The organism is Streptomyces sp. NPDC058373, assembly GCF_042723275.1.
Taxonomy (GTDB): domain Bacteria; phylum Actinomycetota; class Actinomycetes; order Streptomycetales; family Streptomycetaceae; genus Streptomyces.
Genome location: NZ_JBHXJE010000032.1, coordinates 1 through 48,219, shown reverse-complemented (window position 1 = coordinate 48,219; position 48,219 = coordinate 1). Strand labels below are relative to the sequence as shown.

The 48,219-nt window shown below is 71.6% G+C and carries 84 protein-coding genes and 1 pseudogene (1 of these 85 only partly in view); 73 read left to right on the top strand and 12 right to left on the bottom strand.

The features are described 5' to 3' along the window. The 14 genes from ACFWMZ_RS19000 to ACFWMZ_RS18935 all read left to right on the top strand — a co-directional run. Nucleotides 1-74, top strand: the end of a protein-coding gene (locus ACFWMZ_RS19000) for a hypothetical protein (protein ID WP_383202906.1). Its footprint begins 304 nt before the window's first position; the window shows 74 of its 378 coding nt (coding positions 305-378); the start codon falls outside the window, past its left edge; it ends in the stop codon at nt 72-74. Further along, nucleotides 71-217: a hypothetical protein gene (locus tag ACFWMZ_RS18995; RefSeq protein WP_383202904.1), complete on the top strand. Its 147-nt coding sequence runs from the start codon at nt 71-73 to the stop codon at nt 215-217. The genes ACFWMZ_RS19000 and ACFWMZ_RS18995 overlap by 4 nt, the downstream gene beginning before the upstream one ends. After that, nucleotides 214-1,026: a hypothetical protein gene (locus ACFWMZ_RS18990; RefSeq protein ID WP_383202902.1), complete on the top strand. Its 813-nt coding sequence runs from the start codon at nt 214-216 to the stop codon at nt 1,024-1,026. Before ACFWMZ_RS18995 ends, ACFWMZ_RS18990 begins: the two co-directional genes overlap by 4 nt. Nucleotides 1,027-1,056: 30 nt before the next feature. Beyond that, nucleotides 1,057-2,115, top strand: a complete 1,059-nt coding sequence (locus ACFWMZ_RS18985) for a hypothetical protein (protein ID WP_383202899.1) — start codon at nt 1,057-1,059, stop codon at nt 2,113-2,115. After that, entirely contained in the window at nt 2,112-2,792 is a 681-nt protein-coding gene (locus ACFWMZ_RS18980) for a hypothetical protein (RefSeq protein WP_383202896.1), read from the top strand. Before ACFWMZ_RS18985 ends, ACFWMZ_RS18980 begins: the two co-directional genes overlap by 4 nt. Continuing rightward, entirely contained in the window at nt 2,789-3,091 is a 303-nt protein-coding gene (locus ACFWMZ_RS18975) for a hypothetical protein (RefSeq protein ID WP_383202893.1), read from the top strand. The genes ACFWMZ_RS18980 and ACFWMZ_RS18975 overlap by 4 nt, the downstream gene beginning before the upstream one ends. After that, a complete protein-coding gene (locus ACFWMZ_RS18970; protein WP_383202890.1) occupies nt 3,091-3,531 on the top strand; it encodes a hypothetical protein in 441 nt (146 codons plus the stop codon). The genes ACFWMZ_RS18975 and ACFWMZ_RS18970 overlap by 1 nt, the downstream gene beginning before the upstream one ends. Beyond that, on the top strand, nt 3,528-3,791 hold the full coding sequence (locus tag ACFWMZ_RS18965; protein ID WP_383202887.1) for a hypothetical protein: 264 nt from the start codon (nt 3,528-3,530) through the stop codon (nt 3,789-3,791). Before ACFWMZ_RS18970 ends, ACFWMZ_RS18965 begins: the two co-directional genes overlap by 4 nt. A 316-nt stretch (nt 3,792-4,107) precedes the next feature. Further along, nucleotides 4,108-4,638 (top strand): VUT family protein, encoded by a 531-nt coding sequence (locus ACFWMZ_RS18960; protein WP_383202884.1) that lies wholly within the window; start codon nt 4,108-4,110, stop codon nt 4,636-4,638. Further along, nucleotides 4,607-5,374 carry a hypothetical protein gene (locus ACFWMZ_RS18955; RefSeq protein WP_383202881.1) on the top strand — a complete coding sequence of 256 codons (768 nt, stop codon included), beginning with the start codon at nt 4,607-4,609 and terminating at the stop codon, nt 5,372-5,374. The genes ACFWMZ_RS18960 and ACFWMZ_RS18955 overlap by 32 nt, the downstream gene beginning before the upstream one ends. An 80-nt stretch (nt 5,375-5,454) precedes the next feature. Beyond that, a complete protein-coding gene (locus ACFWMZ_RS18950; protein WP_383202878.1) occupies nt 5,455-5,931 on the top strand; it encodes a hypothetical protein in 477 nt (158 codons plus the stop codon). A gap of 17 nt (nt 5,932-5,948) precedes the next feature. Beyond that, nucleotides 5,949-6,251 (top strand): hypothetical protein, encoded by a 303-nt coding sequence (locus tag ACFWMZ_RS18945; protein WP_383202875.1) that lies wholly within the window; start codon nt 5,949-5,951, stop codon nt 6,249-6,251. After that, nucleotides 6,248-6,826, top strand: a complete 579-nt coding sequence (locus tag ACFWMZ_RS18940; RefSeq protein ID WP_383202872.1) for a hypothetical protein — start codon at nt 6,248-6,250, stop codon at nt 6,824-6,826. The genes ACFWMZ_RS18945 and ACFWMZ_RS18940 overlap by 4 nt, the downstream gene beginning before the upstream one ends. Before the next feature lie 76 nt (nt 6,827-6,902). After that, nucleotides 6,903-7,529: a hypothetical protein gene (locus ACFWMZ_RS18935; protein WP_383202869.1), complete on the top strand. Its 627-nt coding sequence runs from the start codon at nt 6,903-6,905 to the stop codon at nt 7,527-7,529. A gap of 221 nt (nt 7,530-7,750) precedes the next feature. Here ACFWMZ_RS18935 and ACFWMZ_RS18930 read toward each other — a convergent pair whose 3' ends face one another. Continuing rightward, the gene (locus ACFWMZ_RS18930) at nt 7,751-7,948 is read right to left on the bottom strand and encodes a hypothetical protein (RefSeq protein WP_383202866.1); all 198 of its coding nucleotides are present in this window, start codon (nt 7,946-7,948) and stop codon (nt 7,751-7,753) included. A gap of 125 nt (nt 7,949-8,073) precedes the next feature. On the opposite strand from ACFWMZ_RS18930, the gene ACFWMZ_RS18925 reads away from it, so the two are divergent. After that, nucleotides 8,074-8,238 carry a hypothetical protein gene (locus tag ACFWMZ_RS18925; RefSeq protein WP_383202864.1) on the top strand — a complete coding sequence of 55 codons (165 nt, stop codon included), beginning with the start codon at nt 8,074-8,076 and terminating at the stop codon, nt 8,236-8,238. Nucleotides 8,239-8,278: 40 nt separating this feature from the next. After that, the gene (locus ACFWMZ_RS18920) at nt 8,279-9,013 is read left to right on the top strand and encodes a hypothetical protein (protein WP_383202861.1); all 735 of its coding nucleotides are present in this window, start codon (nt 8,279-8,281) and stop codon (nt 9,011-9,013) included. Here ACFWMZ_RS18920 and ACFWMZ_RS18915 read toward each other — a convergent pair. Further along, nucleotides 8,998-9,207, bottom strand: coding sequence for a hypothetical protein (locus tag ACFWMZ_RS18915; RefSeq protein WP_383202858.1), 210 nt, complete (start codon nt 9,205-9,207; stop codon nt 8,998-9,000). The genes ACFWMZ_RS18920 and ACFWMZ_RS18915 overlap by 16 nt on opposite strands. Before the next feature lie 235 nt (nt 9,208-9,442). Here ACFWMZ_RS18915 and ACFWMZ_RS18910 point away from each other — a divergent pair, with 235 nt between their 5' ends. Further along, nucleotides 9,443-9,625, top strand: coding sequence for a hypothetical protein (locus ACFWMZ_RS18910; protein ID WP_383202855.1), 183 nt, complete (start codon nt 9,443-9,445; stop codon nt 9,623-9,625). Nucleotide 9,626: 1 nt separating this feature from the next. Here ACFWMZ_RS18910 and ACFWMZ_RS18905 read toward each other — a convergent pair whose 3' ends face one another. After that, complete coding sequence (locus tag ACFWMZ_RS18905; RefSeq protein ID WP_383202852.1) at nt 9,627-9,953, bottom strand: DUF6233 domain-containing protein; 327 nt, start codon at nt 9,951-9,953, stop codon at nt 9,627-9,629. A gap of 139 nt (nt 9,954-10,092) precedes the next feature. Then, a complete protein-coding gene (locus tag ACFWMZ_RS18900) occupies nt 10,093-10,389 on the bottom strand; it encodes a helix-turn-helix domain-containing protein (RefSeq protein ID WP_383202849.1) in 297 nt (98 codons plus the stop codon). Between the two features lie 188 nt (nt 10,390-10,577). Here ACFWMZ_RS18900 and ACFWMZ_RS18895 point away from each other — a divergent pair, with 188 nt between their 5' ends. The 13 genes from ACFWMZ_RS18895 to ACFWMZ_RS18835 all read left to right on the top strand — a co-directional run bounded on the left by ACFWMZ_RS18895 (nt 10,578) and on the right by ACFWMZ_RS18835 (nt 15,340). Beyond that, nucleotides 10,578-10,973 (top strand): hypothetical protein, encoded by a 396-nt coding sequence (locus tag ACFWMZ_RS18895; RefSeq protein ID WP_383202847.1) that lies wholly within the window; start codon nt 10,578-10,580, stop codon nt 10,971-10,973. Further along, entirely contained in the window at nt 10,970-11,134 is a 165-nt protein-coding gene (locus tag ACFWMZ_RS18890) for a hypothetical protein (protein WP_383202844.1), read from the top strand. The genes ACFWMZ_RS18895 and ACFWMZ_RS18890 overlap by 4 nt, the downstream gene beginning before the upstream one ends. Before the next feature lie 73 nt (nt 11,135-11,207). Further along, nucleotides 11,208-11,483 (top strand): hypothetical protein, encoded by a 276-nt coding sequence (locus ACFWMZ_RS18885; RefSeq protein WP_383202841.1) that lies wholly within the window; start codon nt 11,208-11,210, stop codon nt 11,481-11,483. Between the two features lie 54 nt (nt 11,484-11,537). Next, entirely contained in the window at nt 11,538-11,720 is a 183-nt protein-coding gene (locus ACFWMZ_RS18880) for a hypothetical protein (RefSeq protein ID WP_383202838.1), read from the top strand. A gap of 88 nt (nt 11,721-11,808) precedes the next feature. Continuing rightward, nucleotides 11,809-11,997 (top strand): hypothetical protein, encoded by a 189-nt coding sequence (locus tag ACFWMZ_RS18875; protein WP_383202835.1) that lies wholly within the window; start codon nt 11,809-11,811, stop codon nt 11,995-11,997. A gap of 2 nt (nt 11,998-11,999) precedes the next feature. Continuing rightward, nucleotides 12,000-12,125 carry a hypothetical protein gene (locus ACFWMZ_RS18870; RefSeq protein ID WP_383202832.1) on the top strand — a complete coding sequence of 42 codons (126 nt, stop codon included), beginning with the start codon at nt 12,000-12,002 and terminating at the stop codon, nt 12,123-12,125. Continuing rightward, nucleotides 12,122-13,027 (top strand): protein transporter Sec31, encoded by a 906-nt coding sequence (locus ACFWMZ_RS18865; RefSeq protein WP_383202830.1) that lies wholly within the window; start codon nt 12,122-12,124, stop codon nt 13,025-13,027. Before ACFWMZ_RS18870 ends, ACFWMZ_RS18865 begins: the two co-directional genes overlap by 4 nt. Next, a complete protein-coding gene (locus ACFWMZ_RS18860) occupies nt 13,024-13,191 on the top strand; it encodes a hypothetical protein (RefSeq protein ID WP_383202827.1) in 168 nt (55 codons plus the stop codon). The genes ACFWMZ_RS18865 and ACFWMZ_RS18860 overlap by 4 nt, the downstream gene beginning before the upstream one ends. After that, nucleotides 13,188-13,751 (top strand): hypothetical protein, encoded by a 564-nt coding sequence (locus tag ACFWMZ_RS18855; protein WP_383202824.1) that lies wholly within the window; start codon nt 13,188-13,190, stop codon nt 13,749-13,751. Before ACFWMZ_RS18860 ends, ACFWMZ_RS18855 begins: the two co-directional genes overlap by 4 nt. After that, nucleotides 13,751-14,257, top strand: a complete 507-nt coding sequence (locus tag ACFWMZ_RS18850; RefSeq protein WP_383202822.1) for a hypothetical protein — start codon at nt 13,751-13,753, stop codon at nt 14,255-14,257. The genes ACFWMZ_RS18855 and ACFWMZ_RS18850 overlap by 1 nt, the downstream gene beginning before the upstream one ends. After that, on the top strand, nt 14,254-14,967 hold the full coding sequence (locus ACFWMZ_RS18845; RefSeq protein ID WP_383202819.1) for a hypothetical protein: 714 nt from the start codon (nt 14,254-14,256) through the stop codon (nt 14,965-14,967). Before ACFWMZ_RS18850 ends, ACFWMZ_RS18845 begins: the two co-directional genes overlap by 4 nt. Before the next feature lie 75 nt (nt 14,968-15,042). Then, nucleotides 15,043-15,192 carry a hypothetical protein gene (locus tag ACFWMZ_RS18840; protein WP_365068744.1) on the top strand — a complete coding sequence of 50 codons (150 nt, stop codon included), beginning with the start codon at nt 15,043-15,045 and terminating at the stop codon, nt 15,190-15,192. Between the two features lie 7 nt (nt 15,193-15,199). After that, the gene (locus ACFWMZ_RS18835; protein WP_383202816.1) at nt 15,200-15,340 is read left to right on the top strand and encodes a hypothetical protein; all 141 of its coding nucleotides are present in this window, start codon (nt 15,200-15,202) and stop codon (nt 15,338-15,340) included. A 57-nt stretch (nt 15,341-15,397) separates the two neighbouring features. Here the strand turns inward: ACFWMZ_RS18835 and ACFWMZ_RS18830 are convergent, their stop codons facing one another. Next, on the bottom strand, nt 15,398-15,589 hold the full coding sequence (locus tag ACFWMZ_RS18830; protein ID WP_383202813.1) for a hypothetical protein: 192 nt from the start codon (nt 15,587-15,589) through the stop codon (nt 15,398-15,400). Nucleotides 15,590-15,732: 143 nt separating this feature from the next. On the opposite strand from ACFWMZ_RS18830, the gene ACFWMZ_RS18825 reads away from it, so the two are divergent. From ACFWMZ_RS18825 to ACFWMZ_RS18785, 9 genes are all read left to right on the top strand, one after another. After that, nucleotides 15,733-15,963 (top strand): DNA-binding protein, encoded by a 231-nt coding sequence (locus ACFWMZ_RS18825; protein WP_383202810.1) that lies wholly within the window; start codon nt 15,733-15,735, stop codon nt 15,961-15,963. Between the two features lie 17 nt (nt 15,964-15,980). Beyond that, nucleotides 15,981-16,370, top strand: coding sequence for a hypothetical protein (locus tag ACFWMZ_RS18820; protein ID WP_383202807.1), 390 nt, complete (start codon nt 15,981-15,983; stop codon nt 16,368-16,370). Nucleotides 16,371-16,449: 79 nt separating this feature from the next. Then, nucleotides 16,450-16,833 (top strand): hypothetical protein, encoded by a 384-nt coding sequence (locus ACFWMZ_RS18815; protein ID WP_383202804.1) that lies wholly within the window; start codon nt 16,450-16,452, stop codon nt 16,831-16,833. A 9-nt stretch (nt 16,834-16,842) separates the two neighbouring features. Next, nucleotides 16,843-17,679: a hypothetical protein gene (locus tag ACFWMZ_RS18810; protein WP_383202801.1), complete on the top strand. Its 837-nt coding sequence runs from the start codon at nt 16,843-16,845 to the stop codon at nt 17,677-17,679. Beyond that, complete coding sequence (locus ACFWMZ_RS18805; protein ID WP_383202798.1) at nt 17,652-17,972, top strand: hypothetical protein; 321 nt, start codon at nt 17,652-17,654, stop codon at nt 17,970-17,972. Before ACFWMZ_RS18810 ends, ACFWMZ_RS18805 begins: the two co-directional genes overlap by 28 nt. Before the next feature lie 9 nt (nt 17,973-17,981). Then, nucleotides 17,982-18,524 (top strand): methyltransferase domain-containing protein, encoded by a 543-nt coding sequence (locus tag ACFWMZ_RS18800; RefSeq protein WP_383202795.1) that lies wholly within the window; start codon nt 17,982-17,984, stop codon nt 18,522-18,524. Between the two features lie 115 nt (nt 18,525-18,639). Continuing rightward, complete coding sequence (locus ACFWMZ_RS18795; protein WP_383202792.1) at nt 18,640-19,209, top strand: DUF4352 domain-containing protein; 570 nt, start codon at nt 18,640-18,642, stop codon at nt 19,207-19,209. 384 nt (nt 19,210-19,593) lie between these two features. Beyond that, nucleotides 19,594-19,800 (top strand): hypothetical protein, encoded by a 207-nt coding sequence (locus tag ACFWMZ_RS18790; RefSeq protein WP_383202790.1) that lies wholly within the window; start codon nt 19,594-19,596, stop codon nt 19,798-19,800. A 5-nt stretch (nt 19,801-19,805) separates the two neighbouring features. Further along, nucleotides 19,806-20,042 carry a hypothetical protein gene (locus ACFWMZ_RS18785; RefSeq protein WP_383202787.1) on the top strand — a complete coding sequence of 79 codons (237 nt, stop codon included), beginning with the start codon at nt 19,806-19,808 and terminating at the stop codon, nt 20,040-20,042. Nucleotides 20,043-20,358: 316 nt separating this feature from the next. Here ACFWMZ_RS18785 and ACFWMZ_RS18780 read toward each other — a convergent pair whose 3' ends face one another. After that, complete coding sequence (locus ACFWMZ_RS18780; protein ID WP_383202784.1) at nt 20,359-21,063, bottom strand: hypothetical protein; 705 nt, start codon at nt 21,061-21,063, stop codon at nt 20,359-20,361. Nucleotides 21,064-21,315: 252 nt separating this feature from the next. Between ACFWMZ_RS18780 and ACFWMZ_RS18775 the strand changes: the two genes are divergently transcribed. From ACFWMZ_RS18775 to ACFWMZ_RS18655, 25 genes are all read left to right on the top strand, one after another. Next, entirely contained in the window at nt 21,316-21,645 is a 330-nt protein-coding gene (locus ACFWMZ_RS18775) for a hypothetical protein (RefSeq protein ID WP_383202782.1), read from the top strand. Beyond that, entirely contained in the window at nt 21,626-23,362 is a 1,737-nt protein-coding gene (locus tag ACFWMZ_RS18770) for a terminase (protein WP_383202779.1), read from the top strand. The genes ACFWMZ_RS18775 and ACFWMZ_RS18770 overlap by 20 nt, the downstream gene beginning before the upstream one ends. After that, complete coding sequence (locus tag ACFWMZ_RS18765) at nt 23,359-24,789, top strand: phage portal protein (RefSeq protein WP_383202776.1); 1,431 nt, start codon at nt 23,359-23,361, stop codon at nt 24,787-24,789. Before ACFWMZ_RS18770 ends, ACFWMZ_RS18765 begins: the two co-directional genes overlap by 4 nt. Next, nucleotides 24,770-25,537 (top strand): hypothetical protein, encoded by a 768-nt coding sequence (locus tag ACFWMZ_RS18760; protein ID WP_383202773.1) that lies wholly within the window; start codon nt 24,770-24,772, stop codon nt 25,535-25,537. The genes ACFWMZ_RS18765 and ACFWMZ_RS18760 overlap by 20 nt, the downstream gene beginning before the upstream one ends. A gap of 59 nt (nt 25,538-25,596) precedes the next feature. Beyond that, nucleotides 25,597-26,184 carry a hypothetical protein gene (locus tag ACFWMZ_RS18755; RefSeq protein WP_383202770.1) on the top strand — a complete coding sequence of 196 codons (588 nt, stop codon included), beginning with the start codon at nt 25,597-25,599 and terminating at the stop codon, nt 26,182-26,184. A 15-nt stretch (nt 26,185-26,199) separates the two neighbouring features. After that, nucleotides 26,200-27,153, top strand: a complete 954-nt coding sequence (locus tag ACFWMZ_RS18750; protein ID WP_383202767.1) for a phage major capsid protein — start codon at nt 26,200-26,202, stop codon at nt 27,151-27,153. 104 nt (nt 27,154-27,257) lie between these two features. Beyond that, on the top strand, nt 27,258-28,247 hold the full coding sequence (locus tag ACFWMZ_RS18745; RefSeq protein ID WP_383202764.1) for a glycosyltransferase family 4 protein: 990 nt from the start codon (nt 27,258-27,260) through the stop codon (nt 28,245-28,247). Continuing rightward, a complete protein-coding gene (locus ACFWMZ_RS18740; protein WP_383202761.1) occupies nt 28,195-28,608 on the top strand; it encodes a hypothetical protein in 414 nt (137 codons plus the stop codon). Before ACFWMZ_RS18745 ends, ACFWMZ_RS18740 begins: the two co-directional genes overlap by 53 nt. Next, nucleotides 28,609-28,971: a hypothetical protein gene (locus tag ACFWMZ_RS18735; RefSeq protein WP_383202758.1), complete on the top strand. Its 363-nt coding sequence runs from the start codon at nt 28,609-28,611 to the stop codon at nt 28,969-28,971. Nucleotides 28,972-28,983: 12 nt separating this feature from the next. Continuing rightward, the gene (locus ACFWMZ_RS18730) at nt 28,984-29,313 is read left to right on the top strand and encodes an HK97 gp10 family phage protein (RefSeq protein ID WP_383202755.1); all 330 of its coding nucleotides are present in this window, start codon (nt 28,984-28,986) and stop codon (nt 29,311-29,313) included. Next, nucleotides 29,313-29,711, top strand: a complete 399-nt coding sequence (locus ACFWMZ_RS18725; RefSeq protein WP_383202752.1) for a hypothetical protein — start codon at nt 29,313-29,315, stop codon at nt 29,709-29,711. Before ACFWMZ_RS18730 ends, ACFWMZ_RS18725 begins: the two co-directional genes overlap by 1 nt. A 66-nt stretch (nt 29,712-29,777) precedes the next feature. Beyond that, on the top strand, nt 29,778-30,365 hold the full coding sequence (locus ACFWMZ_RS18720; protein ID WP_383202749.1) for a phage tail protein: 588 nt from the start codon (nt 29,778-29,780) through the stop codon (nt 30,363-30,365). Between the two features lie 95 nt (nt 30,366-30,460). Then, the gene (locus ACFWMZ_RS18715) at nt 30,461-30,808 is read left to right on the top strand and encodes a hypothetical protein (protein WP_383202747.1); all 348 of its coding nucleotides are present in this window, start codon (nt 30,461-30,463) and stop codon (nt 30,806-30,808) included. 53 nt (nt 30,809-30,861) lie between these two features. After that, on the top strand, nt 30,862-31,212 hold the full coding sequence (locus tag ACFWMZ_RS18710) for a hypothetical protein (RefSeq protein WP_383202744.1): 351 nt from the start codon (nt 30,862-30,864) through the stop codon (nt 31,210-31,212). A 19-nt stretch (nt 31,213-31,231) separates the two neighbouring features. Further along, nucleotides 31,232-35,614: a hypothetical protein gene (locus ACFWMZ_RS18705; RefSeq protein WP_383202742.1), complete on the top strand. Its 4,383-nt coding sequence runs from the start codon at nt 31,232-31,234 to the stop codon at nt 35,612-35,614. Between the two features lie 10 nt (nt 35,615-35,624). After that, nucleotides 35,625-37,853: a hypothetical protein gene (locus tag ACFWMZ_RS18700; protein WP_383202739.1), complete on the top strand. Its 2,229-nt coding sequence runs from the start codon at nt 35,625-35,627 to the stop codon at nt 37,851-37,853. A 4-nt stretch (nt 37,854-37,857) separates the two neighbouring features. Next, nucleotides 37,858-38,949: a DUF5047 domain-containing protein gene (locus tag ACFWMZ_RS18695; RefSeq protein WP_383202736.1), complete on the top strand. Its 1,092-nt coding sequence runs from the start codon at nt 37,858-37,860 to the stop codon at nt 38,947-38,949. Beyond that, nucleotides 38,946-39,683 carry a hypothetical protein gene (locus ACFWMZ_RS18690; RefSeq protein ID WP_383202733.1) on the top strand — a complete coding sequence of 246 codons (738 nt, stop codon included), beginning with the start codon at nt 38,946-38,948 and terminating at the stop codon, nt 39,681-39,683. Before ACFWMZ_RS18695 ends, ACFWMZ_RS18690 begins: the two co-directional genes overlap by 4 nt. Before the next feature lie 7 nt (nt 39,684-39,690). Continuing rightward, entirely contained in the window at nt 39,691-40,314 is a 624-nt protein-coding gene (locus tag ACFWMZ_RS18685; protein WP_383202730.1) for a hypothetical protein, read from the top strand. 65 nt (nt 40,315-40,379) lie between these two features. Further along, the gene (locus ACFWMZ_RS18680) at nt 40,380-41,219 is read left to right on the top strand and encodes an N-acetylmuramoyl-L-alanine amidase (RefSeq protein WP_383202727.1); all 840 of its coding nucleotides are present in this window, start codon (nt 40,380-40,382) and stop codon (nt 41,217-41,219) included. Nucleotides 41,220-41,222: 3 nt separating this feature from the next. Next, complete coding sequence (locus ACFWMZ_RS18675; protein ID WP_383202724.1) at nt 41,223-41,456, top strand: holin; 234 nt, start codon at nt 41,223-41,225, stop codon at nt 41,454-41,456. A 35-nt stretch (nt 41,457-41,491) separates the two neighbouring features. Then, nucleotides 41,492-41,776, top strand: a complete 285-nt coding sequence (locus ACFWMZ_RS18670; protein WP_383202721.1) for a hypothetical protein — start codon at nt 41,492-41,494, stop codon at nt 41,774-41,776. Continuing rightward, entirely contained in the window at nt 41,773-41,982 is a 210-nt protein-coding gene (locus tag ACFWMZ_RS18665) for a hypothetical protein (RefSeq protein ID WP_383202718.1), read from the top strand. The genes ACFWMZ_RS18670 and ACFWMZ_RS18665 overlap by 4 nt, the downstream gene beginning before the upstream one ends. After that, nucleotides 41,979-42,302, top strand: coding sequence for a hypothetical protein (locus ACFWMZ_RS18660; protein WP_383202715.1), 324 nt, complete (start codon nt 41,979-41,981; stop codon nt 42,300-42,302). Before ACFWMZ_RS18665 ends, ACFWMZ_RS18660 begins: the two co-directional genes overlap by 4 nt. Beyond that, nucleotides 42,289-42,459 carry a hypothetical protein gene (locus ACFWMZ_RS18655; RefSeq protein ID WP_383202713.1) on the top strand — a complete coding sequence of 57 codons (171 nt, stop codon included), beginning with the start codon at nt 42,289-42,291 and terminating at the stop codon, nt 42,457-42,459. The genes ACFWMZ_RS18660 and ACFWMZ_RS18655 overlap by 14 nt, the downstream gene beginning before the upstream one ends. A gap of 51 nt (nt 42,460-42,510) precedes the next feature. Here the strand turns inward: ACFWMZ_RS18655 and ACFWMZ_RS18650 are convergent, their stop codons facing one another. Genes ACFWMZ_RS18650 through ACFWMZ_RS18635 form a run of 4 tightly spaced genes read right to left on the bottom strand, consistent with a single transcriptional unit; the run spans nt 42,511 to nt 44,669 of the window. Beyond that, nucleotides 42,511-42,747, bottom strand: a complete 237-nt coding sequence (locus tag ACFWMZ_RS18650; protein ID WP_383202710.1) for a hypothetical protein — start codon at nt 42,745-42,747, stop codon at nt 42,511-42,513. Between the two features lie 9 nt (nt 42,748-42,756). Continuing rightward, the gene (locus ACFWMZ_RS18645) at nt 42,757-42,930 is read right to left on the bottom strand and encodes a hypothetical protein (RefSeq protein ID WP_383202707.1); all 174 of its coding nucleotides are present in this window, start codon (nt 42,928-42,930) and stop codon (nt 42,757-42,759) included. A 9-nt stretch (nt 42,931-42,939) separates the two neighbouring features. Next, nucleotides 42,940-43,482, bottom strand: coding sequence for a flavoprotein (locus ACFWMZ_RS18640; RefSeq protein ID WP_383202705.1), 543 nt, complete (start codon nt 43,480-43,482; stop codon nt 42,940-42,942). Further along, nucleotides 43,479-44,669, bottom strand: coding sequence for a helix-turn-helix domain-containing protein (locus ACFWMZ_RS18635; protein ID WP_383202702.1), 1,191 nt, complete (start codon nt 44,667-44,669; stop codon nt 43,479-43,481). Before ACFWMZ_RS18635 ends, ACFWMZ_RS18640 begins: the two co-directional genes overlap by 4 nt. 96 nt (nt 44,670-44,765) lie before the next feature. Between ACFWMZ_RS18635 and ACFWMZ_RS18630 the strand changes: the two genes are divergently transcribed. The 6 genes from ACFWMZ_RS18630 to ACFWMZ_RS18605 all read left to right on the top strand — a co-directional run bounded on the left by ACFWMZ_RS18630 (nt 44,766) and on the right by ACFWMZ_RS18605 (nt 46,007). Further along, on the top strand, nt 44,766-44,957 hold the full coding sequence (locus ACFWMZ_RS18630; protein ID WP_383202699.1) for a hypothetical protein: 192 nt from the start codon (nt 44,766-44,768) through the stop codon (nt 44,955-44,957). Next, nucleotides 44,954-45,205, top strand: a complete 252-nt coding sequence (locus tag ACFWMZ_RS18625; RefSeq protein ID WP_383202697.1) for a hypothetical protein — start codon at nt 44,954-44,956, stop codon at nt 45,203-45,205. The genes ACFWMZ_RS18630 and ACFWMZ_RS18625 overlap by 4 nt, the downstream gene beginning before the upstream one ends. Further along, complete coding sequence (locus tag ACFWMZ_RS18620) at nt 45,202-45,342, top strand: hypothetical protein (protein ID WP_383202694.1); 141 nt, start codon at nt 45,202-45,204, stop codon at nt 45,340-45,342. The genes ACFWMZ_RS18625 and ACFWMZ_RS18620 overlap by 4 nt, the downstream gene beginning before the upstream one ends. A gap of 170 nt (nt 45,343-45,512) precedes the next feature. Then, nucleotides 45,513-45,722 (top strand): hypothetical protein, encoded by a 210-nt coding sequence (locus ACFWMZ_RS18615; RefSeq protein WP_383202691.1) that lies wholly within the window; start codon nt 45,513-45,515, stop codon nt 45,720-45,722. Nucleotides 45,723-45,734: 12 nt separating this feature from the next. Then, nucleotides 45,735-45,872: a hypothetical protein gene (locus ACFWMZ_RS18610; protein ID WP_383202688.1), complete on the top strand. Its 138-nt coding sequence runs from the start codon at nt 45,735-45,737 to the stop codon at nt 45,870-45,872. Between the two features lie 9 nt (nt 45,873-45,881). Further along, the gene (locus ACFWMZ_RS18605) at nt 45,882-46,007 is read left to right on the top strand and encodes a hypothetical protein (RefSeq protein ID WP_383202685.1); all 126 of its coding nucleotides are present in this window, start codon (nt 45,882-45,884) and stop codon (nt 46,005-46,007) included. A 63-nt stretch (nt 46,008-46,070) separates the two neighbouring features. On the opposite strand, the gene ACFWMZ_RS18600 is transcribed toward ACFWMZ_RS18605, so the two are convergent. Next, complete coding sequence (locus ACFWMZ_RS18600) at nt 46,071-46,304, bottom strand: helix-turn-helix domain-containing protein (RefSeq protein ID WP_383202682.1); 234 nt, start codon at nt 46,302-46,304, stop codon at nt 46,071-46,073. A gap of 113 nt (nt 46,305-46,417) precedes the next feature. Beyond that, nucleotides 46,418-47,347, bottom strand: coding sequence for a hypothetical protein (locus ACFWMZ_RS18595; protein ID WP_383202679.1), 930 nt, complete (start codon nt 47,345-47,347; stop codon nt 46,418-46,420). 163 nt (nt 47,348-47,510) lie between these two features. Here ACFWMZ_RS18595 and ACFWMZ_RS18590 point away from each other — a divergent pair, with 163 nt between their 5' ends. The 3 genes and pseudogenes from ACFWMZ_RS18590 to ACFWMZ_RS18580 form a co-directional block, all read left to right on the top strand. Next, nucleotides 47,511-47,714 carry a hypothetical protein gene (locus ACFWMZ_RS18590; RefSeq protein WP_383202676.1) on the top strand — a complete coding sequence of 68 codons (204 nt, stop codon included), beginning with the start codon at nt 47,511-47,513 and terminating at the stop codon, nt 47,712-47,714. Nucleotides 47,715-47,750: 36 nt separating this feature from the next. Further along, the gene (locus tag ACFWMZ_RS18585) at nt 47,751-47,990 is read left to right on the top strand and encodes a hypothetical protein (protein WP_383202674.1); all 240 of its coding nucleotides are present in this window, start codon (nt 47,751-47,753) and stop codon (nt 47,988-47,990) included. A 135-nt stretch (nt 47,991-48,125) separates the two neighbouring features. Further along, nucleotides 48,126-48,215: pseudogene (locus ACFWMZ_RS18580) on the top strand (acyl-CoA dehydrogenase family protein); the annotation flags it as partial. Between the last annotated feature and the right edge of the window lie 4 nt (nt 48,216-48,219).

The window sequence follows — 48,219 nt, the reverse complement described above, 5'->3', positions numbered from 1 at the left end:
GGGCCACCGTCCACCGCAGCCTCTGCCGCCAGTGGATCGGCACCGCCCAGTACCGGACGGAGGCCGCCGCGTGAGCATCCTCGCCGCCGTCCTCGACCTGGCCTACACCGTGTGGCTCGTCGCCCAGGCCGTCCTCGCCATGGCCGTCGTCGCGGCCACCGCCGCCATCACCTACACCGCCATCACCGTCGCCGCCCGCTGGGGAGGAGCACGATGACCACCTGCCGCCGCTCCACCGCCTGCTACGCCACCGGCTGCCGCAACCGGCCCTGCGTGCAGGCCCGCTACCGCTACGAGGTGCTGCTCCACCTCGACCACGCCCGCGGCCAGCGCCGCCGCATCGACGCCACCCAGACCCGCGTCTGGATCAACCGACTCTTGGCCCACGGCTGGAACCGCCATCAGATCGCCGCCGCTGCCGGCGTCACACACGACACGGCCCGGCGCATCATGGCCGGGGCCCCCACCACCACCCGGACCACCGCCGCCGCCATCCAGGGCATCCGCCTCGCTCCGCCCCGTCAGGGCAACATCGACGCGACCGGCACCCGGCGCCGCCTCCAGGCGCTTGCCTGCATCGGCTGGACGCACGACGCCATCGCCAAGGCATCCGGGGTCAGCCCCGACACCATCGCCTCGCACATCTACGGCCGCCCGCGCACCATCCACGCCGACCTCGCCCGACAGATCGCCGGCGCCTACCGGCGCCTCGTCACCCAGCCCGGCACCAGCACCCTCACCCGGACCCGCGCCGCTGCCCGCGGCTGGCACGGCCCCCTCGCCTGGGACGACATCGACAACCCCGCGTGTGAGCCCGAGGCGCCCACCGTCCCCACCGAGCTGCGTACTGGCCGGCGCTCCGCCGTAGATGCCGACCTCGTTATGGAACTCACCGCCGCCGGGCTGAGTAAGCAGCAGATCGCCTGGGAGCTGGGCTGCACCGTCCGGTCCGTCGAGCGCGTCCACAACCGCCGGCTCGTCCCCGCGCCCGCCCCGGCCGCCATACCCGCCGTCGCCGGCGCCTGACACCAGCCAGAACCACCGAGAGAAGAACTCATGCCCTGGGTCCGTGTGGACGATCGCTTCCCGTCGCACCGCAAGGTCGCGCTGCTCAGCGACCGTGCGTTTCGGCTGTACGTCTCGGCGCTCTGCTGGTGCTCCGAGAACCTCACCGAGGGCAGGATCCTCGACCGCGAACTGCCGCTCGTCGCGCCCCGCATGCGTGGAGCGAAGCGGGCGGCAGCCGACCTGGAGGAGGTAGGCCTGTGGGACCGCATCGCCGACGGGTGGATGGTCCACGACTACCTCGAGTACAACCCGGACCGCGCCCGGGTGAAGGCCGACCGAGAGGCGAACGCCGCCCGGCAGAAGGCGTACCGGGACCGGAAGCGCGCCGAGCGTGAGGCGAAGAAGGCTGCCGAGGAGGAGGCCGTCCGTAACGGTGGCCGTAACGCCCCGCGTAACGGCGTTACGGGTGGCCCCTCGAGCGCCGGAAACGACGCTTCGGCGACACGAACTCGACACGACGACGACTCCTACGCGGCAGTAACGAGCGCCGAAAATCAGCGAGAGTCGCAGGTCAGCGGGATTCGTAACGCCGTTAGTAACGGCACCCCGTCCCGTCCCGTCCTTCCTTCTCCTTCAGAGAAGGAGAAGGAAGTAAGTCAGCTAGCTACGCGTGCGCGCACCGAAGCGCCCTCTCGTATCGGCGACCAGCCCCGCATCCCCGACGCCAGCCAGCCCCTCGTCGATGCGCTCACCGCCGCCGGAATGATCGTCGGCTGGGACCTCGCCGCCGGCGAATGGCTCCTCATCGAAAGCCTCATCCTCCGCTGCGGCATCCCCGCACTCGTCGTCTCCGCCCGCGGCTCATGGGAGGGCGCCCGCCAGCAGCCGCGCTCCGGCCGCTACTTCCTCCCCGCCTGGCGCCAGATCCCCGGCACCCCCGCCACCCAGCCGCAGCACCTCCCCGAAGCCGTCGGCGGCTCCGTCGTCCACCTCGCCGCCGCCCGCGGCCAGAAGCCCGCCACTTCAGACCTCCGCACCCAGCAGGCCCTCGACGTCGGCCGCCGCCTCCAGGCCGCCGCCGACGCCCAGAACCGGGAGAACCAGTGATCAGCTACGAAGAAGTTGGAGCGCTCCTCGGTCTCGCCGCCGCCCGCGACCAGCGCATCGCCGGTGAAGCCGACGTCCTCGCCTGGCACTCCGACCTCAACGCCGCCTCCATCAACTACGCCGACGCCGACGCCGCCCTCACCCGCTTCTACGCCGTGGAGATGGCCGGCCTCGAGCCCGACAAGCGCCGCCGCGTCACCACCCCGGACGTCATCGCCATCGCCCGGAAGATCCGCGCCGAGCGCCTCGAGAACTTCCAGTACGAGCCCGCCCAGCCGGACGAGACGCCCCGCCAGTACCTCGCCCGGCTCCGCGGCCAAATCTCCGACGTCGCCTCCGGCCGACGCGACACTCCGCGGCAGGCCGCAGCCCTCGAGGGAGGCCCGCACCCCGAGGTGCTGCGCGCCCTCGCAGCCGTCGGCCGCGGCGTTCCCGAGCAGGCGGCCGCCGAGCAGCACCCGGAGGTGAAGCGGCCCGGCCCGCTGGGGCGGGAGTGCCCCCGGTGCAAGGCGGCGATCGGCCGGCCGTGCCGCACCCCCGGCGGCCGCGAACGCCCGCCCCACCCCCGTCGGTCCAGCCCTATCCCGGCCGACCCGAACGCCGAGCAGCAGGAGATCGCCCGCCGCCGCGCCGTCTCCGCCGCCGCCCTCGCCCGCACCCAGGAGGAGACCCGATGACCACGACCGGCGCCCCGATGCCCGCCTCCCTCCGCGCCACGCTGCGCACCATCCGCCACCCGGCGCAGGCCACCCCCTGCCCGCACTGCCGCGCCACGACCGGCCGCCCCTGCACCACCGTCTCCGGCCGCCGACCCCTCCCCGAGGTCCACCACGGGCGGATCGTCGCCCACGCCCGCCACGTTGCCGCCTGCGGCCGGTGCGGCGCCCAGCCCGGACGCCCCTGCCACGACGACGGGCAGCTCCGCCACGACACCGTCCACGCCGAGAGGCACGCCGCCGCCGAGGAGATCAGCTGATGAAGACCCGCACCCACACCCCCGACCGCACCTGGACCAACGACGAAGGCCGCAAGGTCACCACCATCAAGGTCCAGCGTGCCTGCAACGGCTGCGGCCAACTCCTCGGCGACCTCGCCGACCGCGACGTCGACAAGCGCGGCAACCTCACCGACGTTCGCGCCGAGTGCGACCACTGCCGCCCCCTCGTCGAGGCCGAAGCCGCCGGGGCCCGCACCTGGCACCTGACACCCCGCACCATCGCCCAAGTCGACGACGACCTCGACCGCCTCGACGTGTTCGCCAAGGGCTACTGGCAGTTCGTCGACGGCAAGAACACCGTGGTCGGCCTCCGAGTCGGCACGGGCGAGACGCGGGTCGTCGTCCGCTGGGACGAGTGGCTGGTCATGCACCGCGACGGCACGTTCACCGTCCACGGTGCGTCGGGGGTGGCCCCGTGAGCATCGAGTTCCCCGACCCGCGGGTCTACGGCGAGGACATGCCGGACGGCAGCTTCGGCGGGACCCGGCCCGTCCGCAGGGCTCCCGAGTGCCCGCAGCCGGACAAGCACCGGTACGCGACCCCCGAGGCCGCCCGCCTCGCCGCCGAGCGGTGCGTCGTCCCCTTCGGGCAGCTCCTCAACGCCTACCAGTGCAGGTGTGGCTGGGTGCACCTGACGCACCTCGCGTCGCCCGACCGGTACCGGGACGGTGCCGCGTGACCGCCATCGCCCCGCACCCCGCCTCGCCCCGCTGGCGGGACCGGCCGATCGTCACCCTGCCGCTGCCCGGTGACGCGCCCGTCGTGGCCGCTGTACGGCCGCCTGACGGCCCGGCAGGTGCCGAGGGTCCCCGGGTTACATGCCGGGACTGCGGGCGCGCCCTGCGGCGACCCAGGCCCTCCGGGCTCGGGCCCGTGTGCGAACGGCGACGCCGCGGGATCCGCGCCACCATCCCCGCCCCGCGCCCCGACGACGTCCTCCCCGGCCAAACCGAACTCCCCCTCGCCGACCTCCAACCCACCCTCTGGAGCCTCTGATGCGCGCCCGCACCGTCGCCGCCGTCACCGCCTACACCGCGAGCATCACCGCCGCGAACTGGCTCACCGCCCACTACGGACTCGTCACCCTCGCCCCCGGCGTCACCGCCACCGCCGGAACCCTCGCCGCCGGAGCCGCGCTCCTCGCCCGTGACCTCGTCCAGGACACCGCCGGCCGCGCCTGGGTCCTCGCCGGGATTACCGTCGGCGCCGCACTCACCTGGGCCACCAGCCCCGCCCTCGCCCTCGCCTCCAGTACCGCGTTCCTCATCGCCGAGCTGGCCGACATGGCCGTCTACACCCCGCTCCGCGACCGCGGCTGGGCCCGCGCCGTCCTCGCCTCCAACATCGTCGGGGCCATCGTCGACACCCTCGTCTTCCTGTGGCTCGCCGGATTCCCTGTCGCCGCCGCAACCGTCACCGGCCAGCTCGTCGGCAAGATCGTGTGGGCCACTCTCCTGCCGGTCGCCGCCGTCACCGCGGTCAGGAGGTGGCGCCGTGCTGTACCTCGCCACGCCGTCGGGGCCTGACGTGCGCGCCGCCATGAGCGCCGGACACCTCGGCTGCATGACCACCCCCGCCCAGGGCAACCGGGTGCCGCCCGGGGCCTGGTACGCCTGCGACAACTCGAAGTTCGGATCGGACGGCAAGGGCAAGCACTGGCCTGGCCTCGCCGAGTGGCGTGCCTGGCTGACCCGCACCGTCACCCGCTACGGCGCAGACCGATGCCTGTGGGCGCTGGCTCCCGACGTCCCCTTCGACGCCGCCGCGACGCTCGCCGAGTCACTGCCTGAGCTGGCATTCATCCGCAGCCTCGGCGTGCCCGCAGCCTTCGCCGCGCAGGACGGATGCGACGAACTCGGCCTGCCCTGGGGCGACATCGACGTCCTGTTTCTTGCTGGCAGTACCGAGTGGAAACTCGGCCCCGTCGCCGAGCGGCTCGCCCGCGAAGCCAAGGCCCGCGGCAAGCAGGTCCACATGGGGCGAGTCAACTCCCGCCGCCGCCTCGGCATAGCCGGGTGGATCGGCGCCGACTCCTGCGACGGCACCTACCTCGCCTTCGGCCCCGACCGGAACCTGCCCCGCCTCCTCGGCTGGCTTGGCGAGATCGGCCACGCGCCGAGCCTCTGCGCCACCGACCGGCACATGCCCACACCGCGACGGCCCCCGCCTCGCCCCCGGCCCACACCCGCCGCCCTGGCCACGCCACACCCCGAACCCATCCCCGTCCTCCCCGGCCAAGCATCGCTCTGGGGAACCCCGTGACCCCGAGGACGACGCAGCCCGCCCCTGTCGCAACCAGGGGCGGGCCCCCGCCAGCCTCCCACACCACCAGGAGACGACCGATGACCGAACCCCGCCCCGCCGACAACCTCCGCGACCGAATCGCCGAGGCGATCGCCGACGCGACCGGCAACAGCTGGCCTGCCCAGGCGTTCCTCGTGGAGGCCGACGCCGTGATGGCCGTCCTCCCCGCGCCCGTCGACCGCATCCTCGACGAGCAGGCCACCGCCCGCGAGGAGCGCCCGCTGTCGCCGTACTACGAGCACCCCGCGTGCGGCTTCCGCTGGCACGGCCGCGACGGCATGGACATCCCCATGCGCGACGGCCAGCCCGTGTGCCCGCGCTGCGAACTGGCTAAGGCCGAGGTGTATTGGCCCAGCGTCGACCGTGCTGCCGTACTGCGTGAGGCCGCCGACCGTCTCGCACGGCAGGCCGACGAACTGTGGGCGCCAGGCCGCACGGCGCACACGACCATGCACGCCGACGCCGACGAGCTCCGCCGCGTAGCCGCCGAGACCGAGACGGGCGGTGCCCGGTGACCCGGGGCTCCGCGTCGATGGCGGCGGCACACCTCGCGTGCGGCATGTGGCTGGCCCACGCCGCCGTCGCCTCCGCCCAGCACCGGGCCTGGCCGGCCGCCGCCCTCATGGCCACCGCCGCGCTCGTCGCCGCCACCGCCGCCGTCCGCGAAGCGGTGGCCGCCCGGCCCGTCGTGGTGGTCACCCTGCCCGCCGACGACCACCTCGCCCTCGCCGTCGACGACGGCCTCGCCCAGCTCTACACCGCCTGCTGCGACGAGCACTTCACCAGCCGCGGCACCCGCCACCGCGCCACCTGCACCGAAAGGAACGCCGCATGACCACCACCGCCACCCCGCCCGCTGCCGCGCTGGACGTGCTCCTCAACCGCCTCTCCGCCGGGAAGCCGCTCACCCCCGCCGAGGCCGACTTGCTCCGCGCCGGGGTCACCGGCCTCCGCCGCACCGCCGGCGGCCTCCAGCGGCGCAGCCAGCAGCAGGCCGCACGGATCAGCGAGCTGGAGGCGGACGCCCAGGCAGTGCTGAAGCGCGAGGCCGTTGCCCAGCTCGCGGCCACCGCCCGGGCCGAGTTCGCCGCCGAGCAGGGGAAAGCCTCGAGCCCCGTCGAGGAGATCGCCTACCACGCCGTCGGGCTCGGCTACCGGCTCGACGCCGCCCTCGCCGCGCAGCAAACCCCGCTCCGCGACCGGCTCGCCGCCGCCATACAGGCCGCCACCTGCCCCGGCGAATGCGACAACAGCACCGAGGAGGAGTGCCGCCGCACCCACTTCCAGCCCGTCGTCTGGTATCAGGGCCGCGTCATTGAGGTCGACATTTCCGGGCCTGTCGACCGCATCGCCGCCATCCTCGCCGACGCGCTCAACGACCACGCCGCGGCCGACCGCCCCGCCGCCTGACCGCACCACCCGGGCGGCCCGTCCCCGCCGGGCCGCCCGCCCCGCCACCACCCGCACCATCCGCAAGGAGCCCGCCGTGACCACCACCGTCACCACCGCTTGCGTCGTCTGCCTCTCCGCCCTCTGGCAGGACGAGGTCGGCCGCCTCGCCTGCCGCCGCTGCACCCTCCGCATCAGCGACGACCTCGCCGCGCTGCCCGGCCTGTACGTCCAGCTCGGCGGCGCACTGATGCCCGGCTCCGGCGCCGGGGGCCCGGCCGTGTCCGGCAGCCGCACCGCGCCGCTCCCGCTCCGCCTTGCGCCGCTCAGCCTCGCCGCGAAGGGCGGCGTCGTCACCGTGCTCCAGCAGTGGGTCGAGGATTGGCACTCCTGCCTGGAGTACGAGGCGCCCACCTGGAAGGGCGACTTGACCGCCCAGTGCCACGCCGCCGTCGCCCGGCTCCAACTCCTCCTGCCGTGGGCGGTCGAATCCCACCCGGCCGTCGATGACTTCGCCGACGAGGTGCGCCAGACCCGTGCCGAGTGCGAGCAGGCCATAACCCGCGAGCGGCGTGGCCGCACCGTCGCCGTCGCCTGCCCGTGCGGGGCCTCCCTGCGGATCACCCTCGACACCCTCGGCCGGCGATGCACCTGCGGCGAGCAGTACGGGCGGGAAGCGCTGCTTTCACTCCCCCTCGCCGAGCGACGGCAGGTCGCGGCGTAGGGCTTAGACTCAACGTCGCCGCTGGTTGTGGGCCGGGCAATCCTTCTCTCCGCAAGGAGTCCTTGATGCCCGCCGTAGCGCGCGCTCTCTACGTCATCGCCATCGCAACCGTCATCGTCCTGGACGGCTCTCCCGCCGAAGTCGCGAGCCTCATCCTGCCGCTCGCGCTGACAAGGCGCTGATCCTCGTGCGCCCCGCCCACCTCCGGGCGGGGCGCCGTTCTACTCCGCCGGGAACCGGCGGGCGAGCCGCATCCGGATCTCGTCCGCCGCCCCGGCCCAGTCCGGATCCGATCCGGACAGCACCCCCAGCAGCGCCACCACCGCCCGCGCCTCCGACAGGGTCAGCGCCTCCGTCCGGACCGTGTCCGGATCGTCCAGCCAGCCCCTGACCTCGTCTGCCACCTGCTCGTCGTCCATGCCCGGACAACGCGCCGGGCCCGATCCGGACACGATCCGGATCAGTCCGGACCGGCACCCGGAAACCCTTTCATCACCCGATGAGGACGCCATGCCGACACTGATCCCGCCGCACCGCCGAAGACTTGCTCGCCCAGCGTGAGCGACTGCTCGCGGAGGTGCACATGACCGCCGACGAGCTGCGCGAGCGGGCGGAGGCCCTCAGCGCCCGGCAGCTGGACGTGTGGCACACCGTCGAGGGCATCCACTACCTCCTCGGCAGGCCAGAACGGGGTCGAACCGTGACCTGATCGCCAGCGGGCGATAAGGGTCGGGCGCTTGGATGGGCGCATGGAGACTGCCGAACTCGTCCTCAAGTACGTCCGGGCTCTCGCCTGGCCGTTCGTCGCCCTCGTGCTCATCTGGTGCCTGCGCCGCCACCTCGCTGGCGCCGTAGCCCGGCTCAGCCGCGTCGACACCCCGGCGGGGAGCTTGGAGTTCGCCCACGAGGCACAGGTGACCCAGGAGGTCGCCGCCGAGCTAGATGCCGAAGATGCAGGCTTAGAGGTCACCGATGACGTCACCGAGGAGGCACAGTCTGCTCCGCCGCGCGAAGAGATCGTCGAGGCGACAGAGGAACCGGATCCTGCGAGCGACCAAAGGCGGCGAGAGGCAGTCCGCGACCTGGCATACGCGAAGGGTCAACTTGCGAAGCTCCTTAGGGCTGCGCAGGACACCGCCACGCCCGTTGAAAGGGCTCTCGTCGTGAGCCGCGGATGGCATCTCGTGGAGAATGCAGTTAAAGCGACTTGGCTTGCAACTCGTGAGGACCACGCAGCCTCGGAGAGCGACGTCATGGACGTCTCGAACGCGATGAAGCGCCTTGAGCGCGTGGGCATTTCTCCGACAGCAGTGCGCCTCGTCAGGTATCTAGAGCACCTGCACGGCCGAGTCGCCCGGTCTTTGATCGAACCCAACAGGAACGCCGCAGTCCAGTACGTGCGTAACTGCCATTCGCTGGTGAGGGCGCTCACCAACTTTCTGGAGCAGTCCGCAGACCGAGAGCCCCCTCACCCCGCCGCGTAGTCGTGGGCCGGGCCGCCGCGCCACTCCACCCACCCGGGGTCGTCGAGCAGCCGCTCACCGTCAGGCAGGCCTGACTGCCTGAGGAACTCGACGACGTCCGCGTCCGAGTACGCGACGCCGATGATCTCGCCGCGGATCGTCATCCGCCGGCCACCCGACCCCCGAGGGGCATGCAGCACGATCGGAGCGCTCATACCCCCAGGGTCGCGCGCGGGCGCCACCCCGGCATCCGCGCGCCCCCTACCGCCCCAGCCCGACCCGGCGCGCCATGGCCACCCCGGCACACCGCCGGACCAAGAGGAGGGGTGGCCATGACCTGTGGGAACTGCGGAGCGCAAGCGCTACAGCAAGGTTCGGGGTGGGTGTGCAGCCAGACGTGCGGCTGGTCATCCGTCGCGCCACCGCCTGCCGCGCCGGTAGCCTCGCCGGATGAGTAGGACCCCCGAAATCACCCGCACCGAATGCCGCCAGTGCGGCACCGAAATCTTCGGCGTGAACGGCCGCTACTCCTGCACCGTGTGCGGCTGGGTCAACCCCTGGAACGAGGGGAACGGCGACCTGCCCGTCGCCGAGGACGACCCGGATTACCCGCGCCGCAGGCCCCGCAGGTGACCTACAGCACGCCGAGGTCGGTGTCCGGCCGGCACATCGAGCACGCCTCCACGTCGACGAGGGCCCGACGGGCCTGATCGGCGTCGAGCGGCCGGACGCGGGACCCCGCGACCGGGCAGTCCCCGGCGTGGACGGCGACGGGCGGGCCCGTGCCGATGCCCAGCTGCACCACGTAGGCGGGCGGCGGCGGGCGCACCTCGGCGCCGCGCTTCACCTCGGCCTCCCGCTGCTCGGCCGCCGCGATGGCCTCGTCGATCCGCGCCAGCCACATGGCGTGCCACGTCCGCAGCACGTGCAGGCGCGGCAGATCGACGGGCAGATCGGACATACGTTCGAGTCTAGGCCTGTCGGTGTCGGCGGCGCGCGGTAGGGTCCCCGCAACATCCGCGCTGTTGGCTGGCTGCTACCGCACGGACAACCGCCCCGCCCCCTGATGCAGGGGCGGGGCGGTTCGTGTTGCGGGGCGGCTACTCAGGATCGCCCCCTCCCGCCCGCGGCCGATCCCTCCCTGAGCCTTTGTAGCCGCGCAGGAGGTCCTGCACGGTGGAGGGCTTTACGCCGAGGCGGGCGGCGATTCCGCGGACGCTCACACCCTCGCTGTTGAGTTGTCGGGCCAGTTCGCCACGCTCTTTGGCCCACCGGGCGGCCCGCTCCCGCGTGGCTGCCGTGATCTGCACCTGTGCGCGCGACCGCGCCTCTGGGTCAGCAATGCCTTCTACGGCGTCAAGCGCTTCGTGCACCTGCTGCACCTCCTGGTCTGCCACGCCCGCACCTCTCTGATTTGGCGGGCTCGCTCAAAGCTGTACGGTGACCGCACAACTGATGTATGGTCACCATACGGCATCGGGTGAGAGCCCGCGCCACCAACGCAAGTGGCCCCGGCCGGAGTTCGCACCTCCATATGGCCGGGGCCGGACCCACCTCAACCACTACGAAAAGGCAGGTCCACGCCATGAAGCGTACCCACCTCACCCAGCAGGGCGAAGCCTTACGGCAGGCCCGGACCTCCCGTCCGATCGGCACCCGCGAGATCCGCCACCTCGTCATCACCGCCGCCGACCTGCTCAGCCACGAGCACCCGATGCAGCGGTACACCGAAGCGCGCCGCATGGTCCTCGCCAGGAAGCTGACCGACGGCGAGTACCCGCAGCACGAGGCGCTGCTCACCGCGATGCCCGTCATCGAGCGGGAGATCACCGCGCCCGAGTACGCACTGCTCCTCCGCAAGGTTGCCGCGCAGCTCGACGTGCGCGCCGACCAGGTACTCCACGGGGTCGCGCTCGACGTGGTCCGCATCCTCATGGACGCCGACCGCGACCAGGCCGCCATCGAGGGGGCCCGGCGATGAGTGACCAGACCCAGCCGGCCGACCTGACGCCGCGCGAGAACCCCATCACCACCGGCCGCACCACGCACGAGCAGTGCGCCGAGGACTACCGGGTCGCCGCCGAAGGGCGCGCCGCCCTCGCCCGGGCCGACGCCGCACGGCGCGCCCGGCAGGGCCTCTGAGCCCACCCAGACCGGCCGGGCCCGTTTCCACCCCCTGGGCGGGCCCGGCCCCTCACTGCCCCTGGAGGGCTTCATGACCACACAGACCCCTTGGCCCGAAGGCGTCATCGGCCGCTACCTCACCGTCGGCGGCGCCACCGTCGACATCACCCACAACAACCCTGGCCCCGACGCTGAGCCGAGTCTCTCCACCGCCTACTGCACTGGCTGCGGCAGGCACATGGACCACTACTGGACCACCTATGTCGGCAGGTACGACAACGGCCGCGCGGGCGCCGAGTGGGCCGCCCGGGAGTGGGCTCAGACCCACGCCGGACACTGCCGTGCCCTGCCCAAGCCGACCGCCTGACCAACCCGCCCGCAGGTCGCCGCCAGGCGGCCCTGCTCCCATCAGGAGAACCCGATGCGCATCCGCCGCTACGAGGCCGAGGTCGACATCCGCACCGCCGACGGCCAGACCGTCACCTACACGGGCGACGGCCTCGGGCCCGCCGACGACGCCCCCGACGACCTGCTCGACGGCCTGGAGGCCGCGGCCCTCGCCCAGGAGCCCGGCGGCGAGGTCATCGCCTCCCGCGCCCGCTGACCCGCCAGCCCCGGACCCGGCGCGACGCTGCCGGACCGAATCCGGCCCGGGGCGCTCCCACGCACCTGCTACGCCCCTGGAGGGCCCAATGACCAGCACCACCATCAGCCCCGCCGCACTCGACGCCGCCCGCGCCTACCAAGCCGTCGCCGACCTCTACCGGAAGGCCGCCGCCGCCCAGGCCGCCGGCGACACCGCGGCCGCCGCCCGGCTCGCCGGCCACGCCCGCACCGCCACCCGGCATGCCGAAGCCGTCGCCGCCCGCGCCCGGCGGTGACCGTGCTCCGCGGCCCACTCGCCCGCTGGGGCTTCACCGCCCTCGCCGCGCTCGCGGTCGTCACCCGCCAGCCCATCCCCGCCATCGCCTGCGGCACCCTCGCCGCCCTCGCCTGGAAGGCCCGATGAAGACCCGCACCCGCACCATCGAGCGGACCCGCCTGGTGCCCCACACCATCAACGGCGAGACCGCGATGGTCCTCGACAAGCAGCAGATTGAGGTGCCCGAGCCGCCCCGCGACTGGGACCACCTCGTCCTCAACGCCGTCACCGGCGCCGTCCTCATCGTCACCGTCGCCTGCATTGCCTGGTCGACCGTCAGCATCGGCAGCCTCCTCGACCGCGTCGCGCCCCACCCGGCTGCCGCCTACGCCGCCGCCCTGGTCTTCGACGCCGCGTGGCTCGTCTGCCTCGCCCTGGAGTGGCTGTCCCGCTACGACGCCGCCCGCGCCGCCGGCCCGAAGAAGTGGGGCCGGGTTGCGCTCGTCGTCGCCATGGCCGCCATCGCCACCCACGGCTTCCTCGACGACCAGAAGGCCATCGGCATCATCGCCGCGCTCGTCTCCGGCATCGCCAAGGGCCTCTGGTCCCTGACCCTCGCCCAGTACGCCAAGCCCCTCGACGCGCTCACGCAGCAGTGGGTCGACCAGCAGCGTGCCCGGGCCGGCGCCGAGCTGGCCATGGTCGCCGTCGAGCGACAGCTCCAACGGAACCGCGGAGCTGTCGCCGCCGCCAAGCGTGCCGCGCTCGTCGCCGGTGATCCGGACCCCGATCCGGATGGCGGATCCCGGATCCGGACCAGTCCGGACGCCGATCCGGACGCCGTGTCCACCAGTCCGGACCCCGCCCCCGTACCGGCCGCCGCCGCACCCGCCGGGCCCATGACCATGCGGGACGCGGTCCGGACCGCCCTGGACTCCGGCATCGACGATCCGGACGCCGTCCTCCGCTACGTCCGGACCGTCGCGGACGCCAACGCCAAGGCGGACACCGTCTCCAGGTACCTGCGGACCCTCCGGCGGTCGGCGTGATCCTCGCCCTTCTGTTCTGGCCCGTGCTCGCTCTCCTGGCCGCCGGGGCGCTCCTCGCCCTGGCTCCGGGGGAGCCCGGCACCCACCTCATGCCCGCCGCGTGCACCGTCGCCCTCCTCGGCGCCACCGCCGTCTACATCGCCGCCATCTGGAGCCACACGTGACCGACACAGCCCCGCGGCCCATCACGCCCACCCGGGTCATCCCCGCCGGCGCGCCACTGCCGCCCCGGCCGCCCGAGCCCGACGAGGCCCCGCCCTGGTGGCCGCAGAAGGCCAGCACGCCGCCCCCGCCCGAGCCGCCAGCACCCCCCGCGCCCCGGCCGCCCGCGCCCGACCCGGGGCCCATCGAGGTTCGCGTCACCGTCGACCTGCTGCCCACCGAAGAGCCCGAGCCGCCGTCCCGCTGGGCCCGCGTCATGGACTGGGTGTGGGACCGCTTCACCGACTGGCGGCTGATCTCCGCCGTCCTCGCCGCCCTCACGCCGTGGCTGAACGGCACCAGCCCCGTCGGCGCCTGGGCCGCCACCCTCCACGACGCGCGCACCGAGGCCGGCCTGTTGGCCGCCTACCTCATCGCCGCCGTCGCCCTCGCCATCGCCTGGGTCATCAACCGGCGCGGCCGCTGGGTGGGCCGCTTCGCCTTCACCGTCGCCCTGGTCGGCAGCCTCGGCGTCCTCGACCCCTACGACCTCGTCACCCTTCTCACCGGAGTGCAGCGCTGATGACCACCGGAATCACCCTCGCCGGACTCGCCCTCTCCCTGGCGATCTTCTGGGCCAACTTCCGCCCCTGGTGGAAGGGATCGCGCGAGGTCAAGCAGCTCCTGCCGTTCGGGCAGGGCTTCCTCCTCGGCGCCGTCTCCACCGTGTGTGCCGGCGGCATCCTCGGCTGGCTCGCCGGATGCGCCGCCACCGCCGCCAACCAAGGCGGAGACAAGGCCACCGTGGGCCTCACCGGCTCCAACAGCACCGCCCCGCTCGCCCGCGGCACTCTCGGCGACCTCACCCCCGAAGGCGCCATCCTCGTCGTCCTGCTCACTGTCGGCGTCATCCTGGCCTGGAAGGCCGCGGGGAAGGCCGAGAAGAAGCGTCTCGCCGGCGGCGCGTTCGTCGGCGCCACCCTCTGCCTCACCGCCGGGGTCGCCTCGCTGCTGTCCTGGCTGCCCGCCGCCCTCAACGACGGCGGCGGCTACCTGCGGGCCGCGATCGAAGGGGCGGGCATCCTGTGAACCGCCTCCGCCCCGCCGCCGACCGCCTCGCCCGCGGCACCGGCCGCCTCGGACCCGCCCTCGCCCGCCGTGCCGTCGCCTGGGCCCGCCGCGGACACCGCGAGGACCTCACCGGCCTGGCCGCGCACCTCGGCACCATCGCGCGGGCCGCCCTGATCGCCCTCGGCGTCTACCTCCTCGCCCGCGTCGTCCGGGCCTCCCCGGCGCTCATGTGGGCCCTCGCCGGGGCCGGGCTCGCTGCCGCTTGGCGGTCCGGTCGCCCGGCGGCTGTTGAGAGCGGAGAGAAGGGGGCCGACGAGACCCCCGTCGAGGGCGCAGAAGAGGCCGGCGAAGAGGGCCCCGCCCAGGCCCCGCTGCCCACCCGCGAGGAGCTGGCCGCCGCCCTTCACGAGGTGGCCGATCCGAACGTCCACACGGCCGCTCTCGCGACCCACCTGGGGCTCCCCGCCGAGCGCGTCCGGGCCGCCCTCAAGGCCGCCGGAATCCCGGCCGGCGGTCAGGTGCGGATGGGGGGCGTCCCCTCCACCGGCATCAAGGCCGGCGACTTCCCGCCCCTCTCCCCGAGCGGAGAGGGGGCCCCTGAACCCGTCGTTGTTGCAGGTCAGGCCAGCAACAACGACAGCAACAACGCGCCGAGAGTGGTCACCCGAGAGGGGATGACGATCATCCACGACCCGGCCGAGACCCACCGCCACCACCGTGTGGCGTAACCCCCGGAGCGGCCGCACAGCTGCCAGGCGGACGGCCGCCCCGGGCCCATCCCGAGTAGAGACGGAGCACCCATCATGGGCCTCTTCCGCAAGTCGATGCCACTGTCCGAGCTGAAGCCCGACCCCAAGACGGACGGCAAGTTCGAGACCACCTATCAGGCGAGCAGGGGCGGCTGGTTCAAGCCGACCGAGAAGCCCGTCCCGGGCGCCAAGAAGAAGGGATGATGAGCGCATGAGCGACCACCCGAACGCCTGCGGCGAGTCCGGCTGCTACTGCTACGGCACCAGCGACGAGCACGCAGACTGCGCCTGCGGATGCGACTGCCCCCGCTGCTGGGAATGCCTCCAGAAGGCCGACAACTGCACCTGCTGACTGACACACTGAACCCGGGCCCGCCGCGCACCCCCCGTCGCGGCGGGCCCGCTCGCGCTACCGGGCGGCCGCAGCGGCGGCGAGCGTCCCGTGCACGTCCGGCGCCGGGGTGACCGCGCGGGCGATCCACCGGCCGTCCGTCAGCCGCACCGGCGCCGTGGTCGGCTCCAGGCCGAGCGCCGCGCACAGGCGGGCCAGGCCAGCGGCGCACTCCTCCGGGGACTCGGCGAGGACGGCGTAACGGGTCACCAGGTCAGTGTGGCGCCTGGAGACCTGCACCGAAGGCGACTTGACACCACGCCACACCGAAGTCATGATCTGCTCTCATAGACGTAGTGCGCTCAAGGGCCGCCCCGACCGGGCGGCCCTTCGCCGTTCCCAGGGAGGTGTCCATGCCTCTCGGCGTGTACGTGACCGCCAGCGACGCCGCCCACTGGGCCGGCCGCCCCGTCGGCACCATCTGGCGCTGGGCGTCCGAAGGGCGCATCGCCCGCACCGGCACCGGCAAGGGCGCCCGATACCTCCTCTCGTCCATCCCCAAGGCGGAGCGCGACGAGTACACCGGCGAGCTACTCCAGCCCGCCGAACCGCCCGCACTCCCCGACGGCGCCCGCGCCGCCTGACGACAGGAGGTCGCGCCGTGGCCACCCCTGACCTTCCCCGCTGGGCGTGGGGCCTCGTTCTCGCCCTCCAGAAGTATGAGGACGAGCACAACAAGGACGCCCCCTGCCTCGGCAGCGCCTTGGCCGCCGTTCCGTTCGACGTGCGCGACCAGGCCGCAGCGGTGTCCGCACTGAACGAGCGCGTCACCAAGCTGCTGTCGAACATGCAGGCTGCGGCACGGTACTTCACCCACATCCCCTGGACCGGCGAGCCGCCCGGTGCCGAGATGATCGGCCGCCGCGTGCTCTTCGAGGCTGAGACCGGCGAGCGCTTCAACGGCGTCATCACCGCCGCCGAGGAGACCGAGAGCGGCTGGCAGTGCACCCTGCAGCAGCGGCCGTTCGAGGCCCCCGAGCTGCAGCCGTAGACCTCCCGCCGCCCGCACTTCCCCCCGTCGGGCGGCGGGATCACCCGCGCCACGCGGCGCCCGACGAACGGAGGCCGCGGTGGCGGACAATCTGACGAACACCGGCGAGAACCGGGCGCTGGACTGGCTGATGGGCACGGCGACGACCGCGCCCACCCTGCCGCTGCGCGTCGCCCTCGTTACCGCCAACGGCACCGACGCCGCCGCTGGAACCGAGGTCGCCGGCGGCAGTTACGCGCGGAAGAATCTGACCGTCGCCGCCGCAGTCAACGGCGCCACCTCGAACAGCGCCGACCTCGTCTGGACCGGGATGCCCGCCGCCACCGTCGTCGGCGTCGAAGTCTGGGACTCCGCCGGGACCCCGGTGCGGCTCTGGTACGGGCCGCTCGGCACCAGTCGCACCCTCCTCGCCGGGGATGAGCTGCGGATCGTGGCCGGGGCGCTCAGCTTCTCCCTGGCGTAGGAGGACGGCGTGCCGCTGCTCACCACGCTCGTCGACAACTTCAACGACAACGTCATCGGCCCCAACTGGGGCAACAGCTACGGCGGTGCCACGGAGACCGGCGGCCGGGCCCGCGTCCCGTGCGCGGCCGGGGTGTACGCCGGGTATCAGACCGGCCGCTCCTGGACCCTCGCCGGGGCGAGCATCTATCTCAAGCTCGTCACCGTCCCCGCGCCGAGCACCGGCACGGACGTCAGCGCGAACTTCCTCGTCACCTCGGCCACTGCGGGCACGTCGATCGGCTTCAAGTACAACGCCGTCACCTCGAAGCTCAGGCTCCAGGCCAACGTCGCCTACTACGACGGCGCCGCCATCGAGTTGACCTACTCGCCGACCGACCACCTCTGGCTCCGGCTCCGCGAGGACGGCGGCACCATCTACTGGGACACGTCGCCAAACGGCTCGACCTGGACGAACCGGCGGACCCTCGCCACCCCCACGTGGATCACCGAGGCCATCGACACCGTCGCCCTCGACCTGTACTGCTACCGCGACGCAGGGACCACCGACTTCGCCGAGTGGGACAACGTCAACACGGCGAACGACGGCGCCGTGCACAACGGGACCGCCACCCTCACCGGCGACAGCACGCTCACCGCCGCGGGCACCCGCAGCGCCGTCATCGACGCCGAACTCGTCGCCGACAGTGGACTCGGGGTCAGTGAGACCCAAGCGCACCTGGACGGCGCCACCCTGTCCGTTGTCTCAGACCTCCTCGTCGAGACCGCCGGCGACGACACCGGCGACGTCGACGTGCACGTCGGCACACCCCGCGCAGGATGGACGGTGACCAGGCCATGGAGATGAACCTGTCCGCACTGTCCACCGAGTACGTGCGCGTCACCGCCACCACCAGGGCCGCCGGCAGCGTCATCACCCCGGCAGCGCCGCCCCGCTTCGCCTTCCTGCCGACCGCCACCTCCCCGACCGAGGAGGACTGGCTGCTCGGCGAGTGGTCCGATCGGTGGGCCCGCATCCTCATCGGCCCCGAGGGCGGCACCGCCGTCCTGGAGCCCGGCGACCATCACGTGTGGCTGTCCTGGACCGCCGGCGCCGAGACGCCCGTCTACCGCTGCCCTGGCCTGCTCAGGGTCTACTGAGGAGGCCCCGTGCCCACCAGCGACGCCGAGGGCAAGGGCTGGTCCCTCGCTCGGCACGAGCGGCACCTGCCGGACACCGTGACCGACATCGGCCCCGGCGACGGCACCTACGCCCGCCTATTCCGCCCCGCCCATCGCGGCGCGTGGTGGACCGGCATCGAGATCCACAAGCCCTACGTGCGGCGCTTCAAGCTCAAGTCGACGCGGTCGCGGGCCATGTACGACGAGGTGCACGTCGAAGATGCGCGCACCGCCGCCGACCACCTCTACCACCGCGACCTCGTCATCGCTGGCGATGTCCTGGAACACATGCCGCGCGAGGACGCCGTCGCGCTCCTCCAGCGGATCGAAGCCGCAGGAGCCTGGCACATCCTCGTGTCCCTCCCGATCGTTGAGTCCGTGCAGGGCGAAGTCGACGGCAACCCGCACGAAGCCCACCTCCACCAGTGGAGCGCGGACGACATGAATCAGGTGCTCGCTCAGCTCGGCGGCACCGTCGAAGCGATGCGCGGCCACACGCTCGGCGTGTGGTGGTGGAGCCGCCGCGCCTGACCTCGACACTGCGAACACGGAATGGTCACAGAATCGCCACAGGCGGAGCATCTGGCACTCGCGGCATACCGTGCAGCCCCACACTGAGCGGACGCATCCGCATTCAGGGGGACCCATGAGACGCCAACTCGCCACTGCAGCAGCCGCCTTCGCCACCGTGCTCAGCCTCGCCGCCTGCGAAGCGGAGGTCACTGCGACCCCCGACAAGCCCGCGGCTGCCGGCGACGAGAAGCCCGGCAAGGGAGCCGAGCAGGCCGAAGAGAAGGACCCCGTCGCCAAGGTCGGCGACGCCATCACCCTCACGGGCTTCGATGACGAGAAGATCGAAGTCACCGTCGTCAAGGTCGTCGACCCGGCGAAGAGCAAGGACGAGTTCATCGTCCCCGACGACGGGAACCGCTGGCTCGGCGTCCAGGTGCAGCTCGTCAACAAGGGCGAGAAGGCGTACCAGGACAGCCCCACCAACGGCATGCAGGTCGCCGACGCCGACGGGCAGATGTTCCAGACGACGTTCGGAGAGATCACCGCCGGGCCTGCCCTGTCCTCCGACGTGCGGCTCGCGCCCGGAGCGAAGGCCCTCGGCTGGGTCACGTTCGACGTGCCCAAGGGCGTCACCGTCACGCAGGTGCAGGTCGCCCTCAACTCGGGGATGGCCGACCAGACCGGGCAGTGGAAGCTGAAGTAGCACCCGAAGACCAGGAAGCCCGGCCGCGCGCCGGGCTTCCGTGCGTCCAGCCGGAGGTGGGCTGTGGCAGGTGGATGGAAGGGCTCCGACCGCCGCGCGCGACTCCCCTCCGGCTGGGCGAAGATCCGAGCCCGAATCCTCGCCCGCGACCCCGTGTGCGTCCTGTGCGGCGTGCGGCCGTCCACCCACTGCGACCACATCGTGGCCAAGGCCGACGACCACAGCGACGCCGGACTGCAAGGCGTGTGCGGACCCTGCCACGATCAAAAGTCCGCCCGCGAAGGAGCCGCCGCCGCGAAAGCAGCCGGCCGCCCCTCAAGGCTCCGGCCCCCCGAACAGCACCCCGGCCTCCGTTGAGAGCCGGGCCCCGCGAAGGGAGCGCCCGTGCCTGCTTACCTCATCACCCACGCAGAGAGCAGACGCGGTGACATCCTCATCGAGGCCGACGACCTGGTCCTCTCCCTCACCGAACAGTGGGCCCGCCTCTCCGACGCCACCGGCATCGTCCTCGCGGTACCCATCACGCAAGTCGCCAGCGTCATGCGGGTAGACGACCACCAGGACCACGAGCCCGCGCCGCAGAAGGAGTGATCACTGTGGCCAGCAAGGGACGAGCCAAGCGAGGCGGAGCCGAGCAGCTGCGCAGGTACTGGAGCAGCGGCGCGGGCGCAGCCAAGATCAGGTGGGGCACGCCGGGCGACTGGACCAGGTGCAACAGGCAGCTGTCCAAGTACCTCGGACCGCGAGCCAAGGGGTACTGCCAGCGCCTCCACAAGCGCAACACCGGCGTGTACACGGGCTCGCGGGCCAACGTCGGCAGGCGTCGGCGGTAGGCGAGCCGACAGGCAGGCAGCGAGGCGCTCAGGGCCACGCAGGCGGCAGGCAGGCATGGGTCAGGGCGAGGTCATCGTGTCGCGCTGATCATGTCTCTTGATCGTTCGCTGTTGATCAAGCTCCGAAGATCGCGCAGCGAAGATCATGGAGCGAAGTTGATCACTTCACCCCAAGATCACCGCGAGCTGAAATCTTCATGATCGAACCACGATCTCGGTTCGATCAACCTCCGCGAAGGCCCCAGGGGGGATACCCCCGCCCCCCACCGTCTCCCGGATCGGGGCCGTATAGCACCTGACTGTCTGTACGGGTTCCCTAGGTGCCGATCGGAGGCCTCGCCGCAGGCGCCTCGGATCGCACCTGGGCCGGGAGGCCGTAAGGCATGCCCTGGAGGCAGCAGGGGCAACTCGCCTGGGACTCTGGATCGATCTCGAACGGCCCGACTCGGATCATCCGTCGCTCCCTTTCCCGTTGCGACCTACTGGCGTGGAGCGTCTTCATCGAGCTGGCTAGACGCTGTGCAACCTCCGTCCGCTCCTCCTCCCATGACGCCTGATACTTGACGACGGACCAAGCCGTTTCACTCAAGTCGAAATCTGCGCCGGTGAATTCATTCACGATTTTCACTGCACGCGCGACATTGACGCGGAGCGGAATTCTTCGCTGCGCGAGTCCGGTACGCAAGGCAAGTAGTACCTCGTCTGCGGTGGGGGCGACGTAGGCGTGGTAGTCGGCTGAATAATTTGCTCGGTTGGTGACCTCTAGTGTCCACCCGAGCAGCCAGTCTTCCTCAGGTGAAAGATAGAAGCGTGCGCCAGCGCATCTTCCATTGTCGTACTTCAGCGTTTGCAGGTTAGCGTTCGCGGCGATGCGCCTCAGGTTCAGTTCGTTCCGGTCCGATGCGTGCCCATACACCTTCCGGCAGAGAGTCGACCACGTGACCCATACTGGATACGGCTCGCTGGTGCGTGCGCCTTCAAGCGCTGCGGTCAACTTGGATTGAATCGGCGTTCGCGGCATGCAGAAACTCTAGGCACACCTCTCCTTTGCTATCAAATGGGCCACAGCTTCCTAGAAAACTCATACAGGAATCTCCTCATACTGCTCCTATCTTTGGGTGGCGCTATTCGTCCTGCCCTGGTTGCGGGCCTGACTCTGGAGGCCGCCATGATTGCTCACGGTCCAATTCCTAAGCGTAGTGAGGAACGGCGCCGCCGGAACAAGGTCGACGGCCCGGACCTCGCGAAGGCCCCCTCGGGGCCGCCAGCCGATGTGCCGGACCTTCCCGCCCCTGATCCGCGGTGGCACCCCATCGCCACCGACTGGTACCTCTCCCTCCAGGAGTCTGGTCAGGCAGCGTTCTATCAGCCGTCGGACTGGGCCATGGCCCGGTACGCGGCGGAGCTGATGTCGCGCGGCCTGGCCGCGGACAAGCCGCCGAACGGCCAGTACGTGGCGGCGCTCAACTCGGTGATGGCGAGCCTGCTGACGACGGAGGGCGACCGGCGCCGGGCCCGGATCGAGCTGGAGCGGAAGAAGACCGGGCCGACCCTGGCGCCGGTGAAGCCGCTGGACGCGTACCGTGACCTCGCCTCGGGCTGAGATTCCCGAGGTCGTCCAGCCCTCGATCATCGGCCCGACGTGGCGCCGCGGCGCAGACGGCCGGTTCGTCCTCCCCGAGTACACGCTCGGCTGGCACGCACTCGCCTGGACGGCGACCTACCTTCAGCACTACGTGGGCAAGCCGTGGCAGTACACGCCGGAGCAGGCCCGCCTGACGCTGTGGTGGTACGCACTGGACCCGGCGACGAACCGGTTCCTGTGGCGCGACGGCGTGATCCAGCGGTTGAAGGGCTGGGGCAAGGACCCGCTGATCGCGACCTGGAGCGCCTTCGAGTTCGTCGGGCCGTGCCGTTTCGGTGAGGTCGCGGACGAGGGCAACCCCTGGGGTGTTCCGGCCGGGCAGCCGCTGGGTGTGCAGCATCCGGCGGCGTGGGTGCAGATCGCGGCGGTGTCGCAGGACCAGACGCGGAACACGATGACGCTGTTCCCGAGCATCCTGTCGAAGCGGGCGATCGAGGAGTACCGGATCGACCTCGGCAAGGAGATCATCTACGCCGACAAGGGTCGGGCCCGCATCGAGGCTGTCACCTCGTCGCCCCGCGCGCTGGAGGGCGGCCGGCCGACGGCCGTGAACCTCGGTGAGACCCACCACTGGCTGGAGTCGAACCAGGGGCACGAGATGGCTGCGGTCATCGAGCGCAACGCCACCAAGTCGGCGGACGGGCAGTCCCGCACGCTGGCGAACACGAACGCCTACGAGCCCGGCGAGGACTCGGTTGCGGAGCGCACGCGGGAGGCGTTCGAGTCGGCGGAGGCCGGCCGGGCGGCCGACGTGGGCCTGTTCTACGACTCGTTGGAGGCGCCCGCTGAGGCGCTGCTGACGGAGGAGTGGATCGAGCCGACGCTGCGGGCGGTGCGGGGTGACTCGGTGTGGCTGGACATCGACAGGCTGAAGGCGTCGATCCTCGACGTGCGGAACCCGCCGAGCCGTAGCCGCCGGTTCTGGTTCAACCAGGTCGTGGCGGCGGAGGATGCCTACCTTGCGCCCTACGAGTGGGACGCCTGCCGGAGCGAGGGCGTCGTCCTGGAGGGCGGTGACGAGCTGGCTCTGTTCTTCGACGGCTCCAAGAGCGACGACGCGACCGCCCTGGTGGGCTGCCGCCTGTCGGACGGGCACGTCGTAAAGCTCGGCGTGTGGCAGCGGCCCGCGGGCTGGCCGGAGAACCGGCCGTGGCGGGTCCCTCGCGAGGAGGTGGACGGCGTGGTCGAGCAGACCTTCGCGCGGTACAAGCCCCTCGCGTTCTTCGCCGACCCGGGCGCCGGCCAGGATGACACGGACGGCGAGCGGTACTGGGACGGCTACATCGACTCGTGGGCGCAGCGGTACGGCAAGCGGCTGAAGCTGAAGGCTGTGACGTCCGGCCCCCGGGCGCATGCGGTCCTGTGGGACATGCGTGACCCGCGCAATCAGCAGGTTTTCACGGAGGGTGTGGATCGTTTCTACCGGGACGTGCTGGAGCGTCAGCTGTCGCACGACGGGAGCCGCGAGTTGCGGCGCCACATCGGCAACGCGCGCCGCCGGACGAACCGGTGGGGCTACACGATCGGTAAGGAGCACCGCGAGTCCGCCCGGAAGATCGACCTCGCGGTGTGCGCGATCGGCGCACGGATGCTGCGCCGGATGGCTTTGAACAGCCCGTCGTGGGCGAAGCGCTCGCGGGTGCGAGGCAAGGGGAGGGTGGTGGTGCTGCGATGACGACCACGATCCCTGATCTGCCGCTGCTGTCGCTGTCGGACGACGAGACGAACCTGATGGCGGCGCTGCGCTCGGACCTGCTCAGCCAGCGGTTCAAGCTGGAGTTGCTCGACGCGTACTTCAACGGCGGGCAGCTCGTCCGCGACTTGGGTATCTCGATCCCTCCGCAGCTGAAGGGCCTGCATACGGTGATCGGCTGGCCGAGGATCGGCGTGGAGGCGCTGGAGCAGCGTCTCGATCTGGAGGCGTTCCGCTGGGCGGACGGCTCGGACTCTGCCGACCTGGCGGAGATCGCGGAGGCGAACGACCTTTACGACGAGGCGAGCCTGGCCCACCTGGACGCGCTGACCTACGGCCGGGAGTACGTGACGGTCGGGTCGGGCGACGGCGGCATGCCGCCTCTGATCACCTACGAGTCGCCGCTCGACATGACCTTGTTCTGGGACGCGCGGCTGCGGATTGCGACGGCGGCCCTGCGGGAGTCGGTGGAGGACGGTGAGCGGATCGCGACGCTGTACCTGCCGGACCAGACGATCCACGCGGTCGAAGTACAGGGTGGCTGGGAGGTCTACGACCGAGACGTGCACCGGCTGGGCATGGTGCCGGTCCTGCGAATGGCCAACCGCCAGCGCACCGCCGACCGGATCGGCAAGTCGGAGATCACGCCTGAGGTCATGTCGATCACGGACGCCGCCTGCCGGCGCCTGATGGGCATGGAGGTAGCTGCGGAGTTCTTCGGCGCCCCGCAGCGGTACATCCTCGGCGCGTCCGAGGGTGCCTTCCAGGACGCCGAGGGCAACGCCAAGAGCGCCTGGGAGACGTACATCGGCAGGGTGTTGGCGATGGAGCGCGACGAGGACGGCGCCGTCCCTACCGTCGGCCAGTTCGCCGCACACGACCCGACTGGCATGACGCGAATCATCGACCTGTACGCGCGGATCATGGCGACTCAGCTCGGGCTGCCGCCGCACATGCTGGGCTACACCAGCGACAACCCTGCCTCCGCCGACGCGATCCGCAGCAGCGAAGCGATGCTGGTGAAGAAGTCTGAGCGCAGGATCAGGCGCTTCGGGGCGACGCACCGGGATGCGATGCGCCTCGCCCTGTGGGTGCGGGACGGGGCGCCGCCGGACAAGGCCCGCCGCATCGACACGGTGTGGCGGAACCCGGCCACGCCGACGGTGGCGGCCGCGACCGACGCCGCGGTCAAGCTGGTCGGTGCAGGGATTCTCCCGGCTGACGGCGACGTGGTGCTGGAGATGGCGGGGCTCACCGAGGAGCAGCGGCAGCGGGTCCAGGCGGAGCGCCGCCGGTCCGGTGTCGCGGCGACAGGGCAGGGCCTGATGGACCGCCTGGCCGCCCTCGGCGAGGCCCCTGCGGGCGCGTCGGAGGAGGCGGAGGTGCCCGATGGCATCGACGGTCTCTGATGGCGGCCGGGACTCGGACCGCTACCGAGCGGCGCAGCGCGGGCTGACGCGTTTGCTGGTGCGGGATGTGCGAGGGCTGCGGCGGCTGATCTTGCCGTCACGGCTGCGCACGTCGGTGCCGGACTGGATCGGCGCGGTGCAGGCCGTCATCGACCAGTACGCGCGCACCTCTGCCGCGCTCGGCGCCGAGTTCTACGACGCCCAGCGGGCGGCGGCTGCCGCGCCGGGCCCCTTCACGGTTCCAGTGCAGGACCCGCCGCCGGCCGACCAGTCCGAGGCCAGCCTCCGCTGGGCAACGAAAGACCTCTGGGGCCGAGAGCCTGAGCAGGCGACCGAGGCTCAACAGCAACCGATCGAGACGCGGCTGACACAGGCAGAGAAGAAGGCTGAGGCTGTCGCGCAGAAGCTCGTCACGGACGCCGGGCGCAACACCGTCCGGGAGGCGGTGCGACAGGACCGGCAGGCGACGGCCTGGGCGCGGGCAGCGGCCCTCGACTCCTGCCACTTCTGCAAGATGCTCGCGGTCCGAGGCGCCGTCTACAAGCAGGACACAGCAGACTTCCGGGCCCACGACGGCTGCCACTGCGGCGTGGTCCCGGTCTTCAAGGGGCAGCGCTTCGAGCTGTCCGACAAGGCCAAGGAGTGGGAGCGCTTGTACCAGGAGTACGCGGCGCCTTACTCCGGAGACCAGCTGGCCCGCTTCCGCCGGGCGCTGGCCGAGCACGGGCACCTGCCCGCCGCTCACTGACCCACCCTCACGGCCGTCCTGGCGGCGGCCTTTCTCAGCCCCAGGAGGGCGACACAGCTATGCCCGAAGAGACCCAGACCGAGCAGGTCGAGCAGCAGCCGCAGGAGCCGGAGAGCGCCCCGGAGGCGGACGGCAGGACGGGCCCCTGGTCCGACCCGGAGGCGGCACGCCGGGAGATCGAGAAGCTCCGCCGAGAGGCCGCGGGCCACCGCACGAAGGTGCGGGAGCTGGAGCCGCTCGCCGCGAAGGCGAAGGAGCTGGAGGACGCGCAGAAGTCGGAGGCGGAGCGGCTCACCGAGCAGCTCACCGCCGAACGGGAGCGCGCCGCGGCGGCCACTCGCAGCGCGGTCGCCGCGAAGGTCGAGGCGCTCGCCGCGAAGACCTTCGCGGATCCGGAGGACGCGGCCGGCGCGCTGGACCTGACGGCCTATGTCGACGAGTCCGGTGCCATCGACACCAGCCGCATCCAGGCCGACCTGGCGGCGCTGCTGGAGCGCAAGCCGCACTGGGCCCGTCCCGAAGACGGTCCGCGCCGTCCGGCGCCGGACCGCACGCAGGGCTCCTCGGGCAACGGCAACCGAACCCCATCCGATCCGGCGGCCGAGTTCGCCGGCTTCATGGCCCGCTCGCTTGAGCGCGGCCGCTGAGAAAGGTAGGCCCTCATGGCCACGAACCCCATCAAGCTCTCGGACGTCGACCCGACGTTCCTTCCGCCCACGCTCACCGGGCCGATCTTCGACAAGTCCGTCGAGCAGTCCGCCGTGATGGCGCTGTCGCGGCAGGTCCCGCTGTCCATGAGCGCGAACACGGCGGTCCCGGTGCCGCTGGACGTGCCGACCGCGGACTGGGTCGACCAGGCCGGCCGGAAGCCGCTGGGCACCGGCGGCATGGAGATCAAGCAGATGACCGGCAAGAAGATCGCCGTGCTCATCCCGGTCGCCATGGAGGTCGTGCAGTCCAACGCGGCGGGGCTGTGGTCGCAGCTCCAGAACGACCTGCCGACCGCGTTCTCCCGGGCCTTCGACCGCGCGGCGATCCACGGTAAGACGATGAAGGGCGCCACCGGCCCCTTCGCCGACTTCCTCGCCGACACGTCCAAGAGCGTCACGCTTGGCGCCTCTTCGCAGGCGACGGGCGGGATCTGGAAGGACTTCGTCAACGGCATGGAGGAGGTCGTTGACGACGACTGGGACTACACCGGCACCGTCGCCGACCACCGCCTTCAGCCGAAGCTGATGGGCGCGACCGACACCACGGGCCGGCCCATCTTCGTGGAGACCCGCACTCCGGGTGCGGACATGGCGATGGCTGGCTCCCTCATCGGAAACCCGCTCGCCTACTCCCGCGCAGTGTCGGGCAAGGTGCGGCGCCAGTCGACCAGCGTCGACTCCGGGCTGCGGGCGATCGGCGGCGACTGGTCGCAGACGGCCTATGGCGTCGGCATGGACATCTCGGTGAAGATCTCCCGTGAGGCGACGTATATCGACGAGGACGGCGGCGTGCACTCCGCGTTCCAGGAGAACCTGGTGCTGCTGCTGGCCGAGGCGTACTACGGGTTCGTCCTCGGCGACCCGGACGCCTTCGTCAAGTACGTCTCGACGCCGGCGGGCTCCTGATGGGGGCCGCCCCGGCTTCCGCGCCGGGCGGGGCGGCCAAGCCCTTGAGGATTGTCGCCAGGGTGCATGCGATGCCCCCGCGTCACAACGCGGGGGCGGAGCACATGCTCGTGAGCATGCTTCGGCCGCTGGTCGAGCGTGGGCACGACGTGTCCGTCTGGCTGTCTCGATATACGGATGACCGCGAGGTCTACGAGTACGAGGGCGTCACCGTGGTGCCGTTGGCCGCGAGGCTGGACTTCGCGGACGCGGCCCGCAAGGCGCACGTCCTGCTGTCGCACCTGGAGAACGTCCCGGCGACCAGCGCGCTGGCCCGGGGCTTCGGTCGACCGTTCGTGTCCGTGGTCCACAACACCCACCGGCCAAGCTTCCGGCACATGGCGGCGGGCGGGACGGCGCTCGCCGTCTACAACAGCACGTGGATGGAGCGGGAGGCGGAGCTGTTCTTCGGGGAGTACCCGGAGGCGATCCGTCCGGACCGGTCGCTGGTGGTCCGGCCGCCGGTCTTCGCCGACGACTACCGGACTAAGCCGGGCGATTGCATCACCCTGATCAACTGCAATGAGGACAAGGGCGGCGACCTGTTCTGGAGGATCGCCGCACGCATGCCGAACCACCAGTTCCTCGGGGTGCGCGGGGCTTACGGCGTGCAGGTCGATGACCCTCCGGAGCCGATCCCGAACCTCACGTACATCGACCATGTGCCGGGCGATGAGATGGCCAAGCGGGTGTACGGCCGTACCAAGGTGCTGCTGATGCCGTCCGGCTACGAGAGTTGGGGCCGCACGGGCGTGGAGGCGATGGCGTCCGGCATCCCGGTCGTTGCTCACCCCACGCCGGGCCTCTGTGAGTCGCTGGGCGAGGCCGGGGTGTTCGCGGACCGGGACGACCTCGACGCCTGGCTCGTCACCCTAGAGAGGCTCCTCAAGCCAACCGAGTGGCGGAAGGCCAGCAAGCGGGCCAGCGCCCGCTCGGCCGCCCTCGATCCCGCTGGGGACCTGACCGCCTGGTGTGACGCCATCGAGGATCTGGGAGGGCGCCGTGTTCGTATCTCCGACCGCCGAGCAGCTCGGGTTGTATCTCGGGCTGCCTGAGATCGACGGCGCCCGCGCTGACCTGCTCATCGCGCAGGCTGTCGCACTGTGCGAGACGGTCGTCCGCCCTCTGCCGGAGCAGGCCACGGCCGTGGTGCTGTCGGCGGCGGGTCGGGCCTACGTCAACCCGCAGCAGATCAGCTACGAGACGATCGGCCCGATGTCGGTGCAGCGCCCGAGCGGTAGCGGCGGCCTGTACCTGACGAAGGCCGACAAGGCCGCGCTCAAGTCGCTGGCCGGCCGGGGTGGCGCGTTCACCGTCGACCCGACTCCGGACTCGGCCGATCCGTCTCCGACGTGGCCGGCCGATCCGGATATCGGGCCGGACTTGGTGTACGAGCCCGGGTGGGGGTGGGTCTGAGTGCCCGCCCCGTACCCCTACGGGGAGACGGTGGTGCGGCGCCGGCGCGGCCCGTCGCCGGGCCGGGACCCGCGCGGCCAGCCCATCCCGGGCCCGGTCACGGACACTCCGATCGCTGGCTGTGTCGTCGCGCCCCGCGCGGAGACCCCGCAGGTGGGTGGCGCCGAGCAGCAGGCCAGGGACACGGTCATCGTCGGCTACACCGTCTACGCCCCCGCGGGCAGCGACGTGCTGACGACGGACCAGTTCATCATCCGCGGCGAGGTGTGCGAGGTGACCGGCTGGCCCGGCGACTGGGGCCGAAGCCCCTTCAGCGGGTTGCCCGGCCCGGTGCAGTTCGCCGCCGACCGCGTGACCGGCTGAGAGGAGCGCGCTATGGCCCAGGCCAGGTTCAAGATGTCCCGGAAGGGCGTCGGCCAGCTGCTGCGCAGCCCGATGGTCCGCGCGGAGATGGAGCGGCGCGCCTCGCTCATCGAGGCCGTAGCCGTCTCGATCTCCCCCGTGGGCGGCCCGGGCGACCCGAGCCCGGGCCAGTACAAGGCGTCGTGGTCGACCTCGTCGACGGCGCGCGGCGGCCGGAACCGAGACAGGGCGACCGCGACCGTGCGCAACAGCAGCTACTACGCCCGGTGGGTGGAGTATGGCACCGAGCGGGTCCCTGCCCACCACGTGCTGCTCCGCGCGGCCCGCGCAGGGGGCCGCTGATGGCCGCCCCCGTCGGATCGGTGGATGTCGAGCTGCTGCTGATCGGCTGGCTTCAGGTGCGCCTGCCGGACGTGGTGGTCCGCGACGAGCTGGACAACCGGCTCCTTGCCGAGCTGCCGACCGTGCAGGTGCAGCGGGTCGGCGGGAGCGACGACGGCCTGCGCCTCGACCGTGCCCTCGTCGACGTCGACGTGTACGCGGCGACCCGGGCCGAGGCCATCACCCTGGCCGGAACGGTCCGCGGCCTGCTCCTCGGCGAGCTGCGCGGCTCGGCCAACGAGGTGGCCGTGGTCGGTCGGGTCGCGACCGTCTCTCCGCCGGTGGCCCGGCCCTACGAGAACACATCGCTCCGCCGAGTCGGGGCGATCTACGAAATCTACTGCCACCCGGCTACCTGACCGGGTAGGCCCGCGCCTTCCCTCAACCCCGCCGCCGCGCGGGGTTCTCGCATGTCTGGAGACCTCATGGTTCAGATCACCCGCGCGGCGGACCTCACCGTCATCGGCGCGAACGGCGGCGGCTGGGTAGCCCCCACCGGCTCCTCGGCGCCGGACTCGCCGCTCACCCAGCCGCTCGCCCCCTGGGCGGCGCTCGGCGCCATCTCGGACGACGGCCTGGTGTACGGCTTCGACGAGGACTCCCAGGAGTTCACCCCCTGGGGCCTCACCTCGCCGTTCCGCACGCAGATCACCAAGAGCGTGCGGACGTTCGGGCTGACGCTTTGGGAGACCTCGCGCACCACGGTGCAGTCGATCATGTACCGCATCCCCGAGGGCGACCTGGTGCCCGACGTCGACGGCATCACCAGCTTCGCGGAGACCGCGAGTCCGACGCCGGACCGTCGCGCTTGGTGGTTCGTCGTCCTCGACGGCGCGACCGCCAAGGGCTTCTACGTCCCCCAGGGCGAGATCTCCGACCGCAGTGACGTCACCTTCAAGCAGGACGAGATGTCCGGCTACGAGATCACCGTGACCGCGTACCCGGACGAGGCGGGCAACACCGTCTACCACACGGACTCGGTCCCGGCGACGCCGCTCGCGCCGTCGTCCTGACCCCCTGACTGGTGGGCGGGCCGACAACCGTCGGCGCGGGCCCGGCCCGCCCACCTCCTTCCCGAGCCCGCGCCCCTGAGAGAAAGGCCCGCGCCATGCCCGCCACCCAAAAGCAGATCGAGGCCGCCGAGGCCCAGGAGGTCGAGGCCGCCACCGAGTTCGTCACCGTGTCCCTCGCCGGGTACGACGGCGTCAGCAAGGATGTCCGCGCCCGCCTCGCCACCCGCTGGCGCGCCTCCGCACTCCGCGCCCTCAACTCGGGCGACATGGACACCTTCATGGAACTCGTCCTCCACGAGGACGACTACGGCACCTACGAGGACCTCGACCCCGACATGGACGCCATCGGGCACTTCGCGCAGGCCGTGGGCGAGGCGAGCGGGGAGGCCCTGGGGAAATCCAGTGGGCCGCGTCCGTCCTCCAGGAACACGCGGAAGCGGTAGAGGTCGACCTCCTCGAACGCGGCCTGGACGTCCTCGACGTCCACCGGGGGCGGATGACGTGGCGACGGCTGCGGGTGCTGATCCAGCACCTGCCGCCCGAGTCCCACACCATGACCGCCCTGCGCAACTCCCTGACCGCCGAGGAACTGGCGGAGCAGAGCGAAGGCGGTAAGCCGGAGAAGGGCCGCTGGTCCCAGGCTGATCAGCTCCTCGCGCTCATCGCCGACCGCGTCGCGCGCCTTGAATACGTCACCGTCCTCGCCAACACCGGCAAGGGCTCCAAGAAGCCCACCGCGCCGGAACCAATCCGGCGACCTGGGGCGGGCGCACCGCCACCGAAGCAGCAGATGACCGAGGGCGGCGCAGAGGTGCTGTTCCGCCTGATCAATGGGGGCGCCGCGTAGCGCCACGGAGGGAGGCTCCGTGGCCGCCATCACCCTCGGGTCCGTCGAGGTCGACGTCATCCCCTCAACGCAGGGGATCTACCAGCGGCTTCGCGCCGGGCTCGTCCCGGCCGCGACCCGGGCCGGCGAGGATGCCGGATCGGCCGCAGGGCGCGCTTTCGGCCCGGCCATGCGGTCCGAGGTCGGCAATATCGGCATGTCCCTCGGGCAGCAGATCGGGCAGCAGATCGCCGCCCGGATCACCTCCGAGGTGCGGGGCGCGCTCCGAGACGGCGTCACCCAGGGTGGCGCCCCCGCCCGTGCGGCGGCCACCCGGCAGGGCGACCAGACCGGCTCCGCCTTCGGTCGCAGTCTCCGCACCCGCGTCGAGGCAGCGGTGCGGAGCCTCCCCGAGATTCGCCTTGACGCGGACTCCACGGAGGCAGAGCGGGAGATCCACCACCTGCGCCGTCAGCTCCAGTCGATCACGGACGCCCGCATTGGCGTGGACGTGGACGCGGCCCGTGCGGTCGCCGAGCTGGAACGCATCCAGGTGCGACTGCGGCAGGTGTCCGCCTCGGATGCGGACATCGCAGTCCGTGTCGACGCGGGCGCCGCCGCCGCCGAGCTGTCCGCCGTGCACAGCATGGTCAATGCCCTGGACCGCGATGACGTGCGCATCCGTATCGACACCTCCGGCGCCATGTCAGCGATCTTCCAGCTGACCGTCGCGATGGGGGCGCTGGCAGCCGTGCCCGCGATCCCTGTCCTCGCGGCCGGGATCGGTTCGATCGCCTCGGCCGGCGTGGCTGCTGGTGTGGGCGTGGGCGCCCTCGCCGCGGTTGCGGTGCCTGCCGTGCAGGGGATCGCCGGCGCCCTCCAGGCACAGAAGGCCGCCCAGGACGCGGCGACGTCCAGCACCAGCCAGGGCGGCGCGGCGACTTCGCAGGCCGCCTCCCGGGCACTTCAGATGGCGGGCGCCCAGCAGGCGCTGGCCACCGCGCATCGGAACGCCTCCCGGCAGATCTCACAGGCGGAGCAGGCTGTCGCGGACGCGGTCCGGTCGGCGGCTGACGCGAACCGGCAGGCCGCGCAGCAGGTGAAGCAGGCTAAGCAGTCTCTCGCCGACGCGGTTCAGCAGGCTGCGGACCGGCAGCGGTCGGCAGCCGAGGTCGTATCGCGCGCCGAGGAGTCCCTCGCGGATGCCCAGCGCACCGCCCGCCAGGCACAGCTGGATCTGACGCAGGCCCGGAAGGACGCCGCGCAGGAACTCCTTGACCTGGAACAGCAGCTCACCAACTCCAAGCTGTCCGAGCGGGACGCGGCGCTCAGCGTGAAGGAGGCTGAGGAGCGGCTCCGCGCGGCGACAGCCGAGGGCAGCCGCGCCACCCAGCTGGAGCGGGACCGTGCCGCGCTGTCGCTGGAGCAGGCCCAGCAGCGCCTCAAGGAGCAGCAGGCCGAGACGAAGAACCTGACGAAGGAGAAGAAGGCCGCCGACAAGGCGGGCGTCGAGGGCTCCGAGACCGTCCGCAAGGCGCAGGAGCAGCTGGCCAAGGCGGAGCAGGGCATCGTCGACCAGCAGAAGGCGCTGGGTAAGGCTCGCGAGGAGGCGGCTCGCCAGCAGGTGGAGTCGCAGAAGCAGATCGCGACCGCGCAGGAGCGGGTCTCGGAGTCTCAGAAGAACGTGGCCCGCACGCAGGAGGACGGGGCGCGGAGCGTGGCGCGCGCGCAGGAGTCTCTGGCAGCGGCGCACCAGTCGGCGGCGGACTCGATCGCCTCGGCGCAGCGGCAGGTGGCGTCGGCGTCGCAGCAGGCGGCCGGCGGCGTGGACCAGGCGGCCGCAGCGCAGGCCCGATATCAGGCTGAGCTGGCCAACCTCACGCCGGCGGCCCGCGCGACGTTCGACGCGTTCGTGTCGCTGCGGGACGCGTTCGGCGAGTGGTCGGAATCGCTCCAGCCGCACGTGATGCCGATCTTCACCCGGGCCCTGGAGGGGATCAAGAACTCCCTGCCGGGCCTGACGCCGATCGTGATCGCGGCCGCCGAGGCGATCTCCTCGCTACAGGACCGCGTGTCCAAGGGCTTTAAGAGTCCCTGGTGGAAGGAGTTCAAGGCCGACCTGGACGGCGCCGTCGGCCCCGCGATCGAGGGGCTCGGTGTCTCCTTCGGCCGGGTGTTCAAGGGCATGGCCGGGATCATCCAGGCGTTCTTCCCGCACATGGATTCGATCTCGTCTCGGATGCAGAGCATCACCGGCCGCTTCGCCGAGTGGGGCACCAGCCTGAAGGGGTCCCCAGAGTTCGAGCGATTCCTCGGCTACTCCTCGGAAATGGCGCCGAAGCTCGGCAACGCGCTGCGCGAGATAGGCGGTGCGCTGCTCAACGTCGGGCAGGCCCTGAGCCCCGTCTCGGGTCCGCTGCTGGACATGGTCGCGGGCGTGGCGAGTGCCATCGGCACGATCGCGGACAAAGCGCCGTGGGCGGTCAGCCTGCTGTACGGGCTGATCGTCGCCACAAAGCTGTGGACACTCGCGACCGTGGCGGCCGCGGCGGCGCAGCGGGCCTGGGCTATCGCAGTCGGCCTGTTCAACCTCGCGATGAGGATGTCGCCGATCGGCTGGGTCGTCACGCTCATCGGCGTGCTTGTTGCGGCGATTGTGTGGGTTGCGACCCAGACGACATGGTTCCAGGATGCCTGGGCTGTCGCCTGGGCGGCGATCCGGGATGCTGCTTCATGGGCGTGGCGCAACATCATCAAGCCTGCCCTGGAGGGGCTGCAAAAGGCGCTGCGGGCCTGTGGTGATGTGGCGAAGTGGCTGTGGCAGAAGGCCATCAAGCCTGCCATGTCCGGTATCGGCGAGGCCGTCAAGGTGGCCTGGAAGAGCGTCGTCAAGCCTGCGCTCGATGCCTTCGTGCGCGGTTTGAGGACGGTGGGCGACTGGGCGAAGTGGCTTCGCGACAAGGCGATCAGGCCTGTCTGGAATGGCATCCGGGATGCCATCTCGTCCGTCTACAACAAGGGCATCAAGCCCGTCTTCGAAGGCCTGAAGGGCGCTGTCCGGAAGGTCGCCGACAGCTTCAAGTCGGCGCGGGACTCGATCAAGACGGCATGGAACAAGCTCAAGGACATCGCCCGAAAGCCTGTCCAGTATGTCGTCGACGTCGTCTACAACAACGGCATCCGCGGCGCCTGGAACCTGATCGCGAAGGCGTTCGGCGCGACTCCACTGCCGAAGTACACCTTCGCGAGCGGCGGCATCATGCCCGGCTACACGCCGGGTCGGGACGTTCACCGCTTCGTCTCTCCGACCGGCGGGGCGCTGGAGTTGTCCGGCGGCGAGGCCATCATGCGGCCGGAGTTCACCCGGGCCGTGGGCCCGTCCTTCGTCGGGGCCATGAACTCCCTGGCGAAGCGGGGCGGCACCGGCGCGGTCCGGGACGCCCTCGGCCCCATGGTCGGCGGCAACCCGAACACGCCCACCGACCGCACCCTGAAGTACGCGGACGGCGGGATTTTCGGGTGGATCAAGAAGGCCGGGTCAGCGGCGCTCGGCGCCGGGTCCGCCGTCTGGAACAAGGTGAAGGAGGGCGCCTCCTGGCTCGGCGACACCCTGGAGGGATCGGCTCGCGCGGGAGTGAAGCATGTTGTCGACCCGCTGCTGACGAAGTTCCCCGGCATGGACTCGGGCTTTGGCAGGATGATCCGCAAGGTCCCCACCAAGATCATCGACTCGCTGTTCGGCTACAGCAAGAAGGCCGACGACAAGGGCGCCGGCGGTATCGGCGGCCCGCGCATCCAGGCTGGCCTGAAGTGGGCCCGCACCCAGCACGGCAAGCGGTACCAGTGGGGCGGCAACGGCAACCCGTCGTGGGACTGCAGCGGCTTCATGAGCGCGATCGAGTCCGTGATCCGAGGCCAGAAGCCCCATCGACGCTGGGCGACCGGAGCGTTCTCCGGCCGGACGGCGCCCCCCGGGTGGCGGCTGCGGGAGAAGTCCCCGTTCATGGTCGGCATCACCAACAAGGGTGTTGGCCACACGGCGGGCACCATCGGAAAGGTCAACGTGGAGTCGCGGGGCGGGGACGGTGTCGTCGTCGGCAAGCGGGCCCGCGCCTACAACGACCGGATGTTCAGCTCCTGGTACGGCTTCAAGCCAGGCACCTACGACAGCGGGGGCTACATCCCGCCGGGCCTGAACTTGGTGAACAACGGGACGGGTAAGCCCGAGCCGGTGTTCACCACGGCGCAGGCCAACGCCCTGACCCGCATGGCCAACGCCCGCACCACAGCCTCGGGACCCGCCACCTTCGAGGGGAACCTGTACCTCGACTCGGGCGAGTTCCTCGGCCGCGTTCGCGGTGAGGCCGAACAGGTCATGCAACAGGGTCAGCGGCAGCTGATCTCCATCATCAACGCGAGCTGAGGAGGCCACCATGCCCATCCCCGGGAACCTCCTGTCGGCGGCGTCGGAGACGATGGACCCGACTTACTCGGGCTGGCGGGTGCGGACCAACGCCACGCTGGTCAGCGGTACGGGCGGGCGCACGGGCGGCGACAGGTGCTTGGGTGTGCGGTCGACGGCGGCGGGCCCGGCGGAGGCCGAGACAGTCACCGCCTACCCGGTGTCCAGCGGCCAGACGTACTACGCCTTCGCGGACGCGGGCGGGTCGGTCATCGAGCGGATCGGCATCGAGTGGCTGGACTCCAGCTACACGCCGGTCGGCACGGTGACGTGGTCGCTGTGGACGATGTCGGTGATGGCGGGCTGGCACCGGGTGTCGGTGGCGGGGGTGGCGCCGGTCGGCGCTACCCGCGCCCGCCTGGTGCTCGGCTCCGCGCAGACGACGGCGAACCTCTCCCACTTCTGGGAGAACGTCTATCTCGGCGCCCCGATCCGCACCACGGGCAACCTCATGCCGTGGTCGGTCGAGGCGACGGAGTTGGACGCTTCGGGTTGGACGGCCGAGGTCAACGCGGGCGTCAGCCGCCAGGTCCCGGCGATGTCTTGGCCGGTGGACGCGTACACGGCGGGCGGCCACACCCTGGCGGTGACGGCGACGGCGGCGGGCAACGCGGCGGTGCGCACCACTGTGCGCCCGGCGGTGACGCCCGGCGTCGAGTACATCGCCTTCGCCTACCTCCAGCCGCCGGTGCTCACGGCGACGGCGTGGCTGGAGTTGCGGTGGCACGACGCGGTCGGTAACCAGATCGGCGCCCAGCGAAGCGTCCTCGCCGCGCCGGGGACGGGCATGTACCGACAGCGCGCGTCGGCGGTCGCTCCGGCCGGGGCCGCGTCGTGCTCGGTTGCGGCGGGCCTGGACGGCGCGGGTGCGGGGCAGGTGCTGCGGCTGGAGACCGTCGTGGTCACGGCCGCCCCGGCCCTGGCGCCGGGCAGTGTGATCCGGCAGGCCGAGGCCAGCTTCGAGCAGGGCACCGGCGGCTGGACGGTCTCGTCCGGGACGGCGACGCTGGCACGGTCGACGCCGTGGGGCGCCGCCGCGCTGGAGGGCAGCTACTCGCTGGCCGCCACGTCGCCGACCGCGGACGCGTCGACGCTCCGCTCGCCCCGAGTCCCGGTCGCCGAGGGCGTCAACTGGCGGCTGACCACGGGCGCGCGGGCGACGACCGGCACTACTACTTCCCTGTGGCTGCGGGTCCGCTGGTACGACTCGACCGGTACGAGCCTCGGGCTCAGCACGGGTACGGGGTACGCCTTCGCCAACTCGCTCTGGTACTGGATGTCGACGGACGCGGTCGCGCCGGAGGGCGCAGTCGAGGCGGCGGCCGAGCTGACCGTCACCGCGTCGGCGGCCGCGAGCGTGCTGCACGTGGACGGCGTGTCGCTCCGGCAAGTCCTGCCGCTGACCGAGGTCACCGTGACCGAGGAGCGCGGCTATGCGACGGTCACCCTGCGGGAGCTGGTCGTGGGGAACACGATCACCGTGGAGCGGGAGACGCCCGACGCGCAGCGTGCGGCGGTGCGTGGCGCCACCGGGCTGATCATCAACCAGCCCATCGACCGGGAGCTGCTAGTCATCGAGGACCACGAGATTCCGATGGGCACCCCGGTCCGCTACCGGATCACGATGACCAGCCCGTCCGGCGTCCGCTCCACGCGGTCGTCGGCACTGGTCACCGTCTCCCTGCCGGACCGGAACCTCGCCTGGCTGAAGGACCCGGGCAACCCCCAGAGGTCCACCATGGTCACGGTGCAGCGGGCCCCGGACTGGCAGCGCCCCATCGAGCAGGCCATCCACCGAGTCCGCGGCCGCCGCAACGCCGTCGTCCTCTCCGGGCGGCGGTCCGGCGTCGAGGGCGACCTCGACATCTGGACGCGCACCGACGACGAGCGGGAGGCCCTCCACCTGCTCCTCGACTCCGGGAACGTCCTGCTGTGGCAGGCGATGCCGGGCATGGGCGTGGCCGACCTGTACGTGTCGGTCGCCGAGGTGACCGAGGCGCGCACCGGCGGGACCGCGGCAGAGCCGTGGCGGTCATGGTCGCTGCCACTGACCGAGGTCGACATGCCGGTCACCACAGGCGTCAACGGGAGCGGCGGCCGAACCTGGCAAGACGTGCTCTCCGAGTTCGCGACCTACGCCGACCTGCTCGACGAGTACGCCACCATGGAGGATCTCCTCCTCGACCGACGGCGGGGGTGATGCGGTGTACCCCGTCTCCGACCGGTTCCTCCGACGGCTCGCCGAGAGCCACGAGGTCGTGACCCGCGTGCAGCTGATGCTGACCACGGGCGAGGTCGTCGACGTGCCGCACACCGGCGGGTCGGTGACGGTCGACCGGGGGCAGGCGATCCGGCGGACGTGCACGGTGACGTGCGCCGACCCGGCCCTGCTCCCGCGCACACCCGGCGACCGGCTCGCCACCTACGGCTCCCGGCTGTTCATCTCCCGCGGCGTCGCCTACGGAGACGGCACCCAGGAGCTGGTGCCGCTCGGCCTCTTCCGGCTAGACAGCGCTGACGGCGACGTCTCGGAGGGGCCGGTGCAGCTCCAGGGCAAGGACCTCTCCGCGTGCATCGCAGACGACAAGTTCGTCGCGCCGTACACCGTGAGCGGCACGGTGGTCGGCGCGGTCACCGCGCTGATCCAGCGGTCCCTTCCCGGCGCGTCCGTGATCTCCGAGATCGAGGACGCCCCGATCGGCAGCCGCACCTGGGACATCGAGGCGGACCCGTGGGAGGCTGCCTGCGAAGTCGCAGCCGCGGCCGGCGCGGACGTGTACGCCAACGCCGACGGGGAGTTCGTCCTGCGAGTACTGCCGGATCTGCTGCTGGCCACCCCGGCATGGGCGGTCGAGGCGGGCGACGGCGGGGTGTACATCTCCGGGTCCGTCGGCATGGCCTCGGACGGTGTCTACAACGGTGTCCTCGCCCGTGGCGAGAGCACGGCCGACAACCTCCCGCCCGTCAGCGCACTCGCCGTCGACAGCGACCCGAGCAGCCCCACCTACTGGGACGGGCCCTACGGGAGGCGGCCCCTCTTCTACTCCTCAAGCACGCTGACCACGGTCAACGCGTGCGCGCAGGCGGCGAACCTCAAGCTCGCCGAGGCCAAGGCGCCGAACGCGAGCGGCGACATCTCCTCCCTGCCGAACCCGGCGTTGGAGCCGGGTGACGTCATCCGCGTCGCGCACCCGGACGGCACCCGCGAGCTGCATCAGATCGCTTCCTTCAGCGTCCCCCTGGACGAGGCAGGCGACTTCCCGATCACCACGATCAGCGCGAAGGAGGACGGGTGAGCAGCACCGCGCAGGACCTGGCCGCCGCCCTCCAGCGGCAGGCCGTCCGCAAGGTCACGGCCGCTCCGGCCGCACGCGGCTCGGATTGGCGGATGGCCACCGTCACCGCCGTCGACTCGGCCGGCACGGTCACCGCCGACGGCATCGTCTGCCGCCGCCTGGAGACCTACACCGCCCCGGCCGTCGGAGACCTGGTCATCATTAGCCAGTCCGGCGCCGGGTCGTGGGTCGCTCTCGGCCGGACCGCGTCCGCCGCTGCCGCGCTCGGCGTGCCGACGCACGTCTACAAGCCCACGGCCACGGACCGGACGTCGACGACGACCATGGCCGCCGACCCGCACCTGTCCCTGCCGCTCGGCGTGGGTGTCTGGCTGGTCGAGGCGCACCTCCTCGTCGGGTCCGGCGCCGGGCTGATGGTCACCCAGTGGGCGGTGCCGTCCGGGGCCGCGGGCCTGAAGGGCGTGCACGGGCCCGCCTCCACGGTGGCCGGCGACTCGGCGCCGCAGTCCGCCGCCGACTCGATCCTCGGCCGCTTCGGCGCGCACGGCTTCGCGACTTCGGTCACCTACGGCCGACGCAACGCGCTCGCCAACCTGTCCTACGCCATCGAGACCGGCACCGTCACAACCACCACGGCCGGGGCCTGCACCATCCAGTGGGCCCAGTCGGCTTCCAGCACCACGGCCACCCGCATGGGCGTCGGCTCGTGGATGCGCGCCACCCGCATCGGATAGGAGCCTCATGCCCACCACAGACGCATACGGGCAGGGCATCCCCCTCCCCACCCTGACCGACGCGCCGGACATCCCCGGGGCCATCTCGGCCCTCGCCGCGGGCGTACTTCCGAAGTTGGCCCTGCCGTTCGCCTCCGCCTCTGTGCGCGGCGCTACCCTCGTCGGCGCTCAGGCGCCGAGGGCCGGGATGATCACGTGGCTGCAGGACGTGAGCCGCCTGGAGGTGTACGACGGTGAGGCATGGGTGTCGTTCGCGTTCGGCACCAACACCTGGAAGACGGTACCCCTGGCATCGGGCTGGACCAACAACGGCAACAGTCAGGGCACGTTCCAGTACCGCGTCGTCAACCTCTTCGGGCAGTCCTCGATCTTCTTCCGGGGCGGCATCTCCCGCACCACGTATCCGGCGACGATCCCCGTCCCGTTCCAGCTGAACACCACGGCGCTCCCCGTCGAAGCCCGGCCCGGCTCGCTCCGCACGATCAGCGTCCCCTGCTCCGACTCCGGCTCCAGCCGCATCACGCTGAAGCTCGACGTGTCCACGACTGGCTGGCTCAACCTGTACGGCATCTCGCGCCCGGCCGACCTGCCCGCCTGGGTCGGCTTCAACGGCTGCTTCACCAGCCTCTGACCACCTCACCCTCCCGAGCCCCGCGCCGCCCGTCGGCCGGGGCTCCTCGCATCCCTGGAGCCCGCATGGCACAACCCATGACCGCAGCCACCTTCCTCGCCGCCCTCAAGTCGGAGGGTGTCACCGTCGTGGAGGTCGGCTCCTGGCGGACCCACAACCGCAACAGCAAGGGCGCGTGGGGCCCGGTGAACGGCGTGATGATTCACCACACCGTCACCTCCGGCTCCGCCCGCACCGTCGACATCTGCCGCAACGGCTACGCGGGCCTGCCCGGGCCCCTGTGCCACGGCGTCATCACCAAGGACGGCCGCGTCCACCTCGTCGGCTACGGCCGCGCCAACCACGCCGGATCGGGCGACGACGACGTCCTCGCCGCGGTCATCGCGGAGAAGAAGCTGCCGTCGGCGAACGAGGCGAACACCGATGGCAACGCCCGCTTCTACGGCTTCGAGTGCGAGAACCTCGGCGACGGCAAGGACCCGTGGCCGGCCGCCCAGCTCGACGCGATCGAGCGGGTCTCGGCTGCGATCTGCCGCGTGCACGGCTGGGCGCCCGAGTCCGTCATCGGCCACCTGGAGTGGCAGCCCGGAAAGATCGATCCCCGCGGCTTCACCATGGCGTCGATGCGCGACCGCATCAAGAAGCGCCTCGCCTCCCCGGCCGGCAAGACCCCCACCCCGACCCCGAAGGAGCCCACGTTGGCTGACATGACTGCCGCCCAGATCCACGCCGCTGTGTGGGGCCGCGACGCCATCCCGTCCCCCTCCACCGTGAGCACGCACAAGACCAACCCCACATGGAAGGCCGAGTCCTACCTGCCCGAGCTGGTCGACCGGATTTCCCGCCTCACCGCCAAGGTCGACGCCCTCGCGAAGGACGTCGCCGAACTGAAGAAGAAGGGCTGACCCATGGCTGCACCCGTAGAGAAGAAGGTCACTGCCGCGTCGGTCGCCGCCTACCTGGCGAGCACCGGCCTGCTGGCGATCCTCACCGCCGCGCAGGGCGACGCCCGCCTCGTCGAGTGGATGCCGGACGGGCTCAGCCCGTTCGTCCTCGCGCTCATCCCGACCGCGGTGACGTTCGTCGGCGGCTGGGTCGCGAAGCACACACCGCGCCACGGCGACATACCGCCGGTCGTCTGACCCGCACGTGAACGATCGCACTACTGGAGGCGCTGATGGGTGAGCTGTTCGGTCTGAAGGTGGCTGACCTCGGCGCCGTCACCCTCCTCGCCGTTGTCGTACTCATGGTCCTGACCGGGCGCCTCGTGCCCCGGCGGACCTACGACGACCTGAAGGAGGAGCGGGACACGTGGCGGTCCGCGCACACCGTGTCGGAAGAGGCGCGGGCGATGGAGCGGGCCCAGACCAGAGAGCTTCTGGAGCTGGGCCGCACATCCGCCCACGCCCTCACCGGCCTGCGCGAGGCCGCCGCCGACTCGGAGGAGGTGGGCACAGGGTGAAGTGGCCATGGCGCCGCCGACGCGGCGGCCGAAGCCCCGGGCAGGTGGCCGCCGACCGCGCGCTCCACCGGGCCCACGAGGACCGACAGGAGGCCGAGGACCGGCAGCCCGCCGTAACCGAGACGGCCGACCAGCTCCGCAGGTACCGGCAGGAGAACCACTTCGCGGACATGTTCCGCAGATCGATTGAGGGGAGGCAGGCGTGAGCATCGCGCAGCTTCTGAACATGACGGTCAGCGGCCTCGTCGCCCTGAGCGCGGCGCTGTTCGTGTTCACCTACCACCGGCTGGCGCCATGGCGCTCCACCCCCATGGGCTGGCACCTCATGCTCCTCGCCGCGGCCCTCGGCGGGCTCGGCCTGTACACCGTCGTCATCACCATCGTCGGCCTCGACGGCACCACAGCGACTGTGCTCCGCATTGTGCGCGCCGGTCTGCTGCTGCTCGTCGCCGGCCTGCTCGCGCAGCGCACCTGCATGGTGGTCCGCGCCCAGCGTCCCGAGGAGGACCCGCATGCTCGCACCTGAACCGCGCCCGGCCGAGCGCCGCATCGATCCGGCCGCCGGAGACACCGCGGCCATGGCCGCCCTTGGCCTAGCCGACCCCGTGCCCGAGCCGTCGATCGATCCGTTCCGCGAGCCGGTCTACGCCGACGGCCCGTGGCCCGGGCCGGACGAGGACTGACAACGCCCCCGCCCCTGCTTCGGCAGGTGGCGGGGGCGCTTCGTCGTGCGGTCAGGAGCCAGACGGGGGAGGCTGCCGGACAGTGGCCCTGACCTGCTTCTCTACGTCGAAACGGTTCTTCCCATTCGCCTTCGCCCACTCGGTGACGGCTGCCTGCACGCGCGCGCCCGCGTCGTACCACGCGCGCCGCTGGGCCTCCCGCTCGTCGTTGTCGGTCAGCTCGGAGAGGCGGCGGCCCTCGTCGTCGGCAGCACGCTGGAGGGCGATCAGGTCATCGGGGATTTCCACGGCCGGATCCTACGCCGCAGGTCGGACACCGGCTCGGAGCGCCTCCGCCCACTCCGCGACCAGCTGCTCATACCGGGCCCGGTCGTCGGCCGACAGCCGGCCTCCCGAGCGCAGCATCAGCGCACGGATCTCCTCGTTCACCACCGACGCAGGACGCGGCCGGGCCGCGGGCAGGGAGGGCATGGGGGCAGGCTAACGGCCCCCGCCGACAGCGCGCTCGACCTCGTCCAGGGCCTGACGCCACCTGAACTCGGAGGCGGCACCTTGCTTCGGCTGGTGCGGCTCCCCATCGGTAAACACCACCCGCACACCCTGACTCCGCAGGGTGCCCACGGCCTTGCCGACGGCGGGCTGCGCGCCGAGGGCCGTGGACCAGAAGGGCGCCGCCACCACCGGCACCCCAAGGTGCACTGCCTCGGCCGGTATCCCCAGCGCCACGATGTCGGTGATCCCGGACGCCCATTTGCAGGCTGACGTGGTGGTGAGCGGCGCGACCAGCATCGCGTCCGCCTTGGGCAGGCCGCCAGACTGGCCGGGCAGGGCGTACCGATGCCGGACCGGGTGCCCTGTCAGGTTCTCCAGCTCGGTCATGGAGCCAGCCCACCACGTCGCGGCGGTCGGGGTGAGGAGAAGGCAGGTATCCCAGCCGGCTGCCTGTGCCGCGCGGACTCCGTCGTCTACGTGCTGGGTGGGACCTGCGGCGGTTGCGATCAGGTAGAGCACGGGGCGATTCATGCGGGCAGTCCACACCGGCGGGCAAGGCCGGTCAACTCTGGGCCGGGGGTGGGGACCAGCTCCATGAGTTCCCCGACGAGGCGGGTCACCGAGGGACGTCTCACCTCTTCAGGTGCCAGGCGTTCCGCGTCGAGGAGGTCGCGCGTAGCGGCGCCGCGGTCCCGAGTCAAGGCGCGAGCGCGTGCTGTGGTGACGAGGTGCCGGGCCTGCCGCTCCCGGCCCAGCGCGCCGAGCGCTCCAGGTGTGATGTCCGCCGACGACTCGACGGCCGACCAGGCGTCGTCCAGGCGGAGCGCCACGTCGACCTTGTGAAGGGACACGTTGGTCGAGCCGAAGCTGGTGTAGTCCGCGCCCCGCTCGCCTTGCTGGGCTGCGACGTCGTCCGCCTCGGCGAGCCGGTCGGCGGCGGCTCCGACGGTGCGTGGCGACCGGCCGTCGCCGGTCACGGCGACAGCGGCGACGAGGTACAGCATGCCGAGGGTCGAGAGGCCGGGTGCGCCGCCAGTCTCCAGCGCGGGGCGCAGCGTCTCGGCAGTGGCGGTGGCGTACTCGGCGGCGGCGCCGTACCGCTGCTGGTGCATCAGGCCCCGGGCGACCCGGCGGGACGCGGCGCCGATCGCGACCGCGTCCCCCGACTGCTGGGCGGCCGTGAGGGCTCGGTCGGCGGCGAGGACGGCGGGGGTGCGGGCCGGGGATCCGTACTTGAACAGCAGCGAGGCGGTGAGCTGGTAGGCGCGCGAGAGGAGCACGGCAGCCGCCGGGCCGGTGTCGGCGGTGCGGTGGGCGTCGGCCAACACGCTGGGGAGTTCGCGGGCAGCGGCCGCATAGTGGCACGCCTCCCACGCCTGGCAGCAGTAGGCGACGCGGCGGTGAAGCGTGTCGAGCGGCACCACCTGGCCGGATGGGCCCGGCGCGTGGAGGGCGTCTACGAGGGCGGCCACGTCGGTGGGGAGCGTGGCGTCGGGCGAGGGTGGCGGGGTTTCGGCCACGAGGCGTTCCAGGGGGATGCGTAGGGCGTGCGCCGCCCGTTGTAGGACGGACAGGCGCGGGTCGGTCTGCCGCTGCCCGCCTTCCAGGTCCTGCACCCAGCGGCGCGATTGGCTCATGAGGCGGCCAAGGTCGGCTTGGGTGAGTCCGCGCTGGTCGCGCCAGTAGGCGATGCGTCGGCCGATGTGAGCAGCATCCATGACGACCCCCGTGACAACGCACGCACTCTGCGTGCCTACCTCTGTTGTACCCCGGCCTACCGTGCGCCGTACCTGATCCACACCAACGGGGGCGTCATGACGACAGCGCAGTTACCGCATCCCAGGACGCTCACCGACGACCAGTTGCGGGGCGCCGCATGCGTCTGGTGCGGCACGACGGTGACCACCGCGACTGCCGTGGACCTCGGCGCCCGCCCCGACCCGTCCTGCCCGTGGGCGTCCTGGTACCCGCGCGCCTGCCCGCCGTGCGCCGAGGCCCGGCCGTGAGCGGCCGCCTCTGCCCGCCGTGCGGCATCCAGGAGCACGGCTTCTGCCAGGGCAACTTCGACTGGTACGTCGGCGGCTACGGCTGGCCCGCACTCACCAGCCGCTGCGGCTGCACCTGCCACCCGGCCGAGGTGCGCAGCCTCTGCTACCGCTGCCACCAGCCGTGCAGCCCCGAGACCGCCGCCGAGCACCGCACCTGCCGACGGCCCCACATCCCCTACCAGCCCGTCACCGAGGAGACCCGATGATCTGCGCCCGCTGCGACAAACCGATCCTGCGCGGCGAGGAGTACGACCGGCTCGTGCCCGACGCCATGTCCGTCGGCCGGCCTGACGTGATCCGTCACCTCGACTGCCCCGGCCGCCGGAGACGCGACCGCGGCTGACCAGACTCCGGCCGGGCGCCCCCGTACCGGCCGGACCGGCGACCCGCCCGACGGCGAGCAGTATCAGGGCGGGTCGCCACTCGAACGGGTGCACCCGGAGTCGCATCCACATCGGGAACGGGCGCCTTTTCGTTGAGCCCCTTCGACCCTCAACTCGCACGGAGGCTCCGATGCTCACCACCGCCCGCCCCAAGCCCCCCGTCCCGCCACTCTGCCCGGACCGGTCGTGCCACAGCGACATCCACGGCCGTCTCTGGAAGGACACGACGCACCTGCGCAACGACCCGGACAACTGGCGCTGGTACTGCCCCCGCTGCGGGCAGCACTGGATGCCGACCCGGGCCCAGTTCAACCAGCACAGGACCACCCCGTCCCCGTAGCAGGAGGAACTCATGGGCTACCAGCAGGACCAGACGACACCGTGCGGCGCCGACGGCTGCTCCGGCTACAAGGTCACCATCTACATCTACGACGACAACGGCAACTGCGTCGAGCAGCGCATGCAGGGCTGCTCCGTCTGCGGCATGTGAGGAGCCACCATGGCCGACTGGACTGACCCGCGGTACGCGCAGCTCGTTGCCGCCTGGAGGCGCAGCCAGCTGCCGACGTCCCGCGATCCGCAGCCCGCACCCCGCCGCGCGTTCATCGTGACCCGCACGCGGTAGGTCAGCGCACCCCCCTTGGCGCCGGGGCCCTGTGCAAGCTGGGGCCCCGGCGCCCGGCCGGAGTCAGCTCAGCAGTTCGGCGAGCGGGATGTCGAGAGCGCGGGCGATGCGGGCGAGCTGGCTGTACCGGGGGTCTGAGGTGCCGCGCTCGATCCGCTGGACGGTGTCCCGGGAGACGCCCGCGGCGTCGGCGAGCTTCTCCTGCGTCAGGTTCCGCCACATCCGTCGCTGGCGTATCCGCTCGCCGAGGTCACGGCGCTCGTCGAGGAGCCAGGTCGGATGATCATGAGGTGGCACTCGACAAACGCTCTGCGCTGCATAAGCTGCTGTCAGCAGCTACTCAGCTGCTTTCTTTGATCTTGTGCGGCGCAGAGGTTCGTCGGTGAGATCGAGAGACAGGGGGGCAGGTGCTACGGGAGATCCCGGTCCGGGCTGGTCGCCCACCACACCATCACCTGATACAGCGTCCGCATGCCCAGTGCGGAGCGGAGGGCGGACAGTTCGCCGGTGACGGTGCGCTCGCCGAGGCCGAGCCTGCGGGCGGCCTGCTGCGTGGTGTAGCCCGCCTCCAGCTCCACCAGAATCTGCCGCTGTCGGCCCGTCGTCGCGCCACCCACGGGGGCGGACGACCAGCGTGCGGCACGGTTCCACAGGGCGTCGAAGACGTGCACCGCCCAGGCGACGGAGCCACGGTCGGTGACGTGCCAGCCGCTGTCTGCCTCGGCCCCGGTGACGACGTGGTTGTCGATGAACAAATGCCGAGAGTCGAAGATCATCATGCGCGGGAAGCTCCCCGACATCGTCCGGGCCGCCGAGCCTGCGTCCACCATGGCGTCGATGGAGGCCGCCGTCTGCGGGTGGGCTGCCGCCAGGCTGTTGTACAGGCCCCGCACCTCGGTGCCGGCCTGGAGGACGTCGATCGTGCGCTGCACGCCGAGGGCGACGATCTGCGGGTCGCGGTCGGCTGGCTCGCCCGGCTGTGCGGTCATGATGGAGATCGACGTGGAGGCGGCGACCTGGCCGATGCGGTCGTTCATCGCCGCGCGCGAGGCGAGGAACTCGCTGCTGGGCCCGCCGTACATCCGGTGCGGGTCGTAGTCGCTGGCCAGGGCGTCCAGGGCGGGAACCCGCCTTATGCGGGTGACGAGTTCCGCCAGCTCTTCGAGGGCCTCACCCATGAGTCCGCGGGCGGTAGCTCGCGGGTCGTGCGCCACCCAGGTCTCCTCGTGCGGGCGCCACTCGATCAGGCCCAGTTCGGCGAGCTGCTCGGTGGCCGGGCCCGCTTCCGGCGGGTTGCCGATGGCAATGGCCCGATAGGTGGCAATCTGCTCAGGGCTCAAATCTTTACTCAACATCCGTACAACCCCCGGGAGTTGGCGGTGCGGAAACCCGCACATGCCGATTCTGGCACGCCGCGCCTCTTGGTTCACCCCTCAACCACATGCAACGATTCCTTCACCGCGTGTTACTCGGGCACGTGTTCGAGTCATAGTCCCGTGGAGGATGAGCATGAAGCTCCGGATCGCCCTCGCCGCAGCCGCCCTCGCGGCCACCGCCGCCATCACCCCGCTCGCCACCGCCAGTGCCGAACCGGCGCCCACCTCGCCGGCCACCGCCGACGACATCGGCTGGGGTGCCCCGGGCAAGAACCCCACGCCCTCCCCGTCCCCCACCGCCACGCCCGCCGGAGACATCGGCTGGGGCTGACACGCACAAGGCACTGCTGAAGAACGGGGAAGAGGCATGGACGTACATCTCGTAGAGGCCCGGCTGCCCGGCGGCATCCTTGCATGGACGGATCGACGGCGGACGCAGGCGGTGATGTATGTCCACCCGGACCTGGCGTCCGGTGGTGCGCTGAGCGCCGCCGGACGCCGCCTGGTCCGGGAGTCGCTCGACGCCTCGGTCGGCGTCGGGTGGCGACTAAGCGAAGGAGTCCCGGACTTCGCCCTCCCGGGGCCGCCTCTCTCCTGGAGGAGCTAGGGAGCCTTGGGAGAATCCTGGGAGACGAACCCCCCGGAGGAACCCGGTGGAACGCGGATTGGCCCGGCTCAACGTTCAAGGCTGCAGCGCGTCAGCCTCCACCATTGAGCGAACACGCTGCCAACAGATGTCGCCTCCAAGATCCTGGAGATCGGCGAGGGCACCAGCGAGGTCCAGCGCATGCTCATCGCCCGGGAGCTGGGCGTGGGCGAGGGGCGGAAGTAGAAAC

What these genes read in the sequence shown, in the direction of transcription:
- ACFWMZ_RS18990 (WP_383202902.1), top strand. Translation starts at nt 214, where the DNA reads ATGACCACCTGCCGCCGCTCCACCGCCTGCTACGCCACCGGCTGCCGC.
- ACFWMZ_RS18985 (WP_383202899.1), top strand. Translation starts at nt 1,057, where the DNA reads ATGCCCTGGGTCCGTGTGGACGATCGCTTCCCGTCGCACCGCAAGGTC.
- ACFWMZ_RS18975 (WP_383202893.1), top strand. Translation starts at nt 2,789, where the DNA reads ATGACCACGACCGGCGCCCCGATGCCCGCCTCCCTCCGCGCCACGCTG.
- ACFWMZ_RS18970 (WP_383202890.1), top strand. Translation starts at nt 3,091, where the DNA reads ATGAAGACCCGCACCCACACCCCCGACCGCACCTGGACCAACGACGAA.
- ACFWMZ_RS18960 (WP_383202884.1), top strand. Translation starts at nt 4,108, where the DNA reads ATGCGCGCCCGCACCGTCGCCGCCGTCACCGCCTACACCGCGAGCATC.
- ACFWMZ_RS18950 (WP_383202878.1), top strand. Translation starts at nt 5,455, where the DNA reads ATGACCGAACCCCGCCCCGCCGACAACCTCCGCGACCGAATCGCCGAG.
- ACFWMZ_RS18945 (WP_383202875.1), top strand. Translation starts at nt 5,949, where the DNA reads ATGGCGGCGGCACACCTCGCGTGCGGCATGTGGCTGGCCCACGCCGCC.
- ACFWMZ_RS18940 (WP_383202872.1), top strand. Translation starts at nt 6,248, where the DNA reads ATGACCACCACCGCCACCCCGCCCGCTGCCGCGCTGGACGTGCTCCTC.
- ACFWMZ_RS18930 (WP_383202866.1), bottom strand. Translation starts at nt 7,948, where the DNA reads ATGGACGACGAGCAGGTGGCAGACGAGGTCAGGGGCTGGCTGGACGAT.
- ACFWMZ_RS18920 (WP_383202861.1), top strand. Translation starts at nt 8,279, where the DNA reads ATGGAGACTGCCGAACTCGTCCTCAAGTACGTCCGGGCTCTCGCCTGG.
- ACFWMZ_RS18915 (WP_383202858.1), bottom strand. Translation starts at nt 9,207, where the DNA reads ATGAGCGCTCCGATCGTGCTGCATGCCCCTCGGGGGTCGGGTGGCCGG.
- ACFWMZ_RS18910 (WP_383202855.1), top strand. Translation starts at nt 9,443, where the DNA reads ATGAGTAGGACCCCCGAAATCACCCGCACCGAATGCCGCCAGTGCGGC.
- ACFWMZ_RS18905 (WP_383202852.1), bottom strand. Translation starts at nt 9,953, where the DNA reads ATGTCCGATCTGCCCGTCGATCTGCCGCGCCTGCACGTGCTGCGGACG.
- ACFWMZ_RS18895 (WP_383202847.1), top strand. Translation starts at nt 10,578, where the DNA reads ATGAAGCGTACCCACCTCACCCAGCAGGGCGAAGCCTTACGGCAGGCC.
- ACFWMZ_RS18890 (WP_383202844.1), top strand. Translation starts at nt 10,970, where the DNA reads ATGAGTGACCAGACCCAGCCGGCCGACCTGACGCCGCGCGAGAACCCC.
- ACFWMZ_RS18885 (WP_383202841.1), top strand. Translation starts at nt 11,208, where the DNA reads ATGACCACACAGACCCCTTGGCCCGAAGGCGTCATCGGCCGCTACCTC.
- ACFWMZ_RS18880 (WP_383202838.1), top strand. Translation starts at nt 11,538, where the DNA reads ATGCGCATCCGCCGCTACGAGGCCGAGGTCGACATCCGCACCGCCGAC.
- ACFWMZ_RS18875 (WP_383202835.1), top strand. Translation starts at nt 11,809, where the DNA reads ATGACCAGCACCACCATCAGCCCCGCCGCACTCGACGCCGCCCGCGCC.
- ACFWMZ_RS18865 (WP_383202830.1), top strand. Translation starts at nt 12,122, where the DNA reads ATGAAGACCCGCACCCGCACCATCGAGCGGACCCGCCTGGTGCCCCAC.
- ACFWMZ_RS18850 (WP_383202822.1), top strand. Translation starts at nt 13,751, where the DNA reads ATGACCACCGGAATCACCCTCGCCGGACTCGCCCTCTCCCTGGCGATC.
- ACFWMZ_RS18840 (WP_365068744.1), top strand. Translation starts at nt 15,043, where the DNA reads ATGGGCCTCTTCCGCAAGTCGATGCCACTGTCCGAGCTGAAGCCCGAC.
- ACFWMZ_RS18835 (WP_383202816.1), top strand. Translation starts at nt 15,200, where the DNA reads ATGAGCGACCACCCGAACGCCTGCGGCGAGTCCGGCTGCTACTGCTAC.
- ACFWMZ_RS18825 (WP_383202810.1), top strand. Translation starts at nt 15,733, where the DNA reads ATGCCTCTCGGCGTGTACGTGACCGCCAGCGACGCCGCCCACTGGGCC.
- ACFWMZ_RS18805 (WP_383202798.1), top strand. Translation starts at nt 17,652, where the DNA reads ATGGACGGTGACCAGGCCATGGAGATGAACCTGTCCGCACTGTCCACC.
- ACFWMZ_RS18795 (WP_383202792.1), top strand. Translation starts at nt 18,640, where the DNA reads ATGAGACGCCAACTCGCCACTGCAGCAGCCGCCTTCGCCACCGTGCTC.
- ACFWMZ_RS18780 (WP_383202784.1), bottom strand. Translation starts at nt 21,063, where the DNA reads ATGCCGCGAACGCCGATTCAATCCAAGTTGACCGCAGCGCTTGAAGGC.
- ACFWMZ_RS18765 (WP_383202776.1), top strand. Translation starts at nt 23,359, where the DNA reads ATGACGACCACGATCCCTGATCTGCCGCTGCTGTCGCTGTCGGACGAC.
- ACFWMZ_RS18760 (WP_383202773.1), top strand. Translation starts at nt 24,770, where the DNA reads ATGGCATCGACGGTCTCTGATGGCGGCCGGGACTCGGACCGCTACCGA.
- ACFWMZ_RS18755 (WP_383202770.1), top strand. Translation starts at nt 25,597, where the DNA reads ATGCCCGAAGAGACCCAGACCGAGCAGGTCGAGCAGCAGCCGCAGGAG.
- ACFWMZ_RS18750 (WP_383202767.1), top strand. Translation starts at nt 26,200, where the DNA reads ATGGCCACGAACCCCATCAAGCTCTCGGACGTCGACCCGACGTTCCTT.
- ACFWMZ_RS18745 (WP_383202764.1), top strand. Translation starts at nt 27,258, where the DNA reads ATGCTCGTGAGCATGCTTCGGCCGCTGGTCGAGCGTGGGCACGACGTG.
- ACFWMZ_RS18730 (WP_383202755.1), top strand. Translation starts at nt 28,984, where the DNA reads ATGGCCCAGGCCAGGTTCAAGATGTCCCGGAAGGGCGTCGGCCAGCTG.
- ACFWMZ_RS18725 (WP_383202752.1), top strand. Translation starts at nt 29,313, where the DNA reads ATGGCCGCCCCCGTCGGATCGGTGGATGTCGAGCTGCTGCTGATCGGC.
- ACFWMZ_RS18720 (WP_383202749.1), top strand. Translation starts at nt 29,778, where the DNA reads ATGGTTCAGATCACCCGCGCGGCGGACCTCACCGTCATCGGCGCGAAC.
- ACFWMZ_RS18715 (WP_383202747.1), top strand. Translation starts at nt 30,461, where the DNA reads ATGCCCGCCACCCAAAAGCAGATCGAGGCCGCCGAGGCCCAGGAGGTC.
- ACFWMZ_RS18710 (WP_383202744.1), top strand. Translation starts at nt 30,862, where the DNA reads ATGACGTGGCGACGGCTGCGGGTGCTGATCCAGCACCTGCCGCCCGAG.
- ACFWMZ_RS18700 (WP_383202739.1), top strand. Translation starts at nt 35,625, where the DNA reads ATGCCCATCCCCGGGAACCTCCTGTCGGCGGCGTCGGAGACGATGGAC.
- ACFWMZ_RS18685 (WP_383202730.1), top strand. Translation starts at nt 39,691, where the DNA reads ATGCCCACCACAGACGCATACGGGCAGGGCATCCCCCTCCCCACCCTG.
- ACFWMZ_RS18680 (WP_383202727.1), top strand. Translation starts at nt 40,380, where the DNA reads ATGGCACAACCCATGACCGCAGCCACCTTCCTCGCCGCCCTCAAGTCG.
- ACFWMZ_RS18675 (WP_383202724.1), top strand. Translation starts at nt 41,223, where the DNA reads ATGGCTGCACCCGTAGAGAAGAAGGTCACTGCCGCGTCGGTCGCCGCC.
- ACFWMZ_RS18670 (WP_383202721.1), top strand. Translation starts at nt 41,492, where the DNA reads ATGGGTGAGCTGTTCGGTCTGAAGGTGGCTGACCTCGGCGCCGTCACC.
- ACFWMZ_RS18655 (WP_383202713.1), top strand. Translation starts at nt 42,289, where the DNA reads ATGCTCGCACCTGAACCGCGCCCGGCCGAGCGCCGCATCGATCCGGCC.
- ACFWMZ_RS18645 (WP_383202707.1), bottom strand. Translation starts at nt 42,930, where the DNA reads ATGCCCTCCCTGCCCGCGGCCCGGCCGCGTCCTGCGTCGGTGGTGAAC.
- ACFWMZ_RS18640 (WP_383202705.1), bottom strand. Translation starts at nt 43,482, where the DNA reads ATGAATCGCCCCGTGCTCTACCTGATCGCAACCGCCGCAGGTCCCACC.
- ACFWMZ_RS18635 (WP_383202702.1), bottom strand. Translation starts at nt 44,669, where the DNA reads ATGGATGCTGCTCACATCGGCCGACGCATCGCCTACTGGCGCGACCAG.
- ACFWMZ_RS18630 (WP_383202699.1), top strand. Translation starts at nt 44,766, where the DNA reads ATGACGACAGCGCAGTTACCGCATCCCAGGACGCTCACCGACGACCAG.
- ACFWMZ_RS18620 (WP_383202694.1), top strand. Translation starts at nt 45,202, where the DNA reads ATGATCTGCGCCCGCTGCGACAAACCGATCCTGCGCGGCGAGGAGTAC.
- ACFWMZ_RS18615 (WP_383202691.1), top strand. Translation starts at nt 45,513, where the DNA reads ATGCTCACCACCGCCCGCCCCAAGCCCCCCGTCCCGCCACTCTGCCCG.
- ACFWMZ_RS18610 (WP_383202688.1), top strand. Translation starts at nt 45,735, where the DNA reads ATGGGCTACCAGCAGGACCAGACGACACCGTGCGGCGCCGACGGCTGC.
- ACFWMZ_RS18605 (WP_383202685.1), top strand. Translation starts at nt 45,882, where the DNA reads ATGGCCGACTGGACTGACCCGCGGTACGCGCAGCTCGTTGCCGCCTGG.
- ACFWMZ_RS18590 (WP_383202676.1), top strand. Translation starts at nt 47,511, where the DNA reads ATGAGCATGAAGCTCCGGATCGCCCTCGCCGCAGCCGCCCTCGCGGCC.
- ACFWMZ_RS18585 (WP_383202674.1), top strand. Translation starts at nt 47,751, where the DNA reads ATGGACGTACATCTCGTAGAGGCCCGGCTGCCCGGCGGCATCCTTGCA.